This is a genomic window from Metabacillus sp. KJ11-3, assembly GCF_055808295.1.
Genome location: NZ_CM147865.1, coordinates 4,642,844 through 4,700,514, shown reverse-complemented (window position 1 = coordinate 4,700,514; position 57,671 = coordinate 4,642,844). Strand labels below are relative to the sequence as shown.

46 protein-coding genes and 1 pseudogene (2 of these 47 running past the window's edge) are annotated in these 57,671 nt (G+C 38.5%); 16 read left to right on the top strand and 31 right to left on the bottom strand.

Annotated elements, in window-relative coordinates; genetic code table 11:
• A protein-coding gene (locus tag AC0L8O_RS23375; protein WP_473445645.1) for a DNA topoisomerase III crosses the window boundary here: on the bottom strand, positions 1-2,133 show its 5' portion. 45 nt of this gene lie to the left of the window's left edge; 2,133 of the gene's 2,178 nt are visible here — the first part of the coding sequence; it begins with the start codon at positions 2,131-2,133; its stop codon lies beyond the left edge, outside the window.
• Positions 2,134-2,321: 188 nt separating this feature from the next.
• On the opposite strand from AC0L8O_RS23375, the pseudogene AC0L8O_RS23370 reads away from it, so the two are divergent.
• Positions 2,322-3,868 (top strand): annotated as a pseudogene (locus tag AC0L8O_RS23370) (ABC-F family ATP-binding cassette domain-containing protein).
• A 216-nt stretch (positions 3,869-4,084) separates the two neighbouring features.
• On the opposite strand, the gene AC0L8O_RS23365 reads toward AC0L8O_RS23370, so the two are convergent.
• The 6 genes from AC0L8O_RS23365 to AC0L8O_RS23340 form a co-directional block, all read right to left on the bottom strand.
• The gene (locus tag AC0L8O_RS23365) at positions 4,085-4,927 is read right to left on the bottom strand and encodes an STAS domain-containing protein (RefSeq protein ID WP_473445643.1); all 843 of its coding nucleotides are present in this window, start codon (positions 4,925-4,927) and stop codon (positions 4,085-4,087) included.
• Positions 4,928-4,953: 26 nt separating this feature from the next.
• Positions 4,954-5,586 (bottom strand): response regulator transcription factor, encoded by a 633-nt coding sequence (locus AC0L8O_RS23360; RefSeq protein WP_473445641.1) that lies wholly within the window; start codon positions 5,584-5,586, stop codon positions 4,954-4,956.
• Positions 5,579-6,625: a sensor histidine kinase gene (locus AC0L8O_RS23355; RefSeq protein WP_473445639.1), complete on the bottom strand. Its 1,047-nt coding sequence runs from the start codon at positions 6,623-6,625 to the stop codon at positions 5,579-5,581. The genes AC0L8O_RS23360 and AC0L8O_RS23355 overlap by 8 nt, the downstream gene beginning before the upstream one ends.
• Positions 6,622-7,356: a cell wall-active antibiotics response protein LiaF gene (gene liaF, locus AC0L8O_RS23350; RefSeq protein ID WP_473445638.1), complete on the bottom strand. Its 735-nt coding sequence runs from the start codon at positions 7,354-7,356 to the stop codon at positions 6,622-6,624. Before liaF ends, AC0L8O_RS23355 begins: the two co-directional genes overlap by 4 nt.
• A 103-nt stretch (positions 7,357-7,459) precedes the next feature.
• The gene (locus AC0L8O_RS23345) at positions 7,460-8,107 is read right to left on the bottom strand and encodes a PspA/IM30 family protein (protein WP_473445636.1); all 648 of its coding nucleotides are present in this window, start codon (positions 8,105-8,107) and stop codon (positions 7,460-7,462) included.
• Between the two features lie 20 nt (positions 8,108-8,127).
• Positions 8,128-8,475 (bottom strand): lmo0954 family membrane protein, encoded by a 348-nt coding sequence (locus tag AC0L8O_RS23340; protein WP_473445634.1) that lies wholly within the window; start codon positions 8,473-8,475, stop codon positions 8,128-8,130.
• A gap of 227 nt (positions 8,476-8,702) precedes the next feature.
• On the opposite strand from AC0L8O_RS23340, the gene AC0L8O_RS23335 reads away from it, so the two are divergent.
• Both AC0L8O_RS23335 and AC0L8O_RS23330 read left to right on the top strand, forming a co-directional pair.
• Entirely contained in the window at positions 8,703-10,241 is a 1,539-nt protein-coding gene (locus tag AC0L8O_RS23335) for an FAD-dependent oxidoreductase (protein ID WP_473445632.1), read from the top strand.
• Between the two features lie 127 nt (positions 10,242-10,368).
• On the top strand, positions 10,369-10,518 hold the full coding sequence (locus AC0L8O_RS23330) for a hypothetical protein (protein WP_473445630.1): 150 nt from the start codon (positions 10,369-10,371) through the stop codon (positions 10,516-10,518).
• Positions 10,519-10,673: 155 nt separating this feature from the next.
• Here AC0L8O_RS23330 and cobA read toward each other — a convergent pair whose 3' ends face one another.
• The 5 genes from cobA to nirB (AC0L8O_RS23305) all read right to left on the bottom strand — a co-directional run bounded on the left by cobA (position 10,674) and on the right by nirB (AC0L8O_RS23305) (position 20,158).
• Positions 10,674-12,179, bottom strand: a complete 1,506-nt coding sequence (gene cobA, locus AC0L8O_RS23325; protein WP_473445628.1) for a uroporphyrinogen-III C-methyltransferase — start codon at positions 12,177-12,179, stop codon at positions 10,674-10,676.
• A 72-nt stretch (positions 12,180-12,251) separates the two neighbouring features.
• Entirely contained in the window at positions 12,252-12,575 is a 324-nt protein-coding gene (gene nirD, locus AC0L8O_RS23320) for a nitrite reductase small subunit NirD (protein ID WP_026563013.1), read from the bottom strand.
• A gap of 308 nt (positions 12,576-12,883) precedes the next feature.
• Positions 12,884-15,295: a nitrite reductase large subunit NirB gene (gene nirB, locus AC0L8O_RS23315; RefSeq protein ID WP_026563012.1), complete on the bottom strand. Its 2,412-nt coding sequence runs from the start codon at positions 15,293-15,295 to the stop codon at positions 12,884-12,886.
• A gap of 357 nt (positions 15,296-15,652) precedes the next feature.
• A complete protein-coding gene (gene nasC, locus AC0L8O_RS23310; RefSeq protein ID WP_473445626.1) occupies positions 15,653-17,785 on the bottom strand; it encodes an assimilatory nitrate reductase catalytic subunit NasC in 2,133 nt (710 codons plus the stop codon).
• Positions 17,786-17,818: 33 nt separating this feature from the next.
• The gene (gene nirB, locus AC0L8O_RS23305; protein WP_473445624.1) at positions 17,819-20,158 is read right to left on the bottom strand and encodes a nitrite reductase large subunit NirB; all 2,340 of its coding nucleotides are present in this window, start codon (positions 20,156-20,158) and stop codon (positions 17,819-17,821) included.
• 355 nt (positions 20,159-20,513) lie between these two features.
• Here nirB (AC0L8O_RS23305) and AC0L8O_RS23300 point away from each other — a divergent pair, with 355 nt between their 5' ends.
• The 3 genes from AC0L8O_RS23300 (at position 20,514) to AC0L8O_RS23290 (ending at position 23,517) form a co-directional block, all read left to right on the top strand.
• Positions 20,514-21,719: a nitrate/nitrite transporter gene (locus AC0L8O_RS23300; protein WP_026563009.1), complete on the top strand. Its 1,206-nt coding sequence runs from the start codon at positions 20,514-20,516 to the stop codon at positions 21,717-21,719.
• Between the two features lie 182 nt (positions 21,720-21,901).
• The gene (locus AC0L8O_RS23295) at positions 21,902-22,294 is read left to right on the top strand and encodes a MarR family winged helix-turn-helix transcriptional regulator (protein ID WP_034333694.1); all 393 of its coding nucleotides are present in this window, start codon (positions 21,902-21,904) and stop codon (positions 22,292-22,294) included.
• A gap of 14 nt (positions 22,295-22,308) precedes the next feature.
• Entirely contained in the window at positions 22,309-23,517 is a 1,209-nt protein-coding gene (locus tag AC0L8O_RS23290; RefSeq protein WP_473445622.1) for an MFS transporter, read from the top strand.
• A gap of 269 nt (positions 23,518-23,786) precedes the next feature.
• On the opposite strand, the gene AC0L8O_RS23285 is transcribed toward AC0L8O_RS23290, so the two are convergent.
• From AC0L8O_RS23285 to AC0L8O_RS23255, 7 genes are all read right to left on the bottom strand, one after another.
• Positions 23,787-24,770, bottom strand: a complete 984-nt coding sequence (locus tag AC0L8O_RS23285; RefSeq protein ID WP_473445620.1) for an aldo/keto reductase — start codon at positions 24,768-24,770, stop codon at positions 23,787-23,789.
• Between the two features lie 144 nt (positions 24,771-24,914).
• Entirely contained in the window at positions 24,915-25,631 is a 717-nt protein-coding gene (locus AC0L8O_RS23280) for a nucleoside phosphorylase (RefSeq protein WP_473449109.1), read from the bottom strand.
• Position 25,632: 1 nt separating this feature from the next.
• Positions 25,633-26,295 (bottom strand): sulfite oxidase-like oxidoreductase, encoded by a 663-nt coding sequence (locus AC0L8O_RS23275; RefSeq protein WP_026563004.1) that lies wholly within the window; start codon positions 26,293-26,295, stop codon positions 25,633-25,635.
• An 18-nt stretch (positions 26,296-26,313) separates the two neighbouring features.
• Positions 26,314-27,231 carry an ABC transporter permease gene (locus AC0L8O_RS23270; protein ID WP_473445618.1) on the bottom strand — a complete coding sequence of 306 codons (918 nt, stop codon included), beginning with the start codon at positions 27,229-27,231 and terminating at the stop codon, positions 26,314-26,316.
• A complete protein-coding gene (locus AC0L8O_RS23265) occupies positions 27,218-28,294 on the bottom strand; it encodes an ABC transporter permease (protein ID WP_473445616.1) in 1,077 nt (358 codons plus the stop codon). The genes AC0L8O_RS23270 and AC0L8O_RS23265 overlap by 14 nt, the downstream gene beginning before the upstream one ends.
• On the bottom strand, positions 28,278-29,798 hold the full coding sequence (locus tag AC0L8O_RS23260; protein ID WP_473445614.1) for an ABC transporter ATP-binding protein: 1,521 nt from the start codon (positions 29,796-29,798) through the stop codon (positions 28,278-28,280). The genes AC0L8O_RS23265 and AC0L8O_RS23260 overlap by 17 nt, the downstream gene beginning before the upstream one ends.
• 75 nt (positions 29,799-29,873) lie before the next feature.
• Positions 29,874-30,890, bottom strand: a complete 1,017-nt coding sequence (locus tag AC0L8O_RS23255; RefSeq protein WP_473445612.1) for a BMP family protein — start codon at positions 30,888-30,890, stop codon at positions 29,874-29,876.
• Between the two features lie 364 nt (positions 30,891-31,254).
• On the opposite strand from AC0L8O_RS23255, the gene AC0L8O_RS23250 reads away from it, so the two are divergent.
• Positions 31,255-31,713 (top strand): DinB family protein, encoded by a 459-nt coding sequence (locus AC0L8O_RS23250; RefSeq protein WP_473445610.1) that lies wholly within the window; start codon positions 31,255-31,257, stop codon positions 31,711-31,713.
• A 42-nt stretch (positions 31,714-31,755) separates the two neighbouring features.
• On the opposite strand, the gene AC0L8O_RS23245 is transcribed toward AC0L8O_RS23250, so the two are convergent.
• From AC0L8O_RS23245 to AC0L8O_RS23230, 4 genes are all read right to left on the bottom strand, one after another.
• Entirely contained in the window at positions 31,756-32,577 is an 822-nt protein-coding gene (locus AC0L8O_RS23245) for a uroporphyrinogen-III synthase (protein ID WP_473445608.1), read from the bottom strand.
• Positions 32,578-32,882: 305 nt separating this feature from the next.
• On the bottom strand, positions 32,883-33,782 hold the full coding sequence (gene purU / locus AC0L8O_RS23240) for a formyltetrahydrofolate deformylase (RefSeq protein WP_026562997.1): 900 nt from the start codon (positions 33,780-33,782) through the stop codon (positions 32,883-32,885).
• Positions 33,783-33,856: 74 nt separating this feature from the next.
• Entirely contained in the window at positions 33,857-34,309 is a 453-nt protein-coding gene (locus tag AC0L8O_RS23235) for a threonine/serine exporter family protein (RefSeq protein ID WP_026562996.1), read from the bottom strand.
• A gap of 45 nt (positions 34,310-34,354) precedes the next feature.
• Positions 34,355-35,110 (bottom strand): threonine/serine exporter family protein, encoded by a 756-nt coding sequence (locus AC0L8O_RS23230; RefSeq protein ID WP_473445606.1) that lies wholly within the window; start codon positions 35,108-35,110, stop codon positions 34,355-34,357.
• Between the two features lie 161 nt (positions 35,111-35,271).
• Between AC0L8O_RS23230 and AC0L8O_RS23225 the strand changes: the two genes are divergently transcribed.
• Both AC0L8O_RS23225 and ade read left to right on the top strand, forming a co-directional pair.
• Entirely contained in the window at positions 35,272-37,260 is a 1,989-nt protein-coding gene (locus AC0L8O_RS23225) for an alkaline phosphatase D family protein (RefSeq protein WP_473445604.1), read from the top strand.
• A 217-nt stretch (positions 37,261-37,477) separates the two neighbouring features.
• The gene (gene ade / locus AC0L8O_RS23220) at positions 37,478-39,208 is read left to right on the top strand and encodes an adenine deaminase (protein ID WP_473445602.1); all 1,731 of its coding nucleotides are present in this window, start codon (positions 37,478-37,480) and stop codon (positions 39,206-39,208) included.
• Positions 39,209-39,384: 176 nt separating this feature from the next.
• Here the strand turns inward: ade and AC0L8O_RS23215 are convergent, their stop codons facing one another.
• On the bottom strand, positions 39,385-40,407 hold the full coding sequence (locus AC0L8O_RS23215; RefSeq protein WP_473445600.1) for a HEAT repeat domain-containing protein: 1,023 nt from the start codon (positions 40,405-40,407) through the stop codon (positions 39,385-39,387).
• Positions 40,408-40,648: 241 nt separating this feature from the next.
• On the opposite strand from AC0L8O_RS23215, the gene treP reads away from it, so the two are divergent.
• From treP to AC0L8O_RS23180, 7 genes are all read left to right on the top strand, one after another.
• Complete coding sequence (gene treP, locus AC0L8O_RS23210; RefSeq protein ID WP_473445598.1) at positions 40,649-42,049, top strand: PTS system trehalose-specific EIIBC component; 1,401 nt, start codon at positions 40,649-40,651, stop codon at positions 42,047-42,049.
• 81 nt (positions 42,050-42,130) lie between these two features.
• Positions 42,131-43,819: an alpha,alpha-phosphotrehalase gene (gene treC / locus AC0L8O_RS23205; protein ID WP_473445596.1), complete on the top strand. Its 1,689-nt coding sequence runs from the start codon at positions 42,131-42,133 to the stop codon at positions 43,817-43,819.
• Positions 43,820-43,975: 156 nt separating this feature from the next.
• Entirely contained in the window at positions 43,976-44,695 is a 720-nt protein-coding gene (treR, locus tag AC0L8O_RS23200) for a trehalose operon repressor (protein WP_026562990.1), read from the top strand.
• A 287-nt stretch (positions 44,696-44,982) separates the two neighbouring features.
• Complete coding sequence (gene pepT / locus AC0L8O_RS23195; RefSeq protein ID WP_473445594.1) at positions 44,983-46,215, top strand: peptidase T; 1,233 nt, start codon at positions 44,983-44,985, stop codon at positions 46,213-46,215.
• 252 nt (positions 46,216-46,467) lie between these two features.
• Positions 46,468-46,908, top strand: a complete 441-nt coding sequence (locus AC0L8O_RS23190) for a GNAT family N-acetyltransferase (protein WP_473445592.1) — start codon at positions 46,468-46,470, stop codon at positions 46,906-46,908.
• A gap of 192 nt (positions 46,909-47,100) precedes the next feature.
• Positions 47,101-48,348, top strand: coding sequence for an MFS transporter (locus AC0L8O_RS23185; RefSeq protein WP_473445590.1), 1,248 nt, complete (start codon positions 47,101-47,103; stop codon positions 48,346-48,348).
• 87 nt (positions 48,349-48,435) lie between these two features.
• On the top strand, positions 48,436-49,161 hold the full coding sequence (locus AC0L8O_RS23180; protein ID WP_473445588.1) for a DUF421 domain-containing protein: 726 nt from the start codon (positions 48,436-48,438) through the stop codon (positions 49,159-49,161).
• A gap of 37 nt (positions 49,162-49,198) precedes the next feature.
• Here the strand turns inward: AC0L8O_RS23180 and AC0L8O_RS23175 are convergent, their stop codons facing one another.
• The 7 genes from AC0L8O_RS23175 to AC0L8O_RS23145 all read right to left on the bottom strand — a co-directional run.
• On the bottom strand, positions 49,199-49,303 hold the full coding sequence (locus tag AC0L8O_RS23175) for a hypothetical protein (RefSeq protein ID WP_473445587.1): 105 nt from the start codon (positions 49,301-49,303) through the stop codon (positions 49,199-49,201).
• 62 nt (positions 49,304-49,365) lie between these two features.
• Positions 49,366-51,399: an ABC transporter ATP-binding protein gene (locus AC0L8O_RS23170; RefSeq protein WP_473445585.1), complete on the bottom strand. Its 2,034-nt coding sequence runs from the start codon at positions 51,397-51,399 to the stop codon at positions 49,366-49,368.
• Complete coding sequence (locus tag AC0L8O_RS23165) at positions 51,400-53,148, bottom strand: ABC transporter ATP-binding protein (RefSeq protein ID WP_473445583.1); 1,749 nt, start codon at positions 53,146-53,148, stop codon at positions 51,400-51,402.
• A gap of 500 nt (positions 53,149-53,648) precedes the next feature.
• The gene (locus AC0L8O_RS23160) at positions 53,649-54,245 is read right to left on the bottom strand and encodes a hypothetical protein (RefSeq protein WP_473445582.1); all 597 of its coding nucleotides are present in this window, start codon (positions 54,243-54,245) and stop codon (positions 53,649-53,651) included.
• Between the two features lie 19 nt (positions 54,246-54,264).
• Positions 54,265-55,437, bottom strand: a complete 1,173-nt coding sequence (locus AC0L8O_RS23155) for an Alp7A family actin-like protein (protein ID WP_473445580.1) — start codon at positions 55,435-55,437, stop codon at positions 54,265-54,267.
• Between the two features lie 416 nt (positions 55,438-55,853).
• Positions 55,854-56,696, bottom strand: a complete 843-nt coding sequence (locus tag AC0L8O_RS23150; RefSeq protein ID WP_473445579.1) for an SDR family oxidoreductase — start codon at positions 56,694-56,696, stop codon at positions 55,854-55,856.
• Between the two features lie 647 nt (positions 56,697-57,343).
• A protein-coding gene (locus AC0L8O_RS23145; protein ID WP_473445577.1) for a hypothetical protein crosses the window boundary here: on the bottom strand, positions 57,344-57,671 show its 3' portion. The gene runs 332 nt beyond the window's last position; only the last 328 of its 660 coding nucleotides appear in the window; its start codon lies off the right edge, out of view; the stop codon is at positions 57,344-57,346.

Sequence of the window (57,671 nt, the reverse complement as noted above, 5' to 3'; positions counted from 1 at the left end):
ATTTGAGAAGTTATCATCCTGCTTTTTCATATAGTTTGCTACGTCACGTTTTGATACCTTACTATTTTGGTTCTTTTTTCGTCTTTCCTGGAAGGTAGACATTTTTTCGCGATGGCCGCATTTGCAAACAAAGATTTGTCCTTCTCCTTGGCCTCGCAGCTCCAGTTTTTTGTGACAGTTTGGGCAGCGGGCATTTGTGACCTTGGAAATTCCTTTTCTATAACCACATTCACGGTCCTGGCAAACATGCATTTTCCCTTTTTTCCCGTTTACTTCCAGCATCAGCTTGCCACATTCTGGACATTTGCTTCCTGTAAGGTTGTCGTGCTTAAATTTTTGTTCACTATTTTTTATTTCATTTACTACTTCTTTCGCATATTGCTTCATTTCATTTAAAAAGACTTGTTTTGGCAGAGCACCCTTAGAGATTTTCGTTAGCTTTTGCTCCCAATCTGCTGTAAGGACAGGTGACTTCAAATCTTCCGGAACCAGGTTTAATAGCTGTTTTCCTTTTGATGTGATAAAAATGTCTTTACCTTTTTTCTCTATAAGAAAACTGCTATAAAGCTTTTCAATAATATCGGCTCTCGTCGCTACGGTTCCAAGTCCGCCTGTTTCCCCGATTGTTTTAATTAAATCCTTACTTTCTCCAGACATGTATTTTGACGGATTTTCCATAGCTGATAACAGTGTTGCTTCATTAAACCTGGCAGGTGGTTTTGTTTCTCCTGTTGTCTTGGAGATTGATCTACTTGCTAATGTATCCCCTTCTGTTATAGCAGGGAGAGTTTGATCATCTTCACTATCTTCGTCTACATGGTCACTGTAAACTTCTTTCCAACCTAATGAGATGACCCGCTTTCCTTTCGCTAAAAATGATTCATCGCCAATTTTTGCGGTAACAACCGTTTGTTCATATTGGTAAGCTGGCGAAAGAACGGCAACAAAACGTTTTACAACAAGGTCATAGATTTTGCGTTCTTTATCTGTTAATGCACTTAATGGTACAGATTCTTCTGTCGGAATGATCGCATGATGATCTGAAACCTTTGTATCATCTGCAAATGATTTATTCGCTTTAATAGGCTTGCTTAAAATTTTAGCAATAGCCGGAGCATATGGTTTGATTCGGCATGCTTCAAGACGATCCTTTAAGGTTGGTACGAGATCACTTGTGATATAGCGTGAATCTGTTCGTGGGTATGTTAACACTTTATGCTGTTCATAGAGTTTTTGCATGATGGAAAGTGTTTCTTTTGCTGAATAGCCAAAACGTTTATTTGCATCACGTTGCAGTTCGGTTAAATCGTAAAGTGCAGGCGAGTATGTCTTTTTAGGTGTAACCTTTACACTTACGATCTTCGCATCTTTTCCATTTAAATGATGCAGCTTTTTATCAATGTTATCCATATCAAATGTTTTTGTATCATTTGACTTTTTATCCTGCCATGTAAAGGATAGCCCCTTCTCTGTGACAGCTTTTATACCATAGTATTTTTTAGGTTTAAAGTTGCGGATTTCTTCTTCACGTAGAGCGATCATTGCAAGTGTCGGTGTCTGAACACGTCCTGAAGATAGCTGTGCATTGTATTTTGTTGTAAGTGCACGTGTTGCGTTTAACCCAACAATCCAGTCTGCTTCTGCTCTTGCAACTGCAGATGCATATAGGTTTTCATATTCTTTTCCGCTTCTAAGCTTCCGGAAGCCCTCTTTAATGGCTTTATCTGTAACAGATGAAATCCAAAGTCTTTTAATCGGCTTATTTACATGAACCTTTTCCAGTATCCATCGAGCGACAAGCTCTCCTTCACGCCCTGCATCTGTTGCAATCACAATGTCCCGCACATCCTTGCGCAATAACTGTGATTTGACAGCCTGAAATTGCTTGCCTGTTTTCTTGATAACCACCAGTTTAAGTGGTGAAGGCAGCATCGGCAAATCTTCCAAGCGCCAAGATTTATATTGATCTCCATAGCTTTCAGGATCAGCCAATGTCACAAGGTGCCCAAGTGCCCATGTAACAATATACTGATCTCCTTCAAGAAAACCATTTCCCTTTTTATGACAATTTAACACTCTAGCCAAATCTCTTCCGACTGACGGCTTTTCAGCTAGAACGACTGTTTTACTCATAGAAACATCCTTTCACAACTACATTCTGATTTCTATTATAGATGAATTCGGGACAAAGGGACAGGTTCCTCGTCCCACAGGGTGGGACGAGGAACCTGTCCCCCTGTACCATTTACCAGTAGCATCTTACTTCAATCAGTAGTAGAATGATGCAAGATACTGTTTTAGTCTTGGAGGGTTAAAGAGATATGAGTCTATTATCAATCGATAATCTTGGTCATAGTTTTGGTGATCGTACATTATTTAAAGACGTATCACTTCGCTTATTAGCTGGTGAGCGTGTTGGTCTTGTTGGAGCAAATGGCGTAGGTAAATCTACGATGATGAATATTATTACAGGGCAGCTTATTCATGACACAGGTCGCGTTGAATGGACTCCCGGAGTTCGTTACGGCTACCTTGATCAGCATACTGTCCTAACAAAAGGAAAAACGATTCGTGATATTTTAAATGATGCGTTTCTTCCGTTATTTGAGCAGGAAAAAAATTAAATGAAGTAACAGATAAAATGGCTACTGCAACACCTGAGGAACTTGAGGAATTGCTGGAAGAAATGGCAAAAATTCAAGATCGTCTTGATGCAGGCGGTTTCTATCAATTAGATATGAAAGTGGACGAAACTGCGCGTGGGTTAGGGCTTGATGCGATCGGCCTTGATCGAGATGTATCTGCGCTAAGCGGTGGGCAGCGTACAAAGGTTTTACTTGCGAAGCTTTTACTAGAGCAGCCTGATGTACTTTTACTAGATGAGCCGACAAACTATTTGGACGTTGAACATATTCGCTGGTTAAGCGGCTATTTAAGAGATTATCCAAATGCGTTTCTCTTAATCTCGCATGATACAGAATTCATGAATGGTGTTTCGAATGTTATCTTCCATTTAGAATTTTCGAAGCTAACCCGCTACACAGCAACATATGAAAAATTCTTGGAACTTGCTGAGATTAATAAGAATCAACATTTACAAGCTTATGAAAAGCAAAGAGATTTCATTAAGAAACAAGAAGACTTTATTGCAAAGAATAAAGCGCGCTATTCTACAACCGGTCGTGCAAAGAGCCGTCAAAAACAGCTTGATCGTATTGAACGTATTGATCGTCCTGAAACTGCAATTAAGCCTACATTTGAATTCAAGGAATCAAGAGGCAGCAGCCGTTTCGTGTTTGAAGGGAAAGACCTTGAAATCGGATATGATTCACCTCTATTGCCAAAATTAACAATGACGATTGAGCGCGGTGAGAAAATTGCCATTGTTGGTTGTAACGGTATCGGGAAATCAACTCTGTTAAAAACCATTTTAGGCAAAATACAACCTCTTGGTGGCACTGTTAATCGTGGAGATTTCCTGTTCCCATCTTATTTTGAACAAGAGGTAAAAGCAGATTCTATTACACCGATTGACGATGTGTGGAACGCATTCCCTCATCTTGATCAGCATCAGGTTAGAGCACTGCTTGCACGTGCAGGCTTGAAAAACGAACATATTTCACGGCCGTTAACACAACTAAGTGGTGGAGAACAGGCAAAAGTTCGTTTATGTAAATTGCAAATGAATGAAAGCAATTGGCTACTTTTTGACGAGCCGACAAACCACCTTGATGTTGTTGCAAAAGAAGAGCTAAAGCGTGCCATTAAAGCCTACAAAGGAACAGTTGTCCTCGTCTGCCACGAACCTGACTTTTATGAAGACTGGGTAACAAAAGTTTGGGATATTGAAGAGTGGGCTACTAACTAGAAAAGCGCAAGCGCCTTGTCATCGTCGTACAAACTGGAGGAGCCTCGACTAAAGATTTAGGAAACACGGTAAGCGAAGCGAACCGATGTTGACTTATCGTAGGGAGATGATCTGAAGTTTGATAGGCGATAGGCTGGAGCTAGACACCAACACTAAGTACAAAATTATATAATTTCTTATTTTGTAATAAAAACGCAGATCTTGTGATCTGCGTTTTTATCTTTGTACATACAACTGATCCAAAGCATTTGCTAACGATGCAGTTGTTTTAATTTCTCCAAAATCAAGTCCAAGCTGAATCGCTGTTTGTGCGATTTCAGGTCTGATTCCAGATAAAACAGCTGTAATACCAAGTAATTTCAAAGCTCTTATAAGACTAAATAACTCATGTGCAACCATTGTATCAATAATCACAACACCTGATAAATCGATACATAAATGTTCGACATCCAACGCGGCACATTGTTTTAAAGTATTTTCAATAATTAGTTTTGCTCTTGCTGTGTCGATATCTCCTATTAAAGGGAGCAGAGCAGTTCTGTTTTGAAGAGTAATAACCGGTGCACTTAGTTCATTAATAACTTCTTTTTGTGCTGCAAGTTGTTTCATCGTATTCTTATGAGCTTCATCAATATAAATATAAATAGATAGATGGCAAATCTTTCTCACTTTTTCTAACCAAAGGAAAAGTCTATCAACATCGATTTTATCCATGTTTTGTTTGTAGAATTCCTTAATATAAGATATATAAACTTCCTGCGTTCTAGAAAACTCTCTTACAACATAATGCACAGGTGTATTCAAATGTTTCTGATCGCCTGCTAATTCCTCTGACCATTTAGTAAACTCACTGAAAAACTTTCCTTCTTCTTCTTTAAAAATTTTATGTAAATGTAGAAAATAATCTTGATTCTGCTCCTTTAACGCTTGAATTACCTTTGGGTCTTTTGATGAATAAACAGAATTTGGATCTTCATCTTCTACCAGTCTGTACCAATCTTCTGTCATTTGCCAGGAGTTTTTTACTAGATATTCGTATAGCTCTATATTTCTATGCATTTACTGTCTCTCTCCCTACATTTTTTCTATTTTACAAGTGAATGTTTGAAAGCATATATGACCGCTTGTGTTCTGTCTTGTACATCAAGCTTGCTTAATATATTACTTACATGTGTTTTAGCTGTTTTCAAAGCAATAAATAATTCATCGGCAATTTCCTGATTTGTTTTTCCCTCAGTCATGAGCAGTAAAATTTCCATTTCTCTTGAGGTCAATTGATCGTGCAGATGAACTGTATCTTTTTGACGCATTTTCATCATCATTTTTCCTGTTACTTCAGGCTCGAGTATGGACTGGCCATGAAAAGTGGACCGAACTGCGTTAGCAATTTCACTCGCTTTTGATGTTTTTAACAGATAGCTTGTTGCACCAGCCTCAAGAGCAGGATATACCTTTTCATCATCTAGAAAGCTTGTGACAATGATAATTTTCGCCTCCGGCCATGCATTCATAATTTCCTTTGTTGCTTCGATTCCATCCATTTCATTCATGACTAAATCCATTAAGATCACATCCGGACGAAGCTCCAGACATAGTTCCACACCTTTACGCCCGTTATCTGCTTCTCCGATCACTTCTATATCCGGCTGTGCGGATAAATAAGAGGAAACACCGATTCTTACCATTTCATGATCATCAACAAATACAACTTTAATCATTTTTTTCACCACACTCTTCTGCTAAAATTGGGACCTTTACTTCTAATCTTGTACCTTTATTTTTTAAGCTAACAATCTTCATTGTTCCGCCAATTTCTACCGCTCTCTCATACATATTTTGCAACCCATAAGAGCCGGATTTTCCATCTTCCTGATCAAATCCTATTCCATCATCTGTTACACGCATAATCACAAATTCATCCCGTTTTATCAGCAGAACATCTAGTGAAGTTGCTTTAGCATGGCGCAAGGTATTAGAGACAGATTCTTGTAAGATCCGAAATAAATGGTCCTCGACCCCTTTATCTAAAGGAATCGGTTCTACTTTCCATTTTATATTCATTGTGACCTTTTGCATAAGTTCTACTAAAAGCTCCTGAATTCCTTCTTGTAGGGACTTTCCTTTTAATGCAACCGGGCGCAAATGAAGTAATAACGCCCTCATTTCAAGCTGTGATTGATGAATGGTGGCTTCAATCATTTTTAGTTGCTTTGTTTCCCAATCATCTGACATAGGCTTTGACTCTGTAACAGCTGACATCATCATGGATGCAGCAAACAACTGCTGACTAACGGAATCATGCAGCTCTCTTGCCAGCCGGTTTCTTTCCTGGGAGACCATTTCCTGAACTCTTCTTTCATGGTCCTCTGCCTTTTCATTGGCAATCTTTTGTGATAATTTTGTTTGCTCCAGCATTTGTTTTTGGATTTTTGTTAACTTTGTTTTTATTTCTTGAATATCCGGCAATGGGTGCTGGTCGGTTAGGATAGGTCTCCCTTTTGAAATCTCTTGAATATCCAAGTCAATTGAACGCAGATGTTTTTTCCAGCTAAATCCGGTAATAAACCCAAAGCATACACCAGCTAAAATACTCACACTTGGGACAATATAAATAAACGGTAAATCCATTACGTTACGGGTCCATAATTCCCCCCATTCTTGTAAAGGAAAGGCCAAAAAAAACAGAAGAGAAAAGATAACAAATGTAATAAGCGTAAAAATGGCACTGCTAATAATTTGCCGCTGAAGCATACTCATACTCTTTTCACCTCAAGCTTTCCTGAAATAGCTGAAGTGAAGATCTTTACCTTTTGATCGGCATCTTTATACTGTGCAGTCTCGTAAGTGATTGTTTCATTGACTACCCTCTGTTCAGATTCTTGAAAAATAGCGATCGTCCCCGCCATTGTAGAATGATGAATATGAAGTTCAACCTCATACGGAATCAAAATTTGAACATTTCCTACTAAGCTGCGAATGACAATAACTGCTTCTTCCTTTGGCAAAACAGTATCACTTAAATCAATAACCGTATTTCCTACTCCAACTTGGATATTAATATCATTCCATTCATATGCATGTTCAGGTGACTTTTGGCTGGAAAAAAACTTATTTTCAAAAATTTTTTTCCGTTGTATAAACTGACCGGTTTCAACGGTATCTTGAGGCTCAATAATAACCGGTTTCACTTGCTTTGGATTTTTTTGTGTTTGAAAGAATTGGACTATAAAATAAATAAGCAGTACAAATAAAAAATAGCGAAGAGTAATCATATTCAGTACGGTCATAACAAGCCAGATCCACCCGCCCCAATACAAGAGCTTGCCTAGAAAACGTGGTCGCCATTTCCGCCCTAAATAAATACTGCCAATCGAGAGGAGAAAGGTAACAATTAAGCCACCGTTAAAAAATAATACCTCTAAAAGAAGGAGGAGAAATCCTATTAAGATGATCCAATTTAAGTAGTCTGAATTTATATTTTTAAACACGCGGCATTCCTCCTTCCTGTTTATGGAGAGTTACTGAAGTTGAAGTTTAGGTCATATGAAATAAGGCGCAGGGATCTACGCCTTTTTAGAATACCATGTTGTCTTATGATATTGCATTTGTTTCTTCTGTTTTTAACTGTTTTTCTAATGTAGCAATTCGCGCATCGATTGTACTGCGGTGATAATCCTGATTCACTTTTTGCTCAAGGCGGTCAAGGTAGCTTTCCATTTCCTCAAAACGAGTGAAGGCTTTTGTTGAAAAGCTTCCTTGATCCACTACCTTGTTCATACGGTGATGTGCACGCGCAATATTTTCTCTGCCCATCAATTCCATTCTTTTTATATGCATATCTTTTACTTTATGCTTCATTTCCTCATACTTTTGTTCAAGCTCTTCAAGCTGGCGAGTTGTTTGCTGACGTGACTCCTCCAAACGTGCAACTCTTTCCTCATAATGAGTTTGTTCTTTTAAAGCAAATTCATATAGCTCTGTTTCTCCTGCTTTAAGTGCAATTTCAGCCTGGCGTTGACGTTTCTCAGCTAAATGAACAGCTTCATTATACTCCCGGTTAAACTCATCTTTTAATAAATATTGTCTTTCAACAAGCTTGCGCACTTTTTCTGTTTCAGCTTCACACTGTCTTAAATAATGATTTAGGACGGCAATTGGATTTTTTTGTTCCTTTTGATCTAAAGCCTCATGTAAATCTGCTGCAATGGTTTCCTTTAATCTTGTAAAAATATTTGCCATTATAAATCTCTCCTTTTTAATTATAGGTTTCCTTTTAAGTCATTCCATTCTTTTTCAAAGTTAGTGAATGGGTCAGTACTTTCTTTCACCTTTTTAGATGGTTTGTTCCAGTTTCTATACACTACGTATAAAACGTAGATTGCTACAAATCCTAAAATGGCTGGAAGATTTGAAGCTGAAGCAAACAGGGCAATAACTCCAACGATCGCACAAACGACTTTCGTAAATGTTGAATCAGTTTTCAGAAATCCTTTGTACGTATAGTACATGATAAGAAGACTTATCCCTAAAGCAATCATCGGGGCCAGATTAGAGAGCAGCACCATAACAGCCACCCCACCAAGCAAGACATAACCAAACTTCTTCATCTTTTTTCCTCCTTTTCTTTTTCTAGCATAAGAGTTTATGTTCTTATGCTGTGCTCCGTTTCTATGTCTTTATCTTACCTACATTCCGAATTTCTCAAAACGAGCCACAGCTTTATTTTGATCTACGACTCGAGACGTAGTAAGGATCAGACTCTCTTTGATTGCATGTTTGTTTTGACAGTAGTTGGGAAAAAATAAACTAAGAAATAAACATAGGAGGCCTTTCGATGACAGAAGAATTTCCACAAGGTAAGATGCCATATGAGCCAGAGCCGTTTTGGAGAGAATCTACTCAGGTCCATTCTTTCTCTCCTTTGACGATTGATACGGAAGTGGATGTTGCAATCGTTGGAGGAGGTATCACAGGTATAACAACAGGCTATCTGCTTTCGAAGCAAGGCATGAAAGTCGCTATTTTGGAAGCCGATCAAATTTTAAATGGTACAACCGGCCATACAACCGCAAAAATAACCGCCCAGCATGGATTAATTTATGATGAATTTATTCAGCATTTAGGGGAAGAAAAAACGAAACAATACTACCAAGCGAATGCCGATGCACTTACATTTATTCGAAAAACCGTTGGAGAGCTTCAAATTGAATGTGATTTAACTGAAGAAGATGCCTATATTTATGCCATCAGTGACCAATACGCGAAAAAAGTCACGAAAGAATATGAGGCTTATCAAAGGCTCGGCATACATAGTGAATTTGTTGATCACATCCCTTTTTCTATTGATATAAAAGGGGCAACAGTCATGAAAGCACAGAGTCAATTCCATCCTCTCAAATACCTAAAAGTACTTGTTGATGAAATAGTAAAAGCTGGTGGTGAGATCTACGAAAAAACAACGGCGACTGACATCGATGAAACAACACCTAAACCGATGGTCATTACCCGTGAAGGTCGCCGGGTGACATGTAAATACGCAATTGCCTGTTCACACTTTCCCTTTTTTGATGGAAAAGGATTTTATTTTTCCCGATTACATGCAGAACGTTCCTATATATTAGGAATTACCGCAAAACAAGACTTCCCGGGTGGAATGTATTATAGTGCCGATTCACCGACACGTTCTTTACGATACACGCCTATGAACGGTGAAAAGCTCATATTAGTTAGTGGAGACGGGCATAAAACTGGGCAAGGAACTTCCACATACAAGCACTACAAAGCACTTGAGCAATTTGCCGAAGATGTATTTGGAATTGACGAAATCAAATATCGATGGTCTGCACAGGATTTATATTCATTAGATAAAGTTCCATATGTTGGACCAATTACTTCCAACAAGCCTAACATCCTTGTCGCAACAGGTTACAGAAAATGGGGCATGACAAACGGTACAGCCGCAGCGCAACTCCTTGCAGATCTTGTCTTAGAAAAAGAGAATACTTATAAGGAGCTCTATAGCCCTTCACGCTTTTATGCTGATCCTAGTATTAAAAAATTCCTTACGCAAAATCTTGATGTTGCAGGTCACTTAATTGAAGGAAAAATTGATATCGCTGATAAGCGCATAGAGGATATTGGATCTGATGAAGGCTCTGTTGTAGTGGTGAATGGCAAAAGAGCAGGTTGCTACAAAGACAAGGACGGAAACATTAACCTTGTTGACACCACATGCACACATATGGGCTGTGAAGTAGAGTGGAATAGTGGTGACCGTTCTTGGGACTGTCCTTGTCATGGATCAAGATTTTCGGTGACAGGTGATGTACTGGAGGGTCCTGCGAAAAAACCGTTAAAAAAAGTGGATATGTAATTTGTAAAGAATGACAGTGCCATCCTTTATGTGAATTTTTAACAATGAAAAAATCTCTTCTCTCTTCATGTTCCTCCCCAATATGGATAAGCTAAAATTAACACCATGAATAAGGAGATGACCCAGCATGAAGAGAGAACAAATAGAAAAAAACCAACCACAATCGTATAAAGGAAAAGTATATCAAAGAAAATCTGAAGCCCTTTCGGAATACAACATTACACACGCTGACCAACCGCTTCCACAACCTAAGGATTATGAAGAAATTGAATATTGACATCCACTAAAAGGCCATGAAGGACAATTTATATTCCTTATTCTGTGAGTTTTGTCCTTCATGTGCTTCATACAGCTTTTGAAGAACGGTTCTCCTGTTGGTCTGGACTAGTTTGTCTTTCATATACCTTATGAAGGACGATTCCTCCTCTTAATCTAGCCTGCTTCGTCTTTCATAAAATACCCTCCTCCTTCAATACAAAAAGCAGCCCATAAATAGACTGCCGGATACTTCTTAAAAGATTCTATTAGTACGTCTTTATCGGATTTTCCTACTGAAAAACCATATTTCACTAATGCTTCATTTGCTTCAGCCGTTTCGCAAACAAACTCTACCGATTGGTTGATTTCCTTTGGAGAAATTCCATATTGGCTCCCTTTTTCCATCAGTAGCTTAACTGCTTCACTTGAAGTAAGCACAATTGTTGTAAGAGTTGCATCTTCTAATGACCGGTTTATAATGGTTTCATATCTTTCGTCAATGATGGTCTCATATACGGATGCAAAATGAGCATTATCTAAGCAAGAACTTTTCTTTCTTTGTTCTTCGGATCCAACCGTCAGCAGGCGGCCTTGATGAGACATTTTATCTACATGCTCAGCGTATAATCCTTTTTCTTCAAGGCTAGTGATCACTGAATGATTTTGACAATAGAGCTCTGCCTGTATTTTACGTATATCCACTTTATTCTTTTTAAGTTGAGCAAAAAAGGCTTCTACACTATCTTTTGATAAAAATAAAATCTGTTCATAACCTGAAAGTTGGTTCAATACAGCAGAGTCAATTGCCTTTTCTTTGACGATCCAACGTGGAAACTCAATGACATCTGCTCCTTGTTTCATCCATTTACTTGCACAATTTTCTTCCTCGGCTTTCCCGCGAACATAGAGAACTTGTTTTCCAAATAGTGGGCGATTTTCAAACCATTTTACTTTATCCCTTGTTGACACAATATCGCCCACCAATGTGATGGCCGGATTTTCTATCTTTGCTTCGCGAACCTTATCTACAATGGTAGAAAGCGTTCCGACTACACTTTGCTGGCGGCTCCAGGTTCCCCAGCGAATGATAATAACAGGTGTATCAGGAGACTTACCGAATTGAATAAGGTTATCACAAATATGCTCTAAATTAGAAACACCCATATAGAAAGCGATCGTCTGAACACCTCTTGCTAACCCTTCCCAATCAATGTCCGGCTTGCCGTTTTTAGATTTATCATGGGCTGTAACGACAGCAAATGATCCGGCATAATCACGATGGGTTACAGGAATACCGGCATATAACGGGGCAGCTATTCCTGATGTTATCCCTGGAACAATTTCAAATGGGATTTGATGTAATGCGAGCTCCTCCGCTTCTTCACCAACTCTTCCGAAAACACTCGGGTCGCCGCCTTTAAGTCTAACAACAGTATGACCGGCAATTGCCTTTCGAACTAATGTTGCATTAATTTCATTCTGTCTCATAAAGTGACGTGTTGGCAGCTTTCCACAATAGATCAGTTCACAATTTGGCGGAGCATCATCAAGTAGGGAAAAATTAACGAGTCGATCATAAAGGATGACATCTGCTTTTTTAATGGCTTCCCTTCCTTTTACGGTAATTAATTCGCGATCACCGGGTCCTGCTCCAACCAGATATACTTTTCCTACATTCATTCTCTAAGTCCTCCCTTAACGTTATTCACGATTTAAGTAAGGGAAGATTGTTCTCTTACTTTATTTATAAGTTTAAACTAACAGAAATACCTCTCCGTCATCAATAACTGTTTCATATGTTTTGACACACCCAAAATCTGGTTCTTGCACTTTTCCATCTTCAAGGCAGATTTTCCAGTCATGCATTGGGCAAAATACATGGTCTCCACTAACGATCCCTTCGCTTAGTACTCCACCTTTGTGAGGACATTTATTTTCCACAGCCTTTATATTGCCGTTAGAAAGTTTGAAAACTGCTACTTCCTTATCCTTTTCTAGTATAACCGTTTTTCCTACTCGTTCGGGCAAATCAATTAATGCTCCAACATATACCTTTGCTTTTGTTAATTCCTTCATGTCTCTGTTCCTCCCTGACGGAATATTTCGATATTATGACCTTTTGAGTAAGGTGTTTTCCCGCATTCTATGTTTTTTTATAAACGCTGAAGGTGAAAATTAGTTCGTTCCATTGCGCTCTATACACTCCATGCCGCCGGGGAGGAAGCTGAGCCTCCTCGGCTTCGCCTGCGGGGTCTCAGCCTTCCCTCACTTCCCGCAGGAGTCGAGTGTCTTGCGCTCCATTCCACTACAGAGTTAAAAATAATATTCTAGAGCAAAAATCTTTACGAAAGAAGAATTTCAATTAAAAGAAAATTAAGTTCTACTTAAACCATCTCCACCGTCTCAAATAGTTCTTTTGTTGTTTTCTTATCTTCAATAATCTCTTTCCACGGATCTTTATAAACAGACAAGGTTTCATCCATGCGGGCGTTTAATTCGATGCGTTTTTGTTTATCATCCAATACAGATTGGACATGTGCTAAGCCGACGCGTTCGATCCATGCAGATGTACGTTCTAGGTAGGTAGCTGTTTCACGGTAGTATTGCAGATAAGCACCTGTGATCTCCATTGCTTCGTCATCGGTTTTAACTTTGTATAGTAAATCTCCTCCACGTACGTGTGTACCACCATTACCGCCGACGTAAAGCTCCCAGCCACCATCAATTCCGATAAATCCAATATCCTTAAAGCCTGATTCTGCACAGCTTCTCGGACAAGCGGAGACAGCCATTTTGACTTTATGCGGTGTTTGCAGACCTTCAAATTTCTTTTCAAGACGAATACCCAAGCCCATTGAATCCTGTGTACCGAAGCGACAGAAAGTTTCTCCAACACATGTTTTTACCGTACGTAATGATTTTCCGTATGCATAACCCGAATTCATATCTAAATCCTGCCATACTCTCGGTAGATCATCCTTTTTCACTCCAAATAAGTCAATACGCTGTCCACCCGTTACTTTTACTAATGGAATTTCATACTTTTCTACAACATCAGCAATTCGACGCAATTCACTGGCATTCGTTACACCGCCATACATTCTCGGAACAACTGAGTAAGTTCCATCCTTTTGAATATTGGCATGCATTCTTTCATTAACAAATCGGGACTCTCTTTCATCTTCATATCCAATTGGGTTAACCATTGCTAAGTAGTAGTTAAGAGCCGGACGGCATTTTGAACATCCTTCTGATTCCCAATTGAGTACATTCATAACTTCCTTAATATGCTTTAATCCTTTGGCACGAATTTCTTCTACCACTTCATCGCGAGATAATGTTGTACAGCCGCAGATCGCTTCTTTTTGTGAGGATGCATCAAAATCTGAACCAAGTGTAAATTGAAGAACATCGGCAACTAATGGCTTACATCCTCCACAGGAACGGGAAGCACTTGTGCAACCCTTAATTGCATCAACTGTTGTACAGCCCTGTTCTTTGATCGCTTGAACGATTGTTCCTTTAGATACCCCGTTACATCCGCAAATTATTTCATCATCAGGCATTGATGCAACTAAGCTTTCACCTGTTTCTTCTCCAATCGGCTGAAGAATGGTGATTTTTTCTGTATCTGAAATATCTGCTTCCTTCTTAATCATGGAGAATAAGCGACTTCCCTCTTTACTATCACCGAATAAAACAGCTCCAACAATTTTATTTCCTCTTAATACTATTTTTTTGTAGATTCCATCTTGTTCATCAAAGATCTTCAGGGACTTTTTGTCGTCTCCCTCCATAAAGTCACCGGCTGAAAATACCTCGACTCCGGATACCTTTAATTGAGTTGATAAAACAGAACCTTTATACCCGTCAGTTGCCACACCGCAAATATGCTTAGCTAATACCATTCCTTGTTCATATAGAGGTGCTACCAGACCGTATGGAATTCCGTTATGTTCTGCACATTCCCCAACAGCGTACACATTTGGGATATTTGTTTGTAAAAAGTCATTTACAATAATTCCTCTATTTACATCAAGGCCGCTTTCAACAGCTAGTGAAATATTCGGCTTAATACCTACTGCCATTACTACTAAATCTGCCTCAAGGTGACTTCCATCCTTAAACTTCAATCCTTCTACACGATCTTCTCCATATATCTCGGCAGTACTTGCTTCTAACAAAAATTTCATTCCTTGTTTTTCTAGCTCTTTTTGAAGAAGCTTACCTGCTGTTTCATCTAATTGACGTTCCATTAAGGTTGGCGCAATATGGATAACCGAAACATCCATTCCTAAGTTTAGAAGGCCGCGTGCCGCTTCTAATCCCAGTAATCCACCACCAATAACTGCTGCTTTTTTGTACTTTTTTGATGCTTCAAGCATGATATCAGTATCTTTTATATCACGAAAAGCCGTAACACCTTCCTTATCTGCACCGGGCAGAGGCAGGATGAATGGAACAGACCCTGTTGCAATGATTACTTCATCATAAGGTACGATTCTTCCCTTATCCGAACGAACAACCTTCATATCTGAATCAATTTTTGTGACAGTCTCGCCTGTAAACAGGGTAATCTTGTTTTCCTCATACCAGTCCCAATCATTCAGGGTGATGTCTTTTACCTCTGTATCACCTTGCAGAACTTTTGATAAAAGAATTCTATTGTAATTTGGATGTGGTTCCGTCCCAAAAATGGTAATATCGAAAGCATCCTTTGAAATTTTTAAAATTTCTTCAACAGCTCTTACTCCGGCCATACCGTTTCCTATTAATACAAGCTTCTTTTTATTCAAGAAAATTGCCTCCCCTTGGAAAGTTTCTTTCACTATATCACGGTTAAATGAAATATTTTATATACATGTTAGGTTTTCTAACATAGTTTATTATAAATATTCACACAATAAGAAAAGCGAAAGCGCCTTGATCAGCCTAATGCAAATAAGACGATGTAGAATAGAAGGCGTTCTCTACCTTCCATTCTAAATTGACTAGACCCCCGAGGCAGACAGACTCGACGTCCTCTCGTAATTACTGCAATTGCACGTCCTTTGCGATTCTGAGACTAGGCGCTGGAGCCAGACACCAAAGCTAATGATCAATTCATCTAAAAAAAGGAAATCAGCTATAAACCGACTTCCTTAAAAAAACATCTATATTTGTCTAATATTCACTGTACTTACTTTGAACCCGGGCATTTTGCAGGTTGGATCCAGGTCCTCTCCTACTAGCATGTTTACATTTTGATCTTCTGCCCAGTGAAAAGGTACGAATACCGTATCTTGTCTGATTTTTTCAGATATTTTACTTCTTACGGTAATTTTTCCCCGCTTCGAGGCAACAGTGACAAGGCTATTTGGTTCAATTTCGTATTTTTTAGCTGTTTCCGGGTGAATTTCTAGGTAAGATTCAAAATTTCTGGCAGCAAGTGCTGAGCTTTTACGTGTTTGCACTCCCGTTAAATAATGTGACATGATTCTGCCGGTTGTTAAGTACAACGGATAATTACTACAAGGCTTTTCTTTCGGTATTTCAGAAGTGTTTGACACAGGAATCAAATTAGCTTTTCCATTCGGTGTTGCAAATGAATGTTCAAAAAGTCTTTCTGTTCCTTGATGATTCACCTCTGGACATGGCCAAAGAATCCCCTGCTCCTTTCTAATGCGATCATAAGTAATGCCGTAGTAATCGGCGATGCCGCCCCTACTTGCCTCCCTTAATTCATTAAAAATATCTTCTGCCTTTTGATAAGGAAAATATTTTTCTTTTCCTAATGCTTTTGCAATCTCACAAATAATTTGCCAATCATTCTTCGCCTCGCCGGGACAAGGACGGCTCGCTTCACGCATTGTGACGCGCCCCTCTATATTTGTCATTGTCCCTTCATCTTCTAGATACGAAGATGCCGGTAATATTAAATCAGCAAGCTTGGCTGTTTCAGAAACAAATAGATCGACTGCTACTAAAAACTTTAATTTCTTAAGAGCTTCTTTCACAAAGGTTGCATTCGGGTTGGAAACAACAGGATTTGAACAGACAAGAAACATGCCTGTGATCTCTCCATCATTTATTTTTTGAAACATTTCGTAAGCAGAGACACCTTTTCTCGGAAGCTCATTTTTGTCAATTCCCCATACTTTTGCAACATATGCCCGATGCTCTTCATTTTCAATCAATCGGTATCCCGGCAATTGATCAGCTTTCTGCCCATGCTCCCTTGCTCCTTGTCCATTTCCTTGTCCTGTTATAGCTCCGTAGCCTGAATAGGGTTTCCCAATTTTTCCTGTTGCGATAACAAAATTTAGAAAATTCCTTACGGCAACCGTTCCGTCTATTTGCTGCTCAACCCCCCTGGCTGTGAAAAGCATTCCAGATTCTTCGGACGCAAATTTTGTTGCAGCTGTTCTTATTTGCTCGATTGGAACACCTGTGAGGTCTGAAATCCCATCCAATGACAATGATTGAACATAGTTTCTAACTTCTTCAAATCCTGTTGAACGTTCACTAACAAAATCTTCATCCACTAAGTTTTCGTCAATAATAACTTTTAAAAAACCGTTCGCCAAAGCTGCATCCATACCCGGTTTCACCTTCAAATGCAGATCAGCTAATTGTGTTGTTGGAGTTTCCCTTGGATCGATCGCAATGATGTATGCACCATTTTCCTTCGCTTTTTCAAAGTAAGGCATGATCGTTGGCTGACACTCCGCAATATTTGTTCCCGCTAATATGATGACTCTTGTGGAAGGGATTTCCTTTAACGAGTTTGTCAGCCCGCGATCCAAACCAAACGTCTGATTTGCCGCAGTAGCTGCCGCAGACATACACAAGCGGCCATTATAATCAATGTAGGGAGTCTTTAAGCCCACTCTGGCAAACTTTCCAAGTATATATGCTTCTTCATTAGTAATTGATGCACTTCCATAGATTGATAATGCCTCATGCCCATCGACTGCTTGTATTTCTTCCACTTGTTTCTTGATATATAGCAGGGCTTCTTCCCATGAAATTCGCACAAACTCTCCATCTACTTTCAACAATGGATGTAGAACACGATCTTGATGGAAAGGGTGCTGATGAGCATTCATTCCTTTAATACATAAACGTCCTTGTGATGTCGGGTTGTCTTTTCCTATTGTTTTATAGGTTTTCCTTGAGACAACAGATTGTTCGATTAACTGCATTTTGCACTGCATACTGCAAAATGGACATTGTGTATCATAGACTTTCTCCGATTGAACTTCTTGTTGCTTCGTTCGGAAATATTTTAATAACAGATCAGTCAAGGTAACCACCTCTTATACTATTAATCTTATTGATCATGACTTCTCAGCATACGATTGGAGCTCTGCTTCCAACCGCTGAACGAGTTGTTCGCATAATGTATCCTCAAATAAAACTTCACGAATATGAATCATCCCTACACGCTCAACCCAATCTCCCAGTTGTTCTAAATAGTTGGCTGTTTCTCTGTAATATTGAATGAGTCCGCAAATCATTTGCTTTGCCATCAACTCATGAGCAGCTACTGTGAAAAGCTCTCCCTGTTTTAAAGTAGGAGATAAACTTCCTCCCACATAAATTTCCCAGCCTAGCCCGTCACCTATTACACAAATATCCTTTGTTCTCATATCTACTTCTTTATGCTTGCATCCCGACACACTGATGACCAGCTTGTGCGGTGTTAACAAAAATTCAAGCTCTTTTTCCAATTCAATTGACAAATTAAGAGAACGGTCGTCTGTATGACACATACATTCTTGTTCACTAAAATATGTGTTCATATGGCGTACCGTGTTTGCTGCCGTAGAACTTAGTCTAAGTTCAGAGCATATAGCATGAATGCTTTCCTCTTTAATTCCTTTCAATTGGATTCTTTGTTCAGGTGTAATTCCGATGTCTGCTATTTTGTATTTATCCATCATATTTGCCAGTTTTTTTAACTCATCAGATGTTACTTTCCCTCCTAAGAGCTGTGGTGTGATTGAATACGTCCCATCACTCAGCCTTTTTACCTTTACATCTTCAAATGGGTTTACAGCTTGGCTGATTCCCTCACGTTCAGGATAAATCATCGATAAATAATAGCGGATGGCCGGAACACAGCTTGAGCACCCTTCCATCGAGCGCCACTCAAGCTCAACAAAAACTTCTTGAAGTGACGCTAGATTTTGTTGTTGAATTTGTAACACAACTTCATCTTCCGTAAGATCCGTACATGAGCAAAGTGACTTATGCTCGATAAATTCATTACATTCATCACTATGAATATAATCAACCAGGTCTGTTAAAAGTAACTTACAACCGCCACATGAGCTTGATGCCTTTGTGCATTGTTTCACTTCTTTAACCGTTGTTAACCCCTGCTGTTGGACAGCTTCCATAATGGCTCCTTTTGTTACACCATTACAGTTACAGATGATTTCAGATCGTTTCATTGATTTGACTGTTGATGCTCCATTGTCTGTTGAGTGGAGAAGGCTGCGTTTGTCCTCATCACTTACATGCTTTCTTTTAACAATCATGTCTAGCACTTTCGATTGCTGGCCTGTTTCTCCATACAGTATTGCACCGACAATAATATCTCCTTGAAGCACTATCTTTTTATAGGTATCTTCCACTTCATTTAAAATTGTTAAGGTTTTGGTTGCTTCATCCTCTTCAAAATCACCTACAGAAAAAAGGTCAACCCCCGGCACTTTTAAACTAGTTGATAATACAGAACCTTTGTATCCATCAACCGGTTTATTACAAATAAACTTAGCCAGAACTTTTCCTTGTTCATAAAGAGGTTTTACAAGACCGTATACAACGCCATTGTGTTCAACACATTCCCCAACTGCATATATATCAGGAATACTTGTTTCCATGAAATCATTAACCACAATCCCTCTATTTGTAGTGAGACCCGATTCCTTAGCTAAGCTGGTATTAGGAACAACACCAACCGACATGACGACGAGGTCTGCTTCTACCTTTGTACCATCTGTAAATTCAACTTCCTCGACCCGATCGTTTCCACTAATTTCCTTTGTCACTTTTCCTAAAAGGAAACCGATCCCTTGTTGTTCTAACTCCTTTTGAAGCATACTTGATGCTTTGGCATCCAGCTGACGTTGCATGAGATAGTCGGTATTGTGCACAACCTTTACATCCAATCCCAGATTCAACAATCCTCTAGCTGCCTCAAGCCCTAATACTCCGCCACCAATGACAATTGCCTTTTTGAACCTCTTAGCACCTTCAAGTATTGCTTCACAATCTTCAATAGTCCGGAATGTGACTACTCCCGGTTTTTCAACTCCAGGAAGAGGTAGAACAAACGGTGAGGAACCTGTTGCAAAAATTAATTTATCAAACGGAATGATACGGTTTTTATCTGTTGTGATTTTTTTGAGCTTCGTATCTATTTTCGTTACTGTTTCACCTGAGTATAATGTGATCTGGTATTTTTGGTACCACTCGATATTGTTCATTGTTATTTCCGGAAATGTCATCTCACCCTGTAACACAGATGATAAGAGAATTCGATTATAGTTGACATGAGGCTCACTTCCAATAATCGTTATGTCAAATTGATATTTATTTTGTTTTAAAATTTCCTCCACACATCGGACTCCTGCCATTCCATTCCCGATTACTACCAATCTTTGCTTCATGTTAACCCTCCTTACGAAAAGCGCAAGCCCTTGATCACTTCGCACGTACTGTGCTCGGAGCTAGACGCTTGCGCTAGACACCTTCACAAATGGTCAGACTTTTTTAATAAATCCATTATTTCATATATTAGTTCACAGAAAATTATTCTTGTTAGATAAGCTAACAAGAATTCTCAGTTTCTTCTTATATACTTTTTTTCGTTTCCTTCACTTTTATATTGGTCATATTTTCACGTTACATTTCCTTACAAGTATCTTTTCTACTCCTTTTTCGACCCCTATAATAAGCGACATACAACAAGACAGAAAATGAGAAAATCTTTATTCAGGAATGGAAAATGAAAGGAGATTCACAATGAAACTATCTGATTTAAAAACCAGCGGTCATCCAAAGACACTTTTTTCCTCTTTTTTGTATTTTGATGTAAGCTTTATGATCTGGGTAATGCTTGGAGCTCTAGGAGTGTTTATTACACAGGAATTCGGCTTATCACCCTCACAAAAAGGGTTAATTGTTGCCACCCCAATTCTTGCAGGCTCATTTTTCCGGATCGTGCTGGGGATTTTAACCGATCGATTTGGTCCTAAACGAACAGCCATTTTAGGTATGTCGATTACAACTATCCCGCTTCTTTGGGGCCTATTTGCAGGAACAACCTTACCTGAACTATATATGATCGGAATTTTATTGGGGGTAGCAGGTGCAAGTTTTGCTGTTGCTCTGCCGATGGCGAGTAGATGGTATCCTCCACATCTTCAAGGTTTGGCAATGGGAATAGCAGGAGCTGGAAATAGTGGTACACTTATTGCGACTCTATTCGGTCCACGTTTAGCTGAACAGTTTGGGTGGCATATTACAATGGGATTTGCTCTTATTCCATTACTTATTACGTTTATTATTTTTATTATTTTAGCGAAAGATGCACCTTCACAACCTGCACCACAGCCGCTTGCGAATTACTTTAAAGTTTTTGCACATAGAGATACTTGGTTTTTCTGTATTTTATATAGTGTAACTTTCGGTGGATTTGTCGGGTTATCAAGCTTTCTAAGTATGTTCTTTGTTGATGAATACAATTTATCATCTGTTCAAGCCGGGGATTTCGTGACTTTATGTGTAGCAGCCGGAAGCTTCTTCCGTCCGGTTGGAGGGTTTATCTCAGATAAAGTTGGTGGAGTAAAGGTACTTTCTTTTCTATTTATCGGTGTTGCAGTGTGTATGCTTGGGGTTAGTCAATTACCTCCGTTATTTGCCATCACAGCATTACTTTTCGTTGGAATGATGTGCCTGGGTATGGGAAATGGTGCTGTATTCCAACTGGTGCCACAACGTTTTCAAAAGGAAATCGGGATGATCACAGGAATTGTCGGAGCAGCTGGCGGGATTGGCGGTTTCTTCTTACCAAATATCTTAGGTACAATGAAAGAAATGACAGGTTCATATGCTTCTGGATTCATCACATTTTCAATCGTTGCATTGGTGGCATTTTCAATTCTGCTCTTAGTAAGTCATTCATGGAAGAAGGCTTGGAAGATGAAAGAAGATACGGTAAAAATCTAGCTTCTTTTTACATGACTCCAGTCACACTGTGGCTGGAGTTTTTTACCTTCCTCTTTACAAAATGAATATTTCTGGTATCCTAGTATAGTTGGATATTTACCTAAGTAAATATTTCAATCATTACTTACCTAGGTAAATAAATTGAGGTGATAACGTTGATCGAAACAAATAAACTCTTCCATATGCTCTATCAACAAACAAGACATATGACAAAGGAAGTAAATGAATACTTACAAAAACATGGACTATACAGCTCACAATGGTCCATTCTTTATTGTTTAAAATCAAACGGTCCAATGACACAAAGTGATATTTGGCGTTATTTAAATGTTGAAGCACCAACTATTACAAGAACACTAGTTAAATTAGAGGAAAGCGGATGGGTAAAACGGACACCCGGAAGTGACAAGAGGGAAAGACTTGTTTCTCTTACAGAAAAGGCACTCGATCTTCTCCCTGAGGTTGAGCAAGATGTAAAGAACTTCGAACAAACGATGGTTGCCAACTTAAAAGATGATGAACAAGAGCTTTTATATACTCTCTTGAAAAAACTTGGCAAATCAAATGAAAGTTAGGTGGAATGAAACATATGAATCAAACTGAAAAACAACCAATATGGACAAAAGGCTTTATCAGCATTTTTCTCAGTAACTTCTTTATATTTCTGGCATTTTACGGATTACTCACGTCATTACCGATATACGTTGTGAATGATTTAGGCCGTTCAAGTGTTGATGGAGGACTCATTGTCACGATTTTCTTATTATCTGCTATTTTTGTTCGTCCTTTTTCCGGAAAACTTCTCCAGGATTTCGGCAAAAAACGTATGTTAATGATTAGTATGATTCTCTTTACAGTATGCTCTTTTATGTATTTATGGATCGACAATTATGCATTTCTTCTAATCTTACGTTTTGTTCATGGCATTTGGTTCAGCATTGCCACAACTGCTACCGGGTCTATAGCTGCTGATATGGTACCTGTAAAAAGACGTGGTGAAGGACTTGGTTATTTTGTCATGTCAACGAACTTCGCCGTTGTTTGCGGACCCTTTCTTGCTCTTACTCTTTTACAATTCACATCGTTTACAACTCTTTTCTTTGTTCTCGCATTTTTAATTACAGTCGGTGTATTGTTTACAGCTTTTAGTAAAGTATATGAAGTAACCAGAACGGCACCGGTCGAAAAGAAACGTCTTCAGGTACAGGATCTATTAGATGGAAAGGCACTGCCGATTGCCTTGGTAGGAAGCTTAGTTGCTTTTGCATATTCAAGTGTTTTATCGTTTATTTCAATGTATGCCAATGAATTAGAGCTGTTAGATGCAGCGAGCTATTTCTTTGTTGTCTTTGCTGTTGTGATGATTGCGTCCAGACCTTTTAGTGGTCGTTTATTTGATACAAAAGGACCAAATATCGTCATCTATCCGGCAATCGCCTTTTTTATAGTCGGACTTCTATTATTAAGTATTTCTCATAATACTTTTATGTTCCTTTTAGCCGGTGCCTTCATCGGATTGGGATACGGAACCATTGTCCCTTGCTTCCAAACGCTCGCGGTACAATCAACCGAACATCATAGAAGTGCACATGCAACCGCCACATTCTTTACCCTATTCGATTCAGGTATTGCTGCCGGATCTTTTGTACTAGGAATCGTTGCCGCTCAATTAGGCTATCAAACTCTTTATTTATTAGCCGGTTTGTTTTTAATTTCAGTCGTGTTTATGTACAAATATGTACAAAATCGGAAGAAGGCTTCTCCTTCAGCAATGGAAATGAAGGAATCGAGCTTATAAGATAGTTGTAAAACTGCTTACCACTGTTGGTAGGCAGTTTTTTTGGAAAATGAAGCTTCTACTTATGGCCTTGACCCGATTTTTGCAACTATACAGTGTAATTTTGTAACTTTCATATATTTTTTGCAGCTACACAATTTTTTTTGCAAATAATTAGTTTTTTTGCAACATTTCCCTAAATACTTGCATTCGCCAAATTTCGCACCGCCCAAACCATCAGGACACACCAAAAAAAGGATAGAAGAGCTTCTATCCTTTTTTCTATTATTCTAGTACACCCCTCGAATATTCGGATGTATCTCTTCTGCATAGAAATCAGTTAATCTCTTCAGCTCTGTTTCACTAAAAGAAGGTGCTTCAGTCGCTTGTAAGTTATCCTCAACTTGTTTTACTGTTTTGAAACCTGGAATAACTGTTGTAATCTCCTCATGATCTAAAATCCAGCGAAGGGCCGCTCGTGCCATATTTCCACGACCTTCAGCGATCCAGTTAAGCTTTTGACTTAGCTCCACTCCTTTTGAGAATTCAACACCTGCAAATGTTTCACCAACATTAAATGCCTCACCATCTTTGTTAAAGTTGCGATGATCATCAGCTTCAAATGTAGCATTTGTTGTGAACTTGCCTGTTAGCAGCCCACTTGCTAAAGGAACACGTGCCAATAAGCCGACGCCTTTTGCTTTTGCCTGCGGAAGCAATTCTGGAATTGCCTTTTGGCGGAAAATATTAAAAATAACCTGCAGTGCTTTCACATTAGATTGCTCTAAGCAGAATAGACCTTCTTCCACTGTTTCAACACTTACTCCATAATGGCGGATTTTCCCCTGTTGCTGAAGCTTATCGAGCACTTCAAAAACTTGTCCATTTTTAAGAATTTCCATTGGTGGGCAATGAATTTGATATAGATCAATTGTGTCGCGTTGAAGTCTTTTCAAACTAGCTTCACAGTACTCTGTCACTGCTTTTTCAGAATATGTTTCCGGGTCGAAAATATCTCCTGCACGGCAAAACTTTGTCGCGATATGGATTTTATCTTCTTTTCCCTTTGTTGCCTTTGCCAAAAGCTCTTCACTATGGCCATCTCCATATACATCCGCTGTATCAAAGAAATTAACACCGACATCCATTGCGCGTTCAAGCCCTTTTAGCGCTTCCTCATCATCTGATTTTCCCCATGAGCCTCCAATAGCCCAAGTTCCAAAACTGAGCTCACTTATGTTTAGAGCTGTATCACCAAGTTGACGATATTTCATTTTTTCTCCACCATCCCTTTTAAGAAATCGATTTCCACTCTTTTTGACAAGCTTTATTATAATACAAATGAAGCGCTAACAAAATTTATTTGCTTTACTACCATAGAAAAAGAGTGTGAACTCTAATTGATCACACTCTTCCCTTCACTCTCCAGCCACCAATGCATCCAACGCAACAAGCGCTTCCTGCTCAATTGCCTTTGTAACGACACCAGTATGAGGGTTATATTCATTACTCAAATCCGCATCTGCAAATCCATCGATAGCTAAGATTGCCCCCGTTTTCACTCCACGAATCGCTCCGATTGTAAATAATGCTGAATTTTCCATTTCTACTGCTAATACACCGGCTTGTTTGTACAGCTCATGTGGAAAAGGAACAACCCCTGTGTAAAACACATCCAATGTTAATGTGATTCCTTCATGAGCCTGTTGTAGCCTTGATGATGCAGCCTTAACTAGTTTATCCACAATCTGACGGTTTGCAATAGCAGGGAACCCCTCAGGCACTAGCTGACGTGTTAAGCCATCCATTCTGACTGCTGCTGTGCTGATCACCAGATGTCCCGGCTGAATGTCTTTTTGGTAAGATCCTGCTGTTCCAACACGAATGAGAACTTCCGCTCCGCCTTTTATTAATTCTTCAAAACAAACTGCCGCTCCCGGTGAACCAACACCATGACTCACAACCGCCACTTCAACACCATTCCAGCTGCCTTTATAACTGTGATACTCGCGATTTTTTGCAAGAGGCTGTCCATTATCTAGTAAACCAGCCATTTGTTCCGCACGTCCGGGATCACCACAAACGATGATTCTTTTTGGTAATTCCTCAGGATTTATTTTTAAATTAGGAAGCATATCAGTCATAATCTTTTCTCTCCCATTCATCCTCGGGAATCGGTAAATCTTCACCGGAAAATCTCTCCTCTTTGAACGGGTCACCGTTTATATGGAAGCCATTTTGCTCCCAGAATCCTGGTTGGTTTTCATCGATAAATTCAATTCCTCTAATCCACTTCACACTTTTCCAGAAATAAAGATGTGGAACAACGAGGCGCAACGGCCAACCATGTTTATCCGTTAACGGTTCATTTTCAAACGAATGGGCAAGCAGGACGTCATCCCGGTCAAGATCTGATAAAGCTAAGTTTGCCGTATAATCTTGATCTGCATGCAGCATGACATATTTCCCTTTTGCTTCAAGACCCAATTCCTTCATGAAATCTTGAAATTTCACACCTGTAAAAGTGTTATCAAAACGGGACCATCTTGTCACACAGTGGATGTCACTTGTAACCGATGATTGCTTCATCTTCATGATATCGTCATACGAAAGAGTCACTTCTTTATTAACCGCTCCAAAGATTCGAAGTGTCCATTTAGCCATGTCATAGGTAGGTACTTCTCCTTCGTGCAGTATTGGAAAACGCTCGGTTAGCACCTGACCAGGCGGAAGACGCTTTGCTAGTTTTGGGTCAACCGCCGGTACTTTCATTCGTTTAATTCGATCTGCTTTTTTCATATTACCCTTCCTTTCTATCTATCTTCCGCTCTGTTGGTTACCTTGTTGTGATCCCATTCCACGATCTCTCAATAGAAACATAGCAATGATTGTGATGGCATACGGAAGCATTTGTGTAAATTGGGTTGGTAAAGAAAAACCTTGAAGTCTTATGCTCATCGCATCCATGAATCCGAATAATAAACTGGAGCCAATAATTCCAATTGGGTGTGATTGACCTAGCATTGTCGCTACAAGTGCAATAAATCCGCGCCCTGCTGTCATACCTTCAGTAAACATTGTCACTTGTCCCAATGAAAGCTGGGCACCCGCTAGTCCGCATAAAATACCGGACAAAGCGATAGCCATATATTGAAGTGAGCCTACTTTCAGCCCTAAACTCCTCGCTGCTACAGGGTTCATCCCAACAGATAATACCCGAAAACCCGTTACCGTTCTATATAAGAAAATATATAACAAGATGGCAATTAAAAATGATAAATAGACGAGTGGAGAATGTCCTGAAAATAAGGAACCAATGACTGGAATATCCTCAATAACCGGGATATCCCATTTCGGAAGTCCCTGCATGTTTTTATCATAATAAGCACCTTTCACATCGAATATTGTCCGAAGAGAAAAGGTGGTTAAACCAAGGGCTAAGAAGTTTATGGCTACACCGACAACGATATCATTTGCTTTCAGATTGATCGTCATAAAAGCAAAAAGCATTGAAAACAACAATGACATGAACGCTGCAAATACGACAGCCAGAAACACACTACCTGTTACATGATTTCCTACGATAGCCGAGAAGGCACCGATTAAGATTAACCCTTCCAGCCCAACATTGAATAATCCTACACGTGCACATAATGCTCCACCTAATGCAGCAAGGAGAATGGGTGTTACCATGCGAATGGTCGAGCTTACTAGTGTTAAATCAAATAGTTCCATTTGAGCCACCCGCTTTCGATTTTCGTTTCCACCACTTCAACGTGATTTTTGCAGATATAAATAAGATTAGAACCGATTGAATAATACTGGAAACCTCAAGGGGAACCTGTGTATTTCGCTCCAATCCCATCGCCCCTGTTTCAAGAGCAGCCAAAAAGATTGAGGTAACCGCCGTACCAATAGGATGGGAGTTTGCCAGAAGCGTTGCCATTAAACCCGTCCACGCTAATCCAGGTCCTGTTAGTGCACCATCTACAAAGCGGTACTGTGTTCCCAATACCTCTACCGTACCGGCAAGACCTGATAATGCTCCACTGATAAACATACTCGTCAGCATCACCTTGATTTTGTTCACACCGCCGTATGAAGCGAAAAACGGGTTAAATCCAAGCATTTTTACTTCATATCCAGCAGAAGTTGTCTTAAAGATGATATACATGATAAGAGCAGCTGCAACCGCAATAACAAACCCCCAATGAACACTCATCCCTTGAAACAACTTCGGCAGCCAAACACTTTGTTCAAGCATGGCCGTTTGTGCAAGTGCCGCTGAACCTGTTTTGTCTTGGAATGGGTCTGAAACTAAGTAGCTTGCAAATAACACAGCTATATAGTTTAAAAGCAAGGTGGAAATTAATAGCTGAACTTTAAATTTAGCTTCAAGCCAGCCGGCAAACAATGACCATAGTCCGCCAGCAATAATTCCAACAAGTAAAACAAGAATCATTTTTCCAATTCCACTGCCAGGAAAGTAGACACCTGCAAGAGCGGCACTGACAGCCCCGAGTACCATTTGTCCCTCAGCTCCAAGATTAAATACCCCTGCACGGAATGCCAGGGCAACACCTAATCCAATCAACATAATTGGAGTTGCTCTTGCCAATGTTGATGTAAGGAAATAAAAGTTACCAAAAGCACCGTTCCACATCTCTTTATATGAATCTAGTACAGGCTCACCAGCAATGCTGATGGCAATGGCTCCTGTTATTAATCCGATAAGAATGGCAATGAACGGCTGAAGTAACGGGCGAAGCAATGGTATGAGACTAGTTTTTACTTTCATGATGATTTCCTCCTGCCATTAAAACACTGATTGCTTCTTCTGTTGCGTTCTGACGATCCATTTCCCCGGCAATTTCTCCTTCATACATGACGAGAATACGATCAGATAAAGCCATGATTTCACTTAATTCTGAAGAGACGAGCAGAACAGCTTCTCCTTTATTTCGCTTTTCAATAAGTGCTTCATGAATATACTCCATCGCACCAATATCCACTCCACGAGTTGGTTCTGCTGCAATTAAAATTGGTGTTTCCTGACCAAGCTCTCTTGCAACGATAAGCTTTTGCAGATTACCGCCTGATAAATTTCCTGCCTTTTCCTCAAGCGAGCCTGCTTTGATTTCAAACTTCTCAATCCAGCTGTTAACCAGCTTTCGGAATGGAGTCTTTCTTAAAAAGGAATAAGATCGATATTTAGGTTTTTTGTGATAACCCATCAAACCTGTTTCTTCAACAGTCGCTTGTTTCGCTGCTCCCCATAAATAACGGTCCTCCGGAATATGAGACAACCCTGCATCGCGAATTGAAAGAACCGATTGATTTGTCATATCCTTTCCGTCTATATGAATGGCTCCCTTTTTCACTGATCGTAAACCGGATATCACTTGGAGAAGCTCAGATTGACCGTTTCCTGAAACACCGGCAATTCCAACGATTTCCCCGCGCTTCACAGTCAGAGATATATCATCTAACAAAGGCTTGTTGTCCTTTTCCTGTACCGTGACATTTTTTATTTCAAGAATTGGTTCCCCATTCATTTGCACACGTTCAGTTAAATCATGGAGCTCACGCCCTACCATTAACTTTGCAAGCTCATCAACAGATGTTTGTTCTTTTGTCACATTCCCTGTGACTCTTCCGTTACGAAGAACGGTTATTGAATCGGCAACTTCCATTACTTCACGAAGCTTATGTGTGATAAGGATAATGCTTTTTCCTTGATCAGCCAGTTGGCGGATTGTTTTTAACAGACCTTTAACTTCAATAGGAGTCAGCACTGCAGAAGGCTCATCTAAAATAATGATATCCGCACCCTGATACAGAACTTTTAAGATTTCAATGCGCTGCTGCTCTCCAATCGAGCAATTAGCTGTTTTCGCGTTCGGCCTAACTGGAATCTGATATGTTTCTACTAGTTCTTGAACCAGCTCGGTTGCTTTTTTCCGATTAAAAAATCCTGCCTTCTTCGGTTCATGACCAATCACAATATTTTCTGCTGCCGTAAAATCAGGAAACAACATAAAATGCTGATGCACCATACCAATTCGATTTTTGATTGCATCATTTGGATTGGTAAATGTCACACGCTTGCCATCTATAAAAATTTCACCTGAGGTTGGCTGCTCCATTCCGTACAGCATTCTCATTAGAGTTGTTTTTCCAGCTCCATTTTCACCAACTACTGCATGGACCTCCCCAGCTTTAAGCGAAAGTGAAATGGAATCATTTGCAATAAAGCTTCCGTACATCTTCGTCATATTTTGCATTTCTAACCGTGTCGTCATTTTTCAGCCTCCCTCCGATAAGCATTGGGAAACCGACTGCAAAAGTTTGTAGTCGGTTTCGGATGTCTATTCTATTTAGTTTTCTAAAGGATTTTTAACTTCCAGCTTTCCACTGACAATATCTTCTTTTATTGCTGTTACTTGATCAATGACTTCTTGTCCGACAAAGTCACTTAATGGTGTTTCACTCTCATGTGTAACATATGTTAACCCAACACCTTCTTCTTTTAAGCCGTAAGCAACAACACCCGGCTCATACGTACCTTCAGAAAAAGCCTTGATTGTTTCGTAAGCTACTGCATCTGTTCCTTTTAACTGAGAAAGAACGATGTGCTCCGGGTCCAGCTCTGTACGGTCAATATCTTGTCCAGCTGTATAGAACCCTTTTTCTTCTGCAGCTTCAAATACACCAAGGTCGCCAACAGCTGCGGCACCAGCGATAAAATCTGCACCTTTTGATGCTTGCAATAAAGCAAGCTCTTTTGCTTTTGCAGGGTCATCAAAGCTCCCTACATAGTTCACAACGTATTCTGCATCAGGATTTGTTGCTTTTAGGCCCTCTTCAAAGGCAACTGTCCATTTTTTCAAAAGCGGAATATCCATTGCAGCTACCATACCAACTGTATTTGTTTTTGTTGACAGACCAGCTGCTGCACCTAAAAGGTAAGCTGCTTCATGCTCTCTAAAATTTACGCTGCGTACATTTGGTAAATCAACCGTTGTATCGATAATCGCAAATTGTTGATCAGGATTTTCTCCTGCCACTTTCTTTAACGCATCCTCTGATTCAAAAGAAGACGTAATAATTAAGTCATAGCCTTCTGCAACTGCTACTCGTAAGTTTTCTTCGATTGCAGAATGGTCTGTTGATTCAATTGTTTTAAGCTCAAAGCCAAATTCCTCAGCAGCTTCCTTAGCGCCATCGTCCATTTGCTGGAAGAAAGGATTCACCCCGATTTTTTCCGGTAGAACAAGGGCGATTTTCTTTGCCTTTTCTTCTTTTTGATCGCCTGCTGAATTTGATGTTTCATTTGCTCCACAACCAGCAAGCAGGAATGTGAATAATGCAATAAACATAACTAACTTTTTCACGTAAGACCCACCTCTATTTTCGTGTTTTTTTCATCTACTGACAAATATACACTAACTTATTAGTTAAATAAACACTAAATACAAACATTTTTATATTTTTTGTTTATAATGTTCGTATTTTATACAAAAATGCCCTTCCCTTTAACAGGAAGAGCATTTTATCTAAATTTGTCGAAAAATTAAATTATTTCTTATTTTAAAGAAAAATGAAAATTATGCAAGATCTTTTTCTGAAATAATATTATTATTCACAATTTAAAATATGAGCCGCAACAGAAGAAACAATGAAGCATAATCAAAGTTATTTCTTTAACTTTGAGATATAATTGTATTGAATTGAACTTTTATTAGGGAGATGGTAAGCATGGCAAGAATCAATGAGTTAGTTTCAGGCTGGATGAGACACCGCAAAGTACTACATGAATTACTTGATACATTTGAAGATCAACATCTTAGCTATAAACCATGGGAAGAAGCTATGTCACTTTCAGGACTTGTCTTACATATTTCAGGTGCAATGGAAATGTTTGCTGATACTGTGAAAAATGGAGAGTTTACTCCTCCAACAGGATCATCACAAATTGAAACAATAAGCGAACTAAAAGCGTTAGTAGAATCTCAAACAAATCAGACAAAATCTAAGCTGGAATCCTTAACTGAAGATCAACTGGCTGCAATTGTTGAATTTGCCGGTATGAAGATGCCTGGTTTAGTCCTGCTTGAAAGCGGAAAAGACCACGAAATTCACCATAAAGGTCAACTATTCACATATGCCCGCTTACTTGGAGTTGAATCTTTGCCGTTCTTTGTTAGTCGGTCTTAAACAATAAAATGCCTGACATCCTAAAAGGATGTCAGGCATTTATTAGTTTGTGTTCTCTTCCAGTCCTTTATAATAATTGACCAACGCAATGATGGCACTTCCCATACGTTCTTCCTCTGGAACAACCATTCTTGTAATTCCAACTTCCCTTAATGCCTGTGCGGTTACTTTTCCAACGGAAACAGCCATCACATTTGTAGAAAATGCCTCTAAGAGTTCCTTTTCTAGTCCATGTTCTTTTGCATACGACATTAAAAATCTGGCCTGCGGCGTACTTGTGAAATTCACTGCATCTATTTTTCCAGCTAGAATTTCACGAACAAGCTGTTCCATCACTTCCGGCTTTGGCGGGATGTGCTTATAAGGAAGAATTTCCCGATATTCTGCTTGCTGTTCTTCAAGAAAGTCTATTAAAAGGGGTGCAGGATCACCATGAAGCTGCAGAGCCACCCGGCATCCTTTTAAAGAATGTCCACGTAATTCTCTCACCAAACCGGCCGTACTCCCGTCATCATCCCTAACATCTGGCGTTAACCCCAGCTTTTTAAGAACATTGACAGTTTTGTAACCTCTTGCTGCAATTTTTGCATTTATTAAGGCTTGGAGGAATTGTTCACCTAATCCCATGCTGGCAGCTGTTTGATAAAGCTTGTCTGTTCCAAGTCCTGTTGTAAAGATGAGCCATTCATAGTTACCGTCAATGAGGGCATGAATTTCTTTTTCTACATTTGTATCGTCTAAAAAAACAGTTCCCTGCGCCGGACGAATTAACGCTTGCCCACCTAAGTTTTCTACTAATTTACTTAACTCTTCAGATTTACGCTGACCTGCAAGGGCTATTGTTTTGCCATTTAATCGCTTCATAACGTACCTCCGCTTACATTTTATTGCTCATATTGTATCACTTTTTTGAAAAGTTCGTTATATAAATTGATGGCAGTTTAATATGCGGGTTCTGAAACATCAGATTTACATATTCGAAAAGCTTCTTTAAGATTAATTTTGCAAAAAAAACTGCGATTTTTGCAGAGTTGGACATTTTTTTGCAGATTTTACGATTATTTTGCAAATCTTGAACTTTTCTTGCAAAGTTGACCTACTTTTTTGCAAAGTCCACTTTTTCGCTATACACAAAAGAGGTTCGAAAAAATTCGAACCCCTCTCATTGATTAAAAGACAATTGTTTTATTTTCATGAACAAGAATTCGATCCTCTAAATGCCATTTAACAGCTCTTGCCAGTACACTTCGTTCAACAGATCGTCCGATTTTCTTTAAGCTGTCCACATTGTCACGATGATCAACACGACTAATATCTTGTTCAATAATCGGGCCTTCGTCCAGGTCATTTGTTACGTAATGGGATGTAGCACCAATTAATTTTACACCACGTCCATATGCACGTTCATATGGTCTTGCCCCGATAAAAGCAGGTAAGAATGAGTGGTGAATATTGATAATTTTATTTGGATTTGCTGACACAAACTTTGGCGTTAAAATTTGCATATAACGAGCTAAAATAATCAAATCAATATTGTGTTCTTTTAAAAGCTCTAGCTGCTTTTCTTCCACTTGTTCACGAATATCCTTATTTGCCGGGATATAATAGAATGGAATGTTCAAAGGCTCGACAACTTCTCTTGCTTCCTCATGATTGCTAATAACCATAGCAATGTCTGCCATTAAGTCGCCACTTTGCCATTCCCAAATTAGCTCTAATAAACAGTGCAGCTCTTTTGAGACAAAAATGGCCACCTTTTTCATATTGTATACATGAGTCAGTTTCCATTCCATCGAAAATTCTTTCGCGATGTCACCAAATTGATTTTCCATCTCAGATGCTTTTTCCTTCAGGTTTGGACATTCAAACTCAATCCGAATAAAAAATGTACCACCTTCCGGATTTGTCGAATACTGACTTGATTCAATAATATTCGCATTATGTGAAAATAAGAATTTAGAAATGGTAGATACAATACCAGGTTGGTCCGGACAGCTAACTAATAAACGTCCGCGATTTTGATTGTTATCCTGAAATTGTTGTATTTGATTTTTTATAAATGCATTCATTTTTTTAAATACCTCACTATTCATAATTAAAACATTATACATTAGACTTACCAATTATTTAAGATCAAATTTATTTAAGATCTGATAGATTGTTTATTCCCTCTATTTTTCACCTTACGAATGATTTGATTCATCACTTCTGATAAAACCAATCCGATGGCAATTGATCCTGAAATCATAAAGGCTTTGGCTGCAAGTGCTATTGCTTCATTATAATGATTTTCTACAACCTGCCGCATTGCATCATATGCTAAACCACCCGGTACTAATGGAATGATTCCTGAAACATTAAAAATGATAACAGGTGTCTTATGCCTTTTTGCATAAAATTGACTAATAATGGCAATAAAAAATGAGGCAATCAACGTAGAAACCACGCTATCATTCGAATATTCATACAGGCCGATATAAATCATCCAACCAATCATGCCGACAAGCCCGGCCCGCAATAGAGCTTTTACAGGAGCATTAAAAATAATCCCAAATGCAGCTGATGCGACAAAGCTTGTGAACACCTGTTCAATCAAACAAAAACCCCCTTAAACATACGGAAGCGGTCCATTTGAGACTTCTTAATAAAATGAAAAGACAACCGCAACACCTGCTCCTATCGCAAATGCCGTTAAAAACGCCTCTGCACCTTTTGATATACCTGACACTAAATGGCCTGCCATTAAATCTCTAACAGCATTTGTGATTAATAAACCCGGTACTAAAGGCATCACGGAACCTATGATAATTTTATCAAGTTCTGCTCCTATATTAAGGACCACAAAAAAGACTGATAATAGCCCGATTAGTAATGAAGCCAGAAATTCTGCGAAAAATTTAATTTCAACAAGTTGATGGATATAAATCAAGCTTGAAAATCCAATACCTCCAGCCACAACAGCCGGTAAGAAGTCCGACCAAGTTCCTTGAAACATAATAAGAAAGCACCCACTCGCAATAGAAGCAGCGGCAATTTGCACCCAAATCGGATAGGCATGTGCATCAAGCTCAATTACTTTTAGCTGTTTGTACGCCTCCTCTACAGAGAGTTCTCCATTAGTAATTTTCCTTGAAATCCCATTAACCTTTGCAACTTTTTGTAAATCAGTTGAACGATCCACAATTCTGACTAGTTGTGTGGGTGTTTTACTGCTTACAGAAAAAATAATCCCTGTTGGTGTGACATAGCTATGGGAATCTGCAATACCAAAAGCTGCCGCAATTCTCATCATTGTATCTTCCACCCGATATGTTTCTGCACCACTCCTGAGCATAATCTTACCCGCCAGCAAACACACCTCGATCACATCAAAGGTTTGGTTTTGGTTATTAGTCACCAGCTTCACCATCCCATTGTAAAATATCTAGTTAGAGTTTAATGAAGAATTCATTTTTAAGCAAATGTTTCAACATAAACACCTGTTATCCTCCTCACCAAATTCTTAACTATGAATAACGTAGGATAAATACCTATTTTTTATGGTGGTGACTCCGAACAGTGCAAATACCTATGATTCTATCCGGTCCAATCCTTCGTCGAGTAGACACTAATCAAGTGACAATTTGGCTGGCAACTAGTGAAGAAGTATCCATTACAGCAAAGGTATTGACTATTCACAAATCAGAAAAGGGCATAAATGATAAGTTTTTTCCAGTCCATTCACAAACAAAAACAATAAACTTAGGAAAAAAGTTGTTTGTCCATTTAATCAACGTACGTCCGACTCAACAAAAATTTCCTGTCGAAGAACTACTGGGCTATAACCTTTATCTAGAAAAAGACGCTCAAACGTATGATCTCGACAGCTTTCACTTATTAACCGCAAACCATCCAGATTCACTTGTTTATGAAGGATTAGGCTATCCAACCTTTTATATTAACTCAAAAAATGAGTCCCCTGTCTTATATGGATCCTGTCGAAAAGCACATGGAAAAGGACAAGATGCCTTACCGAGTGCTGATCAAGTCCTCCAGCAACATCGGTTTGATCTTAATTTACGACCCGGCTCTCTTTTTATGCTTGGAGATCAAATATATGCAGATGACATCGCAGACCCACTTGTCCCTTATCTTCAATTAATCGTACACGAAATGATTGGTGAAAATGAAGATCTTACTTTAGTTGAACCTAAACTTCAGCAACATTTACACCACTTATACAAAGTTCAAGGCAGACAGGAGATTGTTGAAACATTATGTAACTTTACATCCTCACATGCACACAACCATCTGATAACTTTCGGTGAGTATGCAGCGATGTACCTGCTAAGCTGGAGCCCTGTTATATGGAATTTACTTCATCATGAGCAGAATGGATACCTTACAAATCATGATGAAGAACAACTGGAAGAGCTTCACGATTTTTGCCGAAACACATCAAAAGTAAGAAGAGTGCTAGCCAATATCCCGACCTATATGATCTTTGATGATCACGATATTACAGACGATTGGAACATCTCAGCCGAATGGAACAAAGATGTATATGAAACGTCTCTTGGTAAACATATCATTTGCAATGGCCTAACAGCGTTTTGGGCATTTCAAGGTTGGGGAAATCAACCAGATACATTTCATGATGATTTCATTGAAACCATGCAACAATATGTGAAAACATATCCGATTGGATCTCAACCCTATCAAAAATGGCAGGATACACTATTATCTTTTGACTCATGGCATTTCATCGCACCAACAACACCTCTCACTCTTTGCTTAGATACTCGTACACTTCGAGAATATGATTCTTCGAAAGCAAAAGTAAAACTGCTGCATCTCATAAACGAGACTGTGAAGACGCCCATCTTAATTGGACAAAAGGGATGGACATTACTAGAGCAATTGCTTAAAGATTCCAAATGGAAAAAAGGTGATATCCTTCGCATAGCATCACCCACACCTTTATACGGAGTAGATGTAATAGAGTCCTTTTTAAGAAAACAAGTGTATCCTTTTCAATACTTTGGAGATTCTGTTCAATATCAATTAGATATTGAGGCGTGGAAATACAATTTGGCCGGTTTTTATTCTTTCCTTCACTTTTTATCAAAACATCAATTAAGAAAATGCATCATTTTGTCAGGTGATGTTCATTATGCCTCAGCTGTAAAGGCAAATGTCAGCCTGAATGGTGAAGAGCTTTCCATTTACCAAGTAACAAGCAGTCCGATGAAAAATATAAGTTTTGATTGGTTAACAGGCAGTATGATAAAACTGATTATGCGACTTAACACTTTACGCAGAAATGAACCGATTGCGAAAAGGTTTGGCAAAAAAGATGGAGCATGGACTGAGTTAGAAAACTCAAATCACGATAACACCGTCACATACTGGGAAGAGGGAATTAGCTATCAGTCACTAGAACACGGAACTATTGTCGAAACACAAAATAACCTTGGGCTTCTTCAAGGTAAAAGAACGGCCATACAAAATACTTTACTAATAAATGCAGAGGAGCAACTCCAATTTGACCCATTTAGAGAGTCATAGATGTCCTTCTTTCGCAAACATATCAAAAACACCATGTAATATATGTTGACACGATATGTTACACACTTTAAAATGTATGCTAATCTATAAGAAAATATAAACGTCTGGATGACACCCGCAAAGAGAAGTATCTTTTTCTTGCGGTTTTTTATTACAGTCATTTAAATAAAATCAATTGGGGAACATACTATCAGCAAAGGAAAGGAGCTTTTTCCTAATGAATCAATCTTTAACTAGAAAACTAGCTGCATCCGCAAAAAAGGTAAAAGCTGATATCGTGATAAAGAACGGAAAAATCATTGACGTATTTAATGGTGAAATTCTAGAAGAGGACATTGCGATTCAAGATGGAATCATCATCGGAATTGGACAATATGAGGGTGAAAAAATCATTGATGCAAAAGGAAAATATATTTCTCCCGGATTTATCGACGGACATGTACACATTGAATCCGCCATGGTTACTCCACAGCAGTTTTCACAGGTTGTCGTTCCACACGGTGTTACTACAGTCATTGCCGACCCGCATGAAATTGCAAATGTAAGTGGTAAGGCAGGTATTCAATTTATGATTGATTCCGCTAAAAACATTCCTCTAAACATATTCTTCATGCTGCCATCATGTGTTCCCGCAACACCATTTGAAAACGCAGGAGCTACATTATCAGCCAATGATTTAAGGGAATTTTATCAGGAAGACAATGTACTTGGTCTTGCAGAAGTAATGGATTTTCCATCTGTCTTTCATCAAGAACAAATGATGATGGAAAAGCTCTCTGATGCTCATCAACTTGGAAAAAAAATTGATGGTCATGCCGCAGGGATTACTGGAGATGCTTTAAATGTATATGCAGCTGCTGGTATTAAAACAGATCATGAATGTGTCACTCCCGAGGAAGCACATGAAAGGTTAAAAAGAGGGATGTATGTGATGCTGAGGGAAGGTTCAGCAGCCAGAGATGTAAAAGCCCTTTTGCCCGTTATTACAGAACGAAATGCGAGACGCTGCCTATTTGTTACAGATGATAAACACTTAGATGACTTGATTGCAGAAGGAAGCATTGATTATAACATTTTCCTATCTATTGAAAATGGAATAGATCCGATCACTGCCTACCAAATGGCAACACTTCATGCAGCTGAGTGTTTTGGATTAACAACAAAAGGAGCCATTGCTCCCGGATATGATGCCGATCTTGTCTTTTTAGAAGATCTGCAAACCGTTAAAGTTAACCATGTATTCATTAAAGGAGAACTCATTGCAGAAGAAGGTCATTGTGTACATTCTTCTTATAAAGCAGAAATGATACCTTCCTCCTTGTTAGATACGATTCATATTAATGAAATAGGCCATGAAGATATCCAACTACCTTGTCCAAAAGACGCATCAGCTAATATTATTGAAATCATTCCTAATAAAATTATCACAAAGCATGTAGTGGAAAAAGTTGCTTCAGAGTATGGTCACTTCCAACCCTCAATCACAAATGATCAGCTTAAAATGGCTGTGATTGAACGACATTCCTCTACAGGAAATATCGGGTTAGGTATTGTAAAAGGGTTCGGCTTAACGTCTGGAGCCATTGCTTCCACGGTTGCACATGACTCTCATAACATCATCGCAATCGGGACAAATGATCAAGATCTTCTAAAGGCAATAGACGTTTTAAAAGCAATGGGCGGCGGCTTAGTTGTAGTGAAGGATGATGAGGTGATTGCATCATTGCCACTTGAAATTTCAGGTTTAATGACGACTGCTCCTTTTATACAAATGAATGAAAGTCTGCAGGAAATAGATAAGGCCTTGATTAAAATTGGGTTTTCCGGAGATTTCAATCCTTTTTTGACCATGTCGTTTTTGGCACTACCTGTTATTCCGGAACTTAAATTAACAGATTTAGGGCTGTTTCAGGTGAAGGATTTTAAGCATATTGAGGTTATTCAGTAGGACTTTTAATTGCAAACCTTGTTGCATTGTAATAAGTATTGCTGTTGGTTGATTGAAGCTTCAGGATGCTCGCTTCAATCAACCTAATTAGTATCCCGTTTTTTAAAACTATAAAAAACTTTTATATAAACAATTCCTATTTATAAAGCAACTCACGCTAAGGTTTACCACAATTTTCATCTCTTATGTAAAGCATCTTCCCACATCTCTAATTTCGGATGATCGATTCCGAGAATTTTGAAGTAACTGTATGCCAGAAGGTCGATGTCAATGAAAGATGATGATTCTACTTTATTTAAATAATCACGTATTTCGGGTTCTGCTAATGGTGATAGCTGATGGACTAATGCTTCGAAAATTGTTCCCTGTAAATTTCCTTCTACTTGATGATAAGCTTTTCGCAATTCATTTACGGCATGTTCTGATTTTATATTTTCGATAATTGAAGTGGCAAAGATATTGACTTCCTCATCACTTAGGTAAACCTTCACAGCTTCAACAACTTCATCGGTTTGGAATGTGATAAGTGCTTCTGATATTTCTTCCAGCAGCATATCATCGTCTCTTGTTAAAAGAGAGGCGAGTTGAACTGTGGCTTCTTTCATCTCCATTAGTCCCATCATATAGACGGCTAAATATCCGTCATATTGAAACCATTCTTCATTTCTATTCGCTTCAACCATCATCAATACTTGATCCTTCGATATGTACTTCCTTTTCACCAGGGTAGAAGCAACCTTCTTAGCTAAAAGATAAGTATTCATATCAAAGCTGCTTTCACTTTCAAGTCTGGTCAGGATATTTATATACTCCCTCCACACTTCATCTTCGGAGCCCTCTACAAGCACTCTATAAAGATCCCAGTCTTGTTCTTGAATGAAATCCGTTAATAAATGCTGGTTTCTCAAGATGGTATCAGGGGTAAAGTCCAATAATAATTGGGCAAAAAAATGACGAATACTATCATGTACCCTGCCTATTCCCTTTTCTATCATATTCGATGTTTCTTCATCCTCGGGATCCATCTTTACATATAAGAGAAGTGATGCTTTCTCAGGATTTTCTACAGCTTCTTGTAGTAAAATCCTCGTCCATTCGCGTTTTTTATTCGGATAATCGTGAAGAGTTTGGGCAATAAACTCTTGCAGAAACCGATCAGTTGTTGTGATATATTGGTCAATTATTCTTTCATAAGTCATTTTTTGTATTCCTTTCTGTCCACTCAAAACTCCTTTCAGTTTTACCATGTTATGTATAAGTAATTCAATGAAACAATTTAATAAAAAGGTTACTAAAAATGAAACCGATTTTATTTTTGTTGACAACATGTATATACAGATTTATGATAATACCATAGTTGTATATACAAGTTTCGAAACTTCATTCCTAAATGAAAACGCTATATAACAAGTAAAAGGATACTATACGGGAGGGAAAACCATGAGTGTCGATCAAAAACAAGTGAGCCAAATTATAGATGCCATTGGTGGAAAAGATAATATTTCCGCAGCTACACACTGTGTAACACGTTTACGCTTTGCTTTAGTAGATGAAGGAAAAGTAAATAAAGAAGCCCTTGAAGACATTTCATTAGTAAAAGGGTCTTTTTCAACAAATGGACAGTTTCAGGTTGTCATCGGTCAGGGAACTGTAGATAAAGTTTATAAAGAGCTTGTTCAGCAAACAGGAGTAGGAGAGGCATCAAAAGATGATGTGAAGCAGGCTTCTGAAAAGAATTTAAATCCTCTTCAACGTGCCATAAAAACTTTGGCTGACATCTTTATACCAATTCTCCCGGCCATCGTAACTGCCGGGTTATTAATGGGAATTAATAACATCTTAACAGGACCAGGTATTTTCTTTGATGAGCAATCACTTGTTGACGTTTATCCACAATGGGCAGACCTGGCTAACATTATTAACTTAATTGCTAATACAGCCTTTACCTTTTTACCAGGACTCATCGGTTGGTCAGCTGTTAATCGTTTCGGTGGAAGTCCGTTACTCGGAATTGTGCTCGGTTTAATGTTGGTACATCCGGATTTATTAAATGCTTGGGGATATGGTTCTGCTGAAGAAATTCCTACCTGGAACCTATTCGGATTAGAAGTGGAAAAAATCGGCTATCAAGGCCAGGTTTTACCGATTTTAGTTGCCTCATTCTTACTAGCTAAATTGGAAGTCTTTTTAAGAAAACATGTTCCTGACGGGATTCAGCTGTTAGTTGTTCCTCCACTAACACTATTAATCACAGGTTTTGCTTCATTCATTGTTATTGGACCTGTGACATTCGCAATAGGAAATGTATTAACAGATGGAGTTATTGCGATCTTTGAAAACTTTGCTGCACTTGGCGGACTTATCTATGGCGGATTATATGCTTTATTAGTTGTAACAGGTATGCATCATACTTTCCTAGCTGTTGATATTCAATTAGCAAATGCAGGAGGAACATTCCTCTGGCCAATGCTTGCTCTTTCAAATATTGCACAAGGCTCTGCTGCATTTGCAATGATGCTTATTTTAAAAGAAGAGAAACAAAAGGGCTTAGCGTTAACATCAAGTATTTCTGCTTGGCTGGGTGTTACAGAGCCAGCCATGTTCGGTGTGAATTTGCGTTATCGTTACCCATTCATTGCAGCACTAATTGGCTCTGCTATCGCAGGTTTATTTATCTCCATTAATGGAGTGAAGGCATTTTCAATTGGAGTTGGCGGATTACCGGGCTTCTTATCAATTGATTCACAATTCTGGCCTTCATTCTTTATCGGAATGGCCATTGTCCTTGTTGTACCGTTTGGTTTAACCTATTTGTTAGCTAAAATTAAAAAGGAAAAATAATGCAAGAAAGGGACGAGATGTATGTCCCTTTTCTTGCATTTCATCCATAGAAGTAAAAAATACACAACGGTGGTGTTTATATTGAGTAACCCTTGGTGGAAAAAATCAGTCGTATATCAAATATATCCAAAAAGCTTTTGTGATACATCCGGAAATGGTGTAGGAGATATTCAAGGAATTATTAGCAAGTTATCCTATTTAAAAAACCTCGGTGTTGATGTGATATGGTTAACACCTATCTATGCTTCACCTCAAAAAGATAATGGCTATGATATTAGTGATTATTATGCAATACATGAAGAATACGGAACAATGAATGACTTTGATGAGCTACTAGAAAAATCCCATCAGCTTGGCATTAAAGTGATCATGGATATTGTCGTCAACCATACATCAACAGAACATACCTGGTTTAAAGACGCGAAAAAGTCCAAATCAAGCCCATACCGTGATTATTATATTTGGAAAGACCCGAAGGAAGACGGTTCTGAACCAACTAATTGGGTTTCTAAATTTGGTGGTCCTGCCTGGGAATATGACGAAGAAACAGAACAGTACTACCTCCATTTATTTGATGTTACACAGGCCGATCTTAACTGGGAGAACGAAGAGCTGCGAAAAGAAGTGTACAATATGATGAACTTTTGGTTTGAAAAAGGGGTCGATGGCTTCAGACTTGATGTCATTAACTTAATCTCAAAGGACCAAAACTTCCCTGATGATGATGGTTCCATTGCACCTGGTGACGGTAGAAAATTCTATACAGACGGTCCACGTGTACACGAATTTATTCATGAAATGAACAAAGAAGTCTTTTCAAAGTATGACAGCTTGACAGTCGGTGAAATGTCCTCAACAACCATTGATCACTGCATACAATATTCAAATCCTGAACGTGGAGAATTAAGCATGACGTTTAATTTTCATCACTTAAAGGTTGATTATCCTAATGGGGAGAAATGGGCAATTGGTGATATGGATTTCCTTGCATTGAAAAAAATTCTTTCTACCTGGCAAACAGGCATGAATGCAGGTGGAGGATGGAATGCTTTATTCTGGTGTAACCATGACCAGCCAAGAGTTGTGTCCCGCTATGGAAATGATGACGAATTTCGTAATGAATCAGCCAAGATGCTGGCAACAACGATTCACATGATGCAGGGTACTCCTTATATTTATCAGGGAGAAGAATTTGGGATGACAGATCCTAAGTTCACATCTATTGATGAATATCGAGATGTTGAATCATTAAATATGTACAAGATATTAAAAGACAAAGGGATGCAAGAAGAAGAGATTCTTGAAATTCTGCAGCATAAATCACGTGATAATTCGAGAACACCAGTCCAATGGAATGATTCTAAGCATGCCGGTTTCACAACAGGATCTCCTTGGATAAATGTAGCTAATAATTATCAACAAATTAATGCAGAAAACGCAGTTGCAGATAAAGACTCCATTTTTTATCATTATCAAAAACTCATAACTTTACGTAAAGAATATGATATTATCACAACTGGTCATTACGAGCTTTTAATAGAAAATGATCCATCTATTTTTGCCTATTTACGAAGTACACCTACGGAGAAGCTTTTAGTGCTAAATAATTTTTATGACAGCCCGGCAACGTTTATCTTACCTGATTCTGTTGAGGTAGATGGATATAAACCGGAAATCCTCATATCTAATTATGATGATACGGGGCTGTCATTTAAGAATATGACATTGCGCCCTTATGAATCGGTTGTGTATCATTTGTCCCATTCTTAACGGGCAGTAGGGCTCCAAATTCTAAATTTGGGAGAAACAAAGGCGCATTAAGCGTGATAAGTTTCGCTCCTCCCCACAGATTGAAGTCTCACTTTAACAAAATAGTCATTTTAACATCCTTCACCTGTTCATGGTAAGATAGGGATGGTGATAAAAATGAGACAAAATAAATACCTAACAATATATAAAGAACTAACAGATCGCATTAAAGCCGGTGAGGTGAAACCTGGTGAGGTTTTACCGTCTGAAAATGATTTAGCGATTCAATACGATACGAGCAGGGAAACCATTCGTAAAGCTCTTAACCTTTTATCTCAAAACGGCTTTATCCAGAAAATTAAAGGGAAAGGATCAGTTGTCATTGATGTTCAAAAAATGAGTTTTCCCATCTCAGGGCTGGTAAGTTTTAAGGAAGTATCCAAAAATCTACAGATGGAATCAGTTATTACAAGGGTTCATGATTTTGGTCTTATTAAGCCGGATGATTTTTTAAAGCAACAGTTGGATGCCACGAGTAGTGATGAGGTATGGAAGGTTACCCGTTCACGTGAAATAAATGGGGTTAACATCATTTTGGACAAGGACTACTTTTTAAAGAAACATGTCCCTACCCTTACAAAGGAAATTTGTGAAGGCTCTATTTACGAGTATCTTGAACATCAACTCAATTTAAATATCAGCTTTGCCAAAAAGGAAATTGTTGTAGAGGATTGTACAGATGAAGACAGAAAACACCTTGATTTAGAAGGCTTTTCTCATATCGTTGTTGTCAAAAACTATGTGTATTTGGAAAACACAAGTTTGTTTCAATACACCGAATCACGTCATCGCCTTGATAAATTCCGCTTTATTGACTTTGCCAGACGCAGCGTGTAACAAGCATTGGGCTTAAGGTTCAATGCTTGTTTTTTGTCTCAAAATTGGCAAGAGTACTTTTTAGCATGATAAAATTAGAAAAGCGCAAGCGCCTTGATCATCGCCGTACAAACTGGAGGAGCATTGACTAAAGATTTAGGAAACCGAGTAAGCGAAGCGAACCGATGTTGACTTATCGTAGGGAGATGATCTGAAGTTTGATAGGCGCTGGAGCTAGCCACCGAAACTAAGTACAAAACTTATAAATTCCGATAGAGATAACTCTTACAAAAAGGAAGGAAATCTTTATGAAAAAAGAAATCATTGATCGTTTTACACGGTATGTTGTCATTGACACCCAATCTAACGAAGAAAATGAAGCTTGTCCATCTACTCCTGGTCAACTTACTTTAGGTAAGCTGTTAGTCGATGAATTACATTCTATCGGCATGAAGGATGTAACAGTTGATGAAAACGGATATGTAATGGCTACTTTGCCCTCTAATACAGATAAGAATATTCCTACTGTCGGGTTTTTAGCCCATCTTGACACAGCGACTGATTTTACTGGAAAAAACGTTAACCCTCAAGTTGTAGAGTCCTATGATGGAGGAGACATCACACTCAATCAGGAACTGGGAGTTATCCTTTCGCCGAACCAATTTCCCAACCTGGCAAATTACCAAGGACATACGCTTATGACAACAGATGGAAAAACATTGTTAGGAGCAGATAATAAAGCAGGGATTGCTGAAATCATGACAGCGATGCGCTACCTAATTGCTAACCCTGATATAAAACACGGAAAAATCCGAGTTGCCTTTACTCCCGACGAAGAAATCGGCAGAGGTCCTCATAAATTTGATGTAGAGGCATTTGGAGCAAACTTTGCCTACACTATTGATGGGGGCCCACTTGGAGAGCTTCAATATGAAAGCTTCAATGCTGCCGCTGCAAAAATTACATTTAACGGAAATAATGTTCATCCGGGTACTGCAAAAGGAAAAATGGTAAACTCAGCGAAAATCGCCATGGCTTTTCAATCCAAGCTACCGGCAATGGAAGCCCCTGAATTTACTGAAGAATATGAAGGGTTCTATCATCTCATTTCATTCACCGGTGATGTCGAACAAACAAAAGTCCATTACATCATTCGCGACCATGATAAACAAATTTTTGAAACAAGAAAACAAACGATCATAGATCTTGTTAATGAATTCAAGCAAGTTTATGGTGAAGACGCAATCGTACTGGAACTGAAGGACCAATATTACAACATGAAAGACAAAATAGAACCTGTTAAATACATAGTAGATATCGCTTATCAAGCAATGGAAAACCTGGGCATTACACCTATTGTTGAGCCAATTCGCGGCGGTACTGACGGCTCCCAACTTTCCTATATGGGCTTGCCAACTCCGAATGTGTTCACAGGGGGAGAAAACTTCCACGGAAAGTTTGAGTTTATTTCAGTTGATAATATGATAAAAGCAACAAATACAATTGTTGAAATCTGTAAGTTATTAGAAAAAAGAGCTTAAATTCTGTTTGAGTATTGGAAGCGTAAATAAAAGAGATATGAAAGACTTTCTCTTTTCTCTTTTATTTCCAGTTTTGTCCTTCATCACCTGTATGAAGGACTTTTCTTTTCTCATTTAACCGAGTTAGGTCCTTCATCTACGCTATGAAGGACTTTTCCTTCCCCATTCACCCCCGTTTTGTCTTAACGCAAGGCACAACAAGAGCCTCCATTCATATACTATGCTATCTGAGATTCTAGTGAGGTGCTTCTTATGATAATTAGGAAGGCAGATCAAAATGAAACAAATACTCTTCTTTATATGACGATAAATGTCATGTCTGAAAGCACCATGGGGTTGGTTCATAATGATGTGCAAATGGGAATGAATATGTTTGTACCGTTATTAAACAGTGGATCTTATTATCTTATTGCTGTTGACCAAAATCAGATAGCAGGGTGGGTACTAATTGGGCCTGATTTCAGTCCTGTTAATGTTCAGAAAACAGGGTCCATTACTTCTCTCTATGTTTTTCCTTTTTACAGAAAGATGGGGCTGGGAAAAGAGCTCATGCAATCAGCGATCCAACAATTAAAAGCAGAAGGATTTCAAAAAGTTATGCTGAATGTTTATACAGGTAACCCGGCAAAGCATTTATATGAAAACCTGGGGTTTACTGATGTCTCTACTGTTATGGAGCTTACCATTACGTAAATAATCTAACTCTTCTTTGGGGTTGGATTATTTTTCCCTCCTTGGAATATACATAAATGTAAACGGAACCATTATTATCACTATCTTAATGTTAATGCTTTATTAACCAAATATTAAATTTTTGTATTGTTCTATTTTCGCCTTGAAAATCTTGTAAAATATGATTGTACATCTACTAGGGAGGCCATGAATATGAGGCGTTTTTCAAAAGAAGAGAATAGTTGGATTTTCTATGATTGGGGTAGCTCTGCCTATTCTATTATTATTTCAACAGCTGTGTTTCCCATTTTTTATAAAAGCGCAGCGACAAATGCGGGGGTTAGCCTGGCAGATTCTACCGCTTATTTAGGATATACGATTGCCATTGCAACCTTTATTTTAGCGATGCTTGGCCCGATTTTAGGGACAATCGCTGATTATCAGGGATATAAAAAACGGTTCTTTTCGTTCTTTTTTTTACTAGGGATTGGATTTACTGGAATTCTTGCCTTTATTCCCGCGGAACAATGGGTTCTTTTGTTAGTTTGCTATACACTCGCAACCATTGGTTTTTCAGGAACCAATATTTTCTATGATGCATTTTTAGTAGATGTGACATCTGAATCCAGAATGAATCTTGTGTCTGCCCGCGGATACGGTTTAGGTTATATCGGAAGTACGATTCCATTTATCATAAGCATCGCAATTATCGTTTTATCACAAAATGGGATCCTGCCAATTTCAACTGTTTTCGCCAGTAAAATAGCTTTTATCATCACAGCTGTATGGTGGGGGATTTTTACGATTCCATTGCTTAAGCATGTTCAACAGCATCACTTTATAAAGCGGGAACGAAATCCAGTTATGAACAGCTTCAAAAGACTTTGGAACACCTTAACTGAAATTCGAAAACATCGGGCATTATTTTTATTTCTTCTTGCTTATTTTTTCTATATTGATGGAGTCGGAACAATTATTACCATGTCCACTGCATACGGAACTGATTTGGGGATTGGCTCAACAGACCTCCTTATTGTGCTCTTTGTTACACAAGTTGTAGCCGCACCATTTTCTATTCTGTACGGAAGGCTTTCTGAAAAGTTTACAGGTAAAAAAATGTTGTATGTTGGCATCTTCATTTACATGATCGTTTGTATTTACGCATATTTTCTCGAGACAACCCTGGACTTCTGGATCCTCGCCATGCTTGTCGCTACGTCACAAGGAGGCATTCAGGCTCTAAGTAGATCTTATTTTGCCAAGCTTATTCCAAAAGAAAAAGCAAATGAATTCTTCGGTTTTTATAATATTTTTGGAAAGTTTGCATCAATTATGGGTCCTTTACTTGTAGCAATGACTGCACAATTAACCGGTAATTCCAGCCTGGGTGTTTTCAGTCTTGTTATTCTCTTTATTATTGGTTTTGTGATTCTTACAAAAGTTCCTGAACCTAAAGCATAAAATCACATCCTATAAAACAACTCATGTATCTATCTTTCTATTTATGGAAATCCTTTGCCTATTGATATCATTTAAGGAGGCAAAAGGATGGAAGAGACGCTAAAGGATTTGTTGATTGTTCTTGGACGAATCGTGACAATCCTTCCTTTACTCTTGTTTACCACCATCTATATGGGAAAAAGAACAATTGGGGAATTACCCATTTTTGATTTTCTCATTATTATTATCTTAGGAGCGGTTGTTGGTGCTGACATCGCTGATCCTGAAATTAAACATCTTCCAACTGCATTTACCATTGTCATGATTGGACTTCTTCAAAAACTCGTTACTCATTGGAAAATAAAAAGCCGGAGATTCGGAAAACTCATTACATTTGAGCCAACCCTTGTCATCAAAGATGGAAACTTCTTAGTTGATAATATGAAGAAAATAGGATATTCCATTGATAACATTCTTCAGATGTTGAGAGAAAAAGATGTTTTTGATCCTGCAGAGGTTGATTTAGCGGTTATTGAGGCAGATGGTGCGCTAAGTGTGTTGAAAAAGATCTCTAAGCAAACTGTAACGAAAGAGGATCTTACTATTCAACCAACTGCAAATACTATTTCCTTTCCTGTCATAATAGAAGGAAATGTCTATAAAGACTCTTTAAATTATTTAAACCTCGATGAAGAGTGGCTTCGGCAACAACTATCTCAGCGTGGCATTATTGATTATCACCAAATCTTTTACGCATCTGTCAATCAGGACCAGGCGTTACATATTTCTTTAGCAAAAGAACCACAAATTCCTCTCCCGCCTATTAGACATTAAAAGAGCTGGCCATCTCTTTATAGCCAGCTCTTCCATTTTATATTCCTGATCTCATATTACCTGTCTTACGTTTATGAAGGATTTTCTTAACGATTGGGTAGATAATTGGTGCCCATTTTATGAGTTTTTTCACCATTTTCATGAACAATTACCTCCTCCTATTACTTGTACCCTTCCCTCTATTTAATCAAATGAAACCTCTATTTATCCCGTATTTACCATTTCTTTTCCTAATTGCAATTGATGCATTTTATAGTATTTTCCTTTTTTCTCGAGCAATTCCTCATGATTTCCTCTTTCCACTATTTCACCATGATCCAAGACGAGAATTTGATCGGCATTTCGAATGGTCGAAAGTCTGTGGGCAATCACAAATGTTGTTCTACCTTCTTTCACAACATTTAAGGCCTTCTGAATAATGGCTTCTGTTTCTGTATCGATATTGGCCGTTGCCTCATCCAAAATTAAAATGGCCGGATCATAGGCAAGGGCACGCGCAAATGAGATAAGCTGTCTTTCACCTGCTGATAAAGTACTTCCCTTTTCAAGCACAGGCTCTTCAAATTGCTTAGGTAGCTGTTTAATAAATCTTTCCGCACCAACATTGCACAGTGCCTCTCTAATTGTTTCTTTCGAAATCTCAGGATTATCCAAGCTCACATTCGTTTCTATTGTCCCCGTGAATAGAAACGGATCTTGCAAAACAATTCCCATATGCTTTCTGAGCTGTTGACGAGGAATTTCACTTGTATCCATACCGTCAATCGTAATCATCCCTCTATTAATGTCATAGTAACGAAATAACAGATTGATAATGGAGCTTTTCCCTGAACCTGTATGCCCGACTAATGCTACTGTTTCTCCTTTTTTGGCTGTAAAAGAGATATTCTTTAACACATCATTCTCGCCATTGTAAGAAAAAGAAACATCTTTAAACTCGACGTTTCCTTCAAAACGAGGAAGTTGCTCTACATTGACTTTTTCTCCCTTTTCATCGAGCAATTCAAACACCCGCTCTGCAGCAACCCTCGCCTGCTCAAGCTGTGCAAGTTGATTAACGATATCTGTTACCGGCTGGAATAATCGGTTTAAATAGTCAACAAAAGCATAAAGAACACCAATTGAAATCATTCCTGCAGCTGTGAGGGATTGCCCGCCAAAATACCAAATGAGTACAACAAAGGTAATGTTTCGCAAAACATTTACAAGGTTGTGTGAAGTAAGAGCATTTAGGCTTAAAAGTTTATTTTGATAAGTAAAGTGCTCCTTATTTAATACTTCGAACTCATTGATCGTTTGCTTTTTTCTTCGAAACGCCCGAATGATTGTCATACCTTGAATCGATTCATTTACCATCCCATTAATATCACTGACTCTAGTACGAATTAGATGGTTATACTTTGAAGCAAACTTTCGATAAAGGACTGTCCAAGCTATAAGAATTGGTAAGAGAAGCAATGTAATCAGAGCAAGTTTTACATCCAGGAAAAACAAAGCAACAAAAATACCTGTCATATAAATTCCACTTGTAAAGAAGCTTGCAAGCACTTTAACATATAATTCCCTTATAGCCTCTGTATCATTTGTTACACGTGCTACTACCTTACCTGCCGGCAGGTTATCAAAGTATTGAATCGGCACACGTTGAATGTGTTCAAAAATGTCCGTTCGCATTTTTTGAATAATACGATTTGCCGCCTTTTGAAGTAATAGTGTTTTTCCATATTGAAAGATGGCTGCGATGAACAACAAACCTACATAAAAGCTGAGCAGTATAACGATTGGTCGAATCTCTGGCTGATAAAAAGCGAGCAGCTCTTGACTTGAAAGTTTATTCACCTCATAGCTTGCTACTTGTGAGCCGTTTTTAATGGTTAATCTATTCCCGGATATCGAGCGTTCTCCATCGAAAGGAAGATGCTCTTCTGTCACATAAAAAGAACGACCTACCTGCACAATTTGAAGCTCATTACTTCCAACTGAACTGCTCTCTGATATAGTCTCTTTCTTTTTGAATAATTGATCTTGATAAACGACCGTTTGATCATCCTTTCCCTGCACTTCAACCCATGGTTTTTCAATTCCCATCATATGATGATCAATCATTCTCTTCGCGATAAACGGTCCTGTTAGTTCAGCTCCGACAGCAAAGGTTAACATAGCAAGAGCAATCAAGATCGTTCGCTTATAGAGAAGTGCGTAACGGAAGAGTCGTTTACCTGTTGAATCTTTCTTCATTTAGCTCACCTCTCCATACGAATCAGCTTGTTGACGGTCATGTTGCGTTTTATACCACTTGCCAAGCTTAATCAGCTGATCATGTGTTCCTTCTTCCACGATTTTTCCTTCATCCATCACAATAATCCAATCTGCATGCTGAACAGCAGATATACGATGAGCAGAAATAAAAGTGGTTTTCCCCTTCCGCTCCTGTCGGATATTTCCGATAATTTTAGCTTCCGTTTTTCCATCAACTGCCGACATGGCATCATCCAATAGAAGAATTTCAGGATCCTTTATTAAAGCGCGTGCAATCGAAATTCTTTGCTTTTGCCCACCGGAAAGAGCCACACCCTTTTCACCGACTAATGTCTCTAACCCTTTCGGAAGAACAGACAGATCATTTTCAAAAGCGGCTAAGCGGAGTGCTTCCTCAATTTCTTCCTCTGTCACCTGTTCTTTTCCAAACTGTAAATTTTCACGAATCGTTCTGGAAAATAAGATCTGTTCTTGTGGAACATATCCAATCCAGGAATGAAGTGTATCCAGTAAGATGGATTCAATCCGCTGACCTGAAATCAAAATTTCACCGGTACCTGTTGGATACTCCCGTATCAGCTGCTTAAGCAAGGTTGTTTTACCTGAACCCGTTTTTCCAACAATGCCGATTGTTTGGCCTCTTTTCACCTTTAAGCTGATGTCCCGAAGGTTTTCCGTTGATGACGTTGGATATTGAAATGTCACATGTGAGAAAACAATTTCCTCGGGAATATTTAGCTGAATTGGTTCATGCACATCCTTTACATCCTCTTCATAAGTAAGGATTTCATTCACCCGATCTAATGAAGCGTTTCCACGTTGGAGGATGTTTATCAATTCTCCAACCGCAAACATTGGCCATATCAGCATTCCGAGGTATATATTAAAGCTTACAAGCTCTCCTAGTGTAATCATCTGATGAAAAACAAGATATGCACCATATCCCAAACCTATACAATAACTTAAACCTACTAATATTTTTATCGTCGGTTCAAAAAGGGCATCAACTTTTGCGACTGCAATGTTTTTCTCATACACATCTTCAGTCATGTTCTTAAAACGCTGTTCATCCGCCTTTTCCTGTACATATGCGCGAATAACCCGAACACCTGCTACTGATTCAAGCACATTGTCATTTAAGTCTCCAAAGGCATCCTGGGCAACCGTAAAGCGCTTGTGAATGAGCTTTCCGAAATAGTTGATCGCTATAGCCATTAGCGGCAACGGAATGAGTGCAGCCAGTGTAAGCTGCCAGCTAATCGTAAACCCCATCACAAAAATAATAATGATCATGAAGATCGTCGAATCCACTAACGTGAGAATCCCAAACCCTGCTGTCAATGAAATCGCCTTTAAATCATTTGTCGCTCTGGCCATTAAATCCCCAGTTCGATTTTTTTCATAAAAACTTGGAGTCATTGATAATAAATGCCTCATGAACCGGTATCTCAGAATCCGTTCAATAAGGTGTGCCCCACCAAACAACTGGTACATCCATACATAGGTAATTCCATAACTAAGAATGATAAGAGCAATGAAGAAAAATAATAGCTCCCATAACCGCTCCCCTGTCATTTGACCAAACTGAATATCATCAATAGCAATCCCAATAATTTTTGGCGGAATCACGTCTAATATACTAACAATAATTAATAACGAAACGGCAACTGCATACCGTCTCCAATGTTCTTTAAAGAACCAGCCTAATTTCCCAAATACTGAAAACACCTACAATCCCTCCCCTTAATATGAATGAAAGTCAATCCGGTTAGCCACCCTTCATCCAATCTAAATCAATACGATTAATCAAATGCTTCACCATCTTAATAACTCCCTTCTTCATATGAAATCAATCTATATAAACGAGCTAAAAAGCCCGGATTTGGAAAATAAGGCACAAAAAGGCACTATGCGAGTGTGCATAATGCCTGATCAAACAATATAAAAACGCACATCACGATGATCGTGACCTGCGTTAGGAATAAACGTTACCAAAAAAGTTTTCAAAAAAATGAACGTTGTTGTTGGCGGGTCACTTTACAATATGAAATTTTTAATGGTTTATTCATCATTACATTTTCCATTTTGTAACCCTCCAATTCTGTTAAAAATATGATCTTGCTTCATTGTATTATTTTCCCAATATTTCTGTCAATGCATTTTTTAAAATATTTACGTGAGGATGACTCAGTAATTTGCACCTATCTAAGTCTTATTCCTCACGCTTTTTATTTATTCATTTTTGCTAAAAAGTCCCCCAGAAGATCTTCCATATCTTCAGATTCCTCTTGAGCCTCCTCTTTAGTAGATGCAAGCTCTCTTTCTATTCTGTCAAAATCAAAGTCTACTATATCATCATCGTCAAGGTTTGAAATCTCTTCTTCTTCAGGTATTGCCGACTCAACGATTTCTACCTGTTCAAGATCCTGGTTTCCATCAATATCCACTTCCTGCAAGTACAATGCTTCATCAATATCCAGCGCATTACTTGTTAATGAAGCCAAAATAGAAGTTGCTCTTACGGGATCTGATAAAATTTGATAGACAATACTTCCCAGCAATGCTTCTGAGTGTGAATGTTTCAACCAATTCCGCTGATCTTTTGATAAATGCTTGGGCATTGGTAGACTAATCATTTCTCTATCCTTTGCTAAGGAGCTTCCAACGCCTTCTAAAACAAATTCTGCGATTTTACTTGAAAAGTTTCGTTTTTCAGTTCGTTTAAGCTTTTCCAACTGTTTTATAAGATGATCAGGTGTATCAGATGGAATGCGAAATGTAATAGCTTGTCCCCTTTTTATTGTTGGTGCACCCTTTTTATTCATGTAACCACCTTAATTTGTTTTAGACTGTTTGCTTCTCGTTTTTCTTTTGTGGTTCACTTGTTTTTCTAACAAAGTCAGATATTAATTTATAGTATGCGTTCGCCATCATCCAGATGCTTTCCTTTTCATCTTCAAAGAATTCAATATTATAGCCATCTAAACTATTATTTAACATCTTAATATATTCTTTTAAAACAATAGAGCCTCCTCCAACGAAATAGCAGATTTCAGTTTGGGAGTTTTTTTGCCAAACATTACGAAGATGACGGTATTGTTTCTTTGCCAGTTCAAGAAGAATGCGGTCTGTAATGTCATGGACATTTGTACGGCTTCCTTTGACCATTATATGATGTCGGTCATTTTTTCTTGTAATAATATCCACAACATCACGGCGGCTATCAAGCTCAACTCCGTGCTTAGTTCGAATTTCTTCTCTTATCGCTTCTAATGATTCTGAAACACCTAAATTAAAGCCTTGTGCTTTATCATCATCAACATTTCGATTCTTAATCACCGCAACATCTGTTGATAAACCACCAATATCTTGAATTAAAATCTGCTTATCAATTAAATCACGATTGATGATTTTTAAATCCTTGTCCATCACCAGATTAATATAAGCCGCAAACCCTTCAGGATATACTTTTACTTCATCAAACTTAATATTAACCTTTATTCCCTGGTACTTTGGCGTTACTAGAAATTCCACCTGATGAACAGAGCCTAATAATTGTGAACGATACCCTACATCTTTTCCTTCTTTCACTTCACGAAGTGGCAAGCCTGTCCCAAGTGTGTAATTTGCATCAATGACATTATTTGTCTTTTTGAAAATATTGCTGTTTTCTCCACGCACAGCATCCAATGCTAATGAAGTAAAAAGCATGACAAGTGTTTGATCTTCCTCAGACTTGCTGCTGCCTGGATCCAACTCACTTGGATTATCGCTTTTCGTTGCTAAGTTCCCTACGCGATAAATCGCATTGTTCTCTTTAAGGGCAGGGGAGTGAACTCTAATATGAATACCATCTAAAGGGTTTTTTTCATTTAACTCTTCTATACCTATGACAGGGCGATCTTCTGTGTCTCTCGCAATAACGTTAGGAATATATAATTCGTAATCTCCTTTTCCAAACAGAGCTTTCACGCAATCATTACCAACATCAACAGCTGTTATTCTTGTTTTACTCATAAAACCATCCCTCTCCTAAAAATGAATATTAATTCTACTACTTCAAGAGTAAGGGGAGGGGGTAAGAGCGTCAATCATACTTTCGATGTGTTCAATATGAATACATGTTTACGAATTTGTTTACACCCGAAACAAAATTGTATACATCCTATTAAACCGCTATGCATTCATGTTTGTATACAAGTAAACAGATTTGTATACATCAAGTATACGTTTTGTGTACATGTATACAACTCTGTAAACATACAAAATTCGTTGCTATTCGACCTAAAAAACCCTGTCTTTTGACTTAGTTAGATTCCCTACTAGATGTCTTTTAATAGAAAAAAATGAAGGATTTTGTTGAAAGATTTAGGCTACTTAACTTTGTTGCTATGTAAAAAATTAAAAATAGAGACGTGCCAAAAAGCAGTCTCCTATTTCATCAGTTTTTTTAGAATGAATTTTTCTAACCATGACCAGGGTAAAATTGTTTTTAATAGAATAGAAGATTTAACTCCCTTCCCTATTGGATATCGTAATGATGTCCCCTCTTTCACTGCAATTGATGCAACAAATCTGGATACATCAGAAGGATTACCAAATGAAGCGGATCCTTTTTCAATATACTGCTCCAGTTTTGTCATTACTTTATAATACGGAGAATCTTTATGTAACGATTTATCAGTTATCTGTTTACCACTGGTCCAGATACTTGTTTGATAGGAGCCAGGTTCTATTAAGACAACATCTATCCCAAATGGTTTGAGCTCCAACCTTAGCGATTCACTCCATCCTTCAAGTGCATACTTGGAGGAAACATATGGAGATAGACCCGGGAAGCCAACACGTCCACTAATGCTGCTCATGTTTATAATCTTCCCCCTCCCCTGCTTTCTCATCATTGGTAATATGGCCTGTGTCACCCCAATAACTCCAAAAAAGTTTGTCTCGAACTGTTGACGATATTCTTCAAGCGAAACTTCTTCAGCAAATCCTGCTCCGGCAAAACCGGCATTGTTCAAAAGAACATCAATTCGACCTTTCTCTTCTATATAACCTTTCAAATGAATAATCGACTCATGTGAAGTGACATCTAACGGGACTACTTCTATGGACTCTTTAACTCCACATCTCTCTGCTTCAGTTATAAGTGCTAATTGCCTTTTTGTATCCCTCATTGTTGCGGTCACATAAAACCCTTTTTTCGCCAGCTCTATAGTCGTTAATAAACCAAAACCGCTTGACGCTCCTGTTACTACAGCATGTTGTTTATCCATGAAAACCTCCATTGCCATTTCCAGCCAAATAGAAGGCTGCCTTTTAAACAAAATTGAATAACTAGAATTCCGCTCGAAATATATCATATTTTGCAATACCTAAGCTTTATAATTTTCTCTTTTGGATATAAATTTAAAGACTCACACCATAAAATCTACTTAACTAACTATGTTTTTTACTAAAGGCTCTTTTCTAAAAGATTGTTGTTTTTAATATTTACTTAAAAAAACTATATAGGGTTGATTTGAACGGATATGCGAGACTCCTGTGGGAGCTGTGGGACAGGTGAGCCCCCCCAGACGCAAAGCGTTGAGGAGGCTCACCGCCCACCCCACGGAAAGCGAGCAGCCTGGAACTCAAATCAACAACCTCTACACTAATTACAAAGCAACAAGGTTTGCGAAAACAGCCTTTACTAACAAGAGAAACACTTGGAAATTTCACCTTTGATTTCCCAGATAAAAGAAAAACGCATGCAAGGATAATAAGTAGTCCAACAATTACGCTTGGAGTAATTGTCTCCCCCCAGTACATTTACTTATCGTAAAGTTTCATCGGCTTTTTTCATCTAAGAGATGGATTATGTCCCAACCTCTTTTTTCAATTACGTGGAGTATCTCATAAGAATAAAGACATTGTTTTACTCTCAATTATCTATTGATAAAGTAATATAACGCTGAGTTAAAAATAAAGAAAAGATAAAGAACAACTCAAATAAGTTGATTATAGCTGTACTTGGAAGGTTAATAGGTATAGCACTTCCTGCAATCATAAGAGCTACCCCAATCATCATTATCGTCCATCGTGTTTTGCGATATAGGGATACTCCAACAATAAGCAAAATGAATGCCACAATAATAACCATTAAAGGTGGACCAGAGACTCCTACAAGAGTATATCGAACGATGCCATACTCGCGTATTATTGCCGGATTTTTATTAATCGTCTCTATAATCTCATAACTTATAAGAGCA

Excerpts from the sequence above, each read along its gene's own strand:
- AC0L8O_RS23275 (WP_026563004.1), bottom strand. The coding sequence starts at position 26,295 with ATGAAAAAAGCAGATCGAATTAAACGAATGAAAGTACCGGCGGTTGAC.
- AC0L8O_RS23295 (WP_034333694.1), top strand. The coding sequence starts at position 21,902 with ATGCTCTATCAACAAACAAGACATATGACAAAGGAAGTAAATGAATAC.
- AC0L8O_RS23265 (WP_473445616.1), bottom strand. The coding sequence starts at position 28,294 with ATGAAAGTAAAAACTAGTCTCATACCATTGCTTCGCCCGTTACTTCAG.
- AC0L8O_RS23285 (WP_473445620.1), bottom strand. The coding sequence starts at position 24,770 with ATGAAATATCGTCAACTTGGTGATACAGCTCTAAACATAAGTGAGCTC.
- treP (WP_473445598.1), top strand. The coding sequence starts at position 40,649 with ATGAGTGTCGATCAAAAACAAGTGAGCCAAATTATAGATGCCATTGGT.
- AC0L8O_RS23185 (WP_473445590.1), top strand. The coding sequence starts at position 47,101 with ATGAGGCGTTTTTCAAAAGAAGAGAATAGTTGGATTTTCTATGATTGG.
- AC0L8O_RS23180 (WP_473445588.1), top strand. The coding sequence starts at position 48,436 with ATGGAAGAGACGCTAAAGGATTTGTTGATTGTTCTTGGACGAATCGTG.
- nirD (WP_026563013.1), bottom strand. The coding sequence starts at position 12,575 with ATGAAGGAATTAACAAAAGCAAAGGTATATGTTGGAGCATTAATTGAT.
- AC0L8O_RS23155 (WP_473445580.1), bottom strand. The coding sequence starts at position 55,437 with ATGAGTAAAACAAGAATAACAGCTGTTGATGTTGGTAATGATTGCGTG.
- AC0L8O_RS23335 (WP_473445632.1), top strand. The coding sequence starts at position 8,703 with ATGACAGAAGAATTTCCACAAGGTAAGATGCCATATGAGCCAGAGCCG.
- AC0L8O_RS23250 (WP_473445610.1), top strand. The coding sequence starts at position 31,255 with ATGGCAAGAATCAATGAGTTAGTTTCAGGCTGGATGAGACACCGCAAA.
- nirB (WP_473445624.1), bottom strand. The coding sequence starts at position 20,158 with ATGAAGCAAAGATTGGTAGTAATCGGGAATGGAATGGCAGGAGTCCGA.
- AC0L8O_RS23190 (WP_473445592.1), top strand. The coding sequence starts at position 46,468 with ATGATAATTAGGAAGGCAGATCAAAATGAAACAAATACTCTTCTTTAT.
- AC0L8O_RS23280 (WP_473449109.1), bottom strand. The coding sequence starts at position 25,631 with ATGCTTCCTAATTTAAAAATAAATCCTGAGGAATTACCAAAAAGAATC.
- AC0L8O_RS23270 (WP_473445618.1), bottom strand. The coding sequence starts at position 27,231 with ATGGAACTATTTGATTTAACACTAGTAAGCTCGACCATTCGCATGGTA.
- AC0L8O_RS23215 (WP_473445600.1), bottom strand. The coding sequence starts at position 40,407 with ATGACTTATGAAAGAATAATTGACCAATATATCACAACAACTGATCGG.
- AC0L8O_RS23245 (WP_473445608.1), bottom strand. The coding sequence starts at position 32,577 with ATGAAGCGATTAAATGGCAAAACAATAGCCCTTGCAGGTCAGCGTAAA.
- pepT (WP_473445594.1), top strand. The coding sequence starts at position 44,983 with ATGAAAAAAGAAATCATTGATCGTTTTACACGGTATGTTGTCATTGAC.
- AC0L8O_RS23150 (WP_473445579.1), bottom strand. The coding sequence starts at position 56,696 with ATGGATAAACAACATGCTGTAGTAACAGGAGCGTCAAGCGGTTTTGGT.
- AC0L8O_RS23175 (WP_473445587.1), bottom strand. The coding sequence starts at position 49,303 with ATGAAAATGGTGAAAAAACTCATAAAATGGGCACCAATTATCTACCCA.
- AC0L8O_RS23355 (WP_473445639.1), bottom strand. The coding sequence starts at position 6,625 with ATGAGTATGCTTCAGCGGCAAATTATTAGCAGTGCCATTTTTACGCTT.
- AC0L8O_RS23365 (WP_473445643.1), bottom strand. The coding sequence starts at position 4,927 with ATGCATAGAAATATAGAGCTATACGAATATCTAGTAAAAAACTCCTGG.
- cobA (WP_473445628.1), bottom strand. The coding sequence starts at position 12,179 with ATGAATGTAGGAAAAGTATATCTGGTTGGAGCAGGACCCGGTGATCGC.
- AC0L8O_RS23160 (WP_473445582.1), bottom strand. The coding sequence starts at position 54,245 with ATGAATAAAAAGGGTGCACCAACAATAAAAAGGGGACAAGCTATTACA.
- purU (WP_026562997.1), bottom strand. The coding sequence starts at position 33,782 with ATGAATGCATTTATAAAAAATCAAATACAACAATTTCAGGATAACAAT.
- AC0L8O_RS23345 (WP_473445636.1), bottom strand. The coding sequence starts at position 8,107 with ATGGCAAATATTTTTACAAGATTAAAGGAAACCATTGCAGCAGATTTA.
- AC0L8O_RS23330 (WP_473445630.1), top strand. The coding sequence starts at position 10,369 with ATGAAGAGAGAACAAATAGAAAAAAACCAACCACAATCGTATAAAGGA.
- treR (WP_026562990.1), top strand. The coding sequence starts at position 43,976 with ATGAGACAAAATAAATACCTAACAATATATAAAGAACTAACAGATCGC.
- AC0L8O_RS23290 (WP_473445622.1), top strand. The coding sequence starts at position 22,309 with ATGAATCAAACTGAAAAACAACCAATATGGACAAAAGGCTTTATCAGC.
- ade (WP_473445602.1), top strand. The coding sequence starts at position 37,478 with ATGAATCAATCTTTAACTAGAAAACTAGCTGCATCCGCAAAAAAGGTA.
- AC0L8O_RS23340 (WP_473445634.1), bottom strand. The coding sequence starts at position 8,475 with ATGAAGAAGTTTGGTTATGTCTTGCTTGGTGGGGTGGCTGTTATGGTG.
- AC0L8O_RS23170 (WP_473445585.1), bottom strand. The coding sequence starts at position 51,399 with ATGAAGAAAGATTCAACAGGTAAACGACTCTTCCGTTACGCACTTCTC.
- AC0L8O_RS23300 (WP_026563009.1), top strand. The coding sequence starts at position 20,514 with ATGAAACTATCTGATTTAAAAACCAGCGGTCATCCAAAGACACTTTTT.
- AC0L8O_RS23260 (WP_473445614.1), bottom strand. The coding sequence starts at position 29,798 with ATGACGACACGGTTAGAAATGCAAAATATGACGAAGATGTACGGAAGC.
- AC0L8O_RS23360 (WP_473445641.1), bottom strand. The coding sequence starts at position 5,586 with ATGATTAAAGTTGTATTTGTTGATGATCATGAAATGGTAAGAATCGGT.